Origin of the sequence: Streptomyces sp. ISL-43 (genome assembly GCF_018614195.1) — a bacterium.
Taxonomy (GTDB): domain Bacteria; phylum Actinomycetota; class Actinomycetes; order Streptomycetales; family Streptomycetaceae; genus Streptomyces.
In genome coordinates, this window is sequence record NZ_JAGGOT010000034.1 from 1 (window position 1) to 55,371 (window position 55,371).

Annotated in this window: 56 protein-coding genes, 3 tRNA genes and 4 pseudogenes (1 of these 63 only partly in view); 33 read left to right on the forward strand and 30 right to left on the reverse strand. The window is 70.1% G+C overall.

What is annotated here, in order from left to right; all coding sequences use genetic code 11:
• The 5 genes and pseudogenes from J7F03_RS19735 to J7F03_RS41090 all read left to right on the forward strand — a co-directional run.
• Positions 1–499, forward strand: a pseudogene (locus J7F03_RS19735) (hypothetical protein); the annotation flags it as partial.
• A 42-nt stretch (positions 500–541) separates the two neighbouring features.
• Entirely contained in the window at positions 542–1,684 is a 1,143-nt protein-coding gene (gene mycP, locus J7F03_RS19740; RefSeq protein ID WP_308379765.1) for a type VII secretion-associated serine protease mycosin, read from the forward strand.
• A 53-nt stretch (positions 1,685–1,737) separates the two neighbouring features.
• A complete protein-coding gene (locus J7F03_RS19745; RefSeq protein WP_214951190.1) occupies positions 1,738–2,163 on the forward strand; it encodes a hypothetical protein in 426 nt (141 codons plus the stop codon).
• Between the two features lie 12 nt (positions 2,164–2,175).
• A complete protein-coding gene (locus tag J7F03_RS19750) occupies positions 2,176–4,509 on the forward strand; it encodes a hypothetical protein (RefSeq protein ID WP_214951192.1) in 2,334 nt (777 codons plus the stop codon).
• Between the two features lie 218 nt (positions 4,510–4,727).
• Positions 4,728–4,982 (forward strand): annotated as a pseudogene (locus tag J7F03_RS41090) (IS5/IS1182 family transposase); the annotation flags it as partial.
• Positions 4,983–4,990: 8 nt separating this feature from the next.
• On the opposite strand, the gene J7F03_RS19755 reads toward J7F03_RS41090, so the two are convergent.
• From J7F03_RS19755 to J7F03_RS42680, 3 genes are all read right to left on the reverse strand, one after another.
• A complete protein-coding gene (locus tag J7F03_RS19755; RefSeq protein ID WP_214951195.1) occupies positions 4,991–5,767 on the reverse strand; it encodes a hypothetical protein in 777 nt (258 codons plus the stop codon).
• A 761-nt stretch (positions 5,768–6,528) separates the two neighbouring features.
• Positions 6,529–6,603: transfer RNA gene (locus J7F03_RS19760), tRNA-Gly, on the reverse strand.
• 221 nt (positions 6,604–6,824) lie between these two features.
• Positions 6,825–7,058 (reverse strand): GntR family transcriptional regulator, encoded by a 234-nt coding sequence (locus tag J7F03_RS42680; RefSeq protein ID WP_214951197.1) that lies wholly within the window; start codon positions 7,056–7,058, stop codon positions 6,825–6,827.
• Between the two features lie 55 nt (positions 7,059–7,113).
• Here J7F03_RS42680 and J7F03_RS19770 point away from each other — a divergent pair.
• Positions 7,114–7,641: pseudogene (locus tag J7F03_RS19770) on the forward strand (hypothetical protein); the annotation flags it as partial.
• Between the two features lie 202 nt (positions 7,642–7,843).
• Here the strand turns inward: J7F03_RS19770 and J7F03_RS19775 are convergent.
• The 3 genes from J7F03_RS19775 to J7F03_RS19780 all read right to left on the reverse strand — a co-directional run bounded on the left by J7F03_RS19775 (position 7,844) and on the right by J7F03_RS19780 (position 8,729).
• Complete coding sequence (locus tag J7F03_RS19775) at positions 7,844–8,332, reverse strand: hypothetical protein (protein WP_214951199.1); 489 nt, start codon at positions 8,330–8,332, stop codon at positions 7,844–7,846.
• 110 nt (positions 8,333–8,442) lie between these two features.
• A complete protein-coding gene (locus J7F03_RS42015; protein WP_285440473.1) occupies positions 8,443–8,571 on the reverse strand; it encodes a hypothetical protein in 129 nt (42 codons plus the stop codon).
• Between the two features lie 86 nt (positions 8,572–8,657).
• A tRNA-Cys gene (locus J7F03_RS19780) sits at positions 8,658–8,729 on the reverse strand.
• Positions 8,730–8,988: 259 nt separating this feature from the next.
• On the opposite strand from J7F03_RS19780, the gene J7F03_RS19785 reads away from it, so the two are divergent.
• From J7F03_RS19785 to J7F03_RS19800, 4 genes are all read left to right on the forward strand, one after another.
• Positions 8,989–10,455, forward strand: coding sequence for an MFS transporter (locus J7F03_RS19785; protein WP_214951201.1), 1,467 nt, complete (start codon positions 8,989–8,991; stop codon positions 10,453–10,455).
• Between the two features lie 183 nt (positions 10,456–10,638).
• A complete protein-coding gene (locus tag J7F03_RS19790; protein ID WP_214951203.1) occupies positions 10,639–10,839 on the forward strand; it encodes a hypothetical protein in 201 nt (66 codons plus the stop codon).
• Positions 10,836–11,219 carry a type II toxin-antitoxin system death-on-curing family toxin gene (locus J7F03_RS19795; protein WP_214951205.1) on the forward strand — a complete coding sequence of 128 codons (384 nt, stop codon included), beginning with the start codon at positions 10,836–10,838 and terminating at the stop codon, positions 11,217–11,219. Before J7F03_RS19790 ends, J7F03_RS19795 begins: the two co-directional genes overlap by 4 nt.
• Positions 11,220–11,385: 166 nt before the next feature.
• Positions 11,386–13,170, forward strand: a complete 1,785-nt coding sequence (locus tag J7F03_RS19800) for a DEAD/DEAH box helicase (protein WP_214951207.1) — start codon at positions 11,386–11,388, stop codon at positions 13,168–13,170.
• Between the two features lie 64 nt (positions 13,171–13,234).
• Here the strand turns inward: J7F03_RS19800 and J7F03_RS19805 are convergent, their stop codons facing one another.
• The gene (locus J7F03_RS19805) at positions 13,235–15,049 is read right to left on the reverse strand and encodes a hypothetical protein (protein ID WP_214951208.1); all 1,815 of its coding nucleotides are present in this window, start codon (positions 15,047–15,049) and stop codon (positions 13,235–13,237) included.
• Positions 15,050–15,435: 386 nt separating this feature from the next.
• On the opposite strand from J7F03_RS19805, the gene J7F03_RS19810 reads away from it, so the two are divergent.
• On the forward strand, positions 15,436–16,077 hold the full coding sequence (locus J7F03_RS19810; protein WP_214951210.1) for an IclR family transcriptional regulator: 642 nt from the start codon (positions 15,436–15,438) through the stop codon (positions 16,075–16,077).
• Positions 16,078–16,267: 190 nt separating this feature from the next.
• Positions 16,268–17,065 (forward strand): S16 family serine protease, encoded by a 798-nt coding sequence (locus J7F03_RS19815; protein ID WP_214951213.1) that lies wholly within the window; start codon positions 16,268–16,270, stop codon positions 17,063–17,065.
• On the opposite strand, the gene J7F03_RS19820 is transcribed toward J7F03_RS19815, so the two are convergent.
• From J7F03_RS19820 to J7F03_RS19855, 8 genes are all read right to left on the reverse strand, one after another.
• Positions 16,995–18,287, reverse strand: coding sequence for an MFS transporter (locus J7F03_RS19820; RefSeq protein WP_214951214.1), 1,293 nt, complete (start codon positions 18,285–18,287; stop codon positions 16,995–16,997). The two genes, J7F03_RS19815 and J7F03_RS19820, sit on opposite strands and share 71 nt — an antisense overlap.
• The gene (locus tag J7F03_RS19825; RefSeq protein ID WP_214951216.1) at positions 18,284–18,496 is read right to left on the reverse strand and encodes a hypothetical protein; all 213 of its coding nucleotides are present in this window, start codon (positions 18,494–18,496) and stop codon (positions 18,284–18,286) included. The genes J7F03_RS19820 and J7F03_RS19825 overlap by 4 nt, the downstream gene beginning before the upstream one ends.
• Before the next feature lie 50 nt (positions 18,497–18,546).
• Positions 18,547–19,143 (reverse strand): transcriptional regulator, encoded by a 597-nt coding sequence (locus tag J7F03_RS19830; RefSeq protein ID WP_214951218.1) that lies wholly within the window; start codon positions 19,141–19,143, stop codon positions 18,547–18,549.
• A 77-nt stretch (positions 19,144–19,220) separates the two neighbouring features.
• Entirely contained in the window at positions 19,221–20,210 is a 990-nt protein-coding gene (locus J7F03_RS19835; RefSeq protein WP_214951220.1) for a glycine betaine ABC transporter substrate-binding protein, read from the reverse strand.
• Positions 20,211–21,068 (reverse strand): ABC transporter permease, encoded by an 858-nt coding sequence (locus tag J7F03_RS19840; RefSeq protein WP_214951222.1) that lies wholly within the window; start codon positions 21,066–21,068, stop codon positions 20,211–20,213. It lies immediately after the preceding gene.
• The gene (locus tag J7F03_RS19845; RefSeq protein WP_214951224.1) at positions 21,065–22,357 is read right to left on the reverse strand and encodes a betaine/proline/choline family ABC transporter ATP-binding protein; all 1,293 of its coding nucleotides are present in this window, start codon (positions 22,355–22,357) and stop codon (positions 21,065–21,067) included. The genes J7F03_RS19840 and J7F03_RS19845 overlap by 4 nt, the downstream gene beginning before the upstream one ends.
• Positions 22,350–22,997, reverse strand: a complete 648-nt coding sequence (locus J7F03_RS19850) for an ABC transporter permease (RefSeq protein ID WP_214951226.1) — start codon at positions 22,995–22,997, stop codon at positions 22,350–22,352. Before J7F03_RS19850 ends, J7F03_RS19845 begins: the two co-directional genes overlap by 8 nt.
• A gap of 65 nt (positions 22,998–23,062) precedes the next feature.
• A complete protein-coding gene (locus tag J7F03_RS19855; protein WP_214951228.1) occupies positions 23,063–23,533 on the reverse strand; it encodes an Lrp/AsnC family transcriptional regulator in 471 nt (156 codons plus the stop codon).
• 133 nt (positions 23,534–23,666) lie between these two features.
• On the opposite strand from J7F03_RS19855, the gene hppD reads away from it, so the two are divergent.
• Complete coding sequence (hppD, locus tag J7F03_RS19860; RefSeq protein ID WP_214951230.1) at positions 23,667–24,818, forward strand: 4-hydroxyphenylpyruvate dioxygenase; 1,152 nt, start codon at positions 23,667–23,669, stop codon at positions 24,816–24,818.
• Positions 24,819–24,920: 102 nt separating this feature from the next.
• On the opposite strand, the gene J7F03_RS19865 is transcribed toward hppD, so the two are convergent.
• On the reverse strand, positions 24,921–26,444 hold the full coding sequence (locus J7F03_RS19865; RefSeq protein WP_251072179.1) for a tetratricopeptide repeat protein: 1,524 nt from the start codon (positions 26,442–26,444) through the stop codon (positions 24,921–24,923).
• Between the two features lie 96 nt (positions 26,445–26,540).
• On the opposite strand from J7F03_RS19865, the gene J7F03_RS19870 reads away from it, so the two are divergent.
• Entirely contained in the window at positions 26,541–27,959 is a 1,419-nt protein-coding gene (locus J7F03_RS19870) for an FAD-binding oxidoreductase (protein ID WP_214951232.1), read from the forward strand.
• Between the two features lie 39 nt (positions 27,960–27,998).
• On the opposite strand, the gene J7F03_RS19875 is transcribed toward J7F03_RS19870, so the two are convergent.
• A complete protein-coding gene (locus tag J7F03_RS19875; RefSeq protein WP_214951234.1) occupies positions 27,999–28,478 on the reverse strand; it encodes an SsgA family sporulation/cell division regulator in 480 nt (159 codons plus the stop codon).
• A 277-nt stretch (positions 28,479–28,755) separates the two neighbouring features.
• On the opposite strand from J7F03_RS19875, the gene J7F03_RS19880 reads away from it, so the two are divergent.
• Both J7F03_RS19880 and J7F03_RS19885 read left to right on the forward strand, forming a co-directional pair.
• Positions 28,756–30,120: an RDD family protein gene (locus J7F03_RS19880; protein WP_214951236.1), complete on the forward strand. Its 1,365-nt coding sequence runs from the start codon at positions 28,756–28,758 to the stop codon at positions 30,118–30,120.
• A 114-nt stretch (positions 30,121–30,234) separates the two neighbouring features.
• Complete coding sequence (locus tag J7F03_RS19885; RefSeq protein WP_214951238.1) at positions 30,235–30,972, forward strand: RDD family protein; 738 nt, start codon at positions 30,235–30,237, stop codon at positions 30,970–30,972.
• Positions 30,973–31,081: 109 nt separating this feature from the next.
• On the opposite strand, the gene J7F03_RS19890 is transcribed toward J7F03_RS19885, so the two are convergent.
• A complete protein-coding gene (locus J7F03_RS19890) occupies positions 31,082–31,369 on the reverse strand; it encodes a hypothetical protein (RefSeq protein WP_214951240.1) in 288 nt (95 codons plus the stop codon).
• Positions 31,370–31,837: 468 nt separating this feature from the next.
• Here J7F03_RS19890 and J7F03_RS19895 point away from each other — a divergent pair, with 468 nt between their 5' ends.
• Complete coding sequence (locus J7F03_RS19895) at positions 31,838–34,246, forward strand: immune inhibitor A domain-containing protein (protein WP_214951242.1); 2,409 nt, start codon at positions 31,838–31,840, stop codon at positions 34,244–34,246.
• Between the two features lie 111 nt (positions 34,247–34,357).
• Positions 34,358–34,723 (forward strand): hypothetical protein, encoded by a 366-nt coding sequence (locus tag J7F03_RS19900; RefSeq protein WP_214951244.1) that lies wholly within the window; start codon positions 34,358–34,360, stop codon positions 34,721–34,723.
• Positions 34,724–34,811: 88 nt separating this feature from the next.
• Here J7F03_RS19900 and J7F03_RS19905 read toward each other — a convergent pair whose 3' ends face one another.
• The 3 genes from J7F03_RS19905 to J7F03_RS19915 form a co-directional block, all read right to left on the reverse strand.
• Positions 34,812–35,180 (reverse strand): hypothetical protein, encoded by a 369-nt coding sequence (locus J7F03_RS19905; RefSeq protein ID WP_214951246.1) that lies wholly within the window; start codon positions 35,178–35,180, stop codon positions 34,812–34,814.
• 152 nt (positions 35,181–35,332) lie between these two features.
• On the reverse strand, positions 35,333–35,932 hold the full coding sequence (locus J7F03_RS19910) for an isochorismatase family protein (protein ID WP_214951248.1): 600 nt from the start codon (positions 35,930–35,932) through the stop codon (positions 35,333–35,335).
• Between the two features lie 126 nt (positions 35,933–36,058).
• On the reverse strand, positions 36,059–37,387 hold the full coding sequence (locus tag J7F03_RS19915) for a nicotinate phosphoribosyltransferase (RefSeq protein ID WP_214951250.1): 1,329 nt from the start codon (positions 37,385–37,387) through the stop codon (positions 36,059–36,061).
• An 81-nt stretch (positions 37,388–37,468) separates the two neighbouring features.
• Between J7F03_RS19915 and clpS the strand changes: the two genes are divergently transcribed.
• The 7 genes from clpS (at position 37,469) to J7F03_RS19945 (ending at position 42,288) form a co-directional block, all read left to right on the forward strand.
• Complete coding sequence (clpS, locus tag J7F03_RS19920; RefSeq protein WP_214951251.1) at positions 37,469–37,783, forward strand: ATP-dependent Clp protease adapter ClpS; 315 nt, start codon at positions 37,469–37,471, stop codon at positions 37,781–37,783.
• Positions 37,783–38,388: a DUF2017 domain-containing protein gene (locus J7F03_RS19925; RefSeq protein ID WP_214951253.1), complete on the forward strand. Its 606-nt coding sequence runs from the start codon at positions 37,783–37,785 to the stop codon at positions 38,386–38,388. Before clpS ends, J7F03_RS19925 begins: the two co-directional genes overlap by 1 nt.
• A 341-nt stretch (positions 38,389–38,729) precedes the next feature.
• Positions 38,730–40,157 carry an amino acid permease gene (locus J7F03_RS19930; RefSeq protein WP_214951255.1) on the forward strand — a complete coding sequence of 476 codons (1,428 nt, stop codon included), beginning with the start codon at positions 38,730–38,732 and terminating at the stop codon, positions 40,155–40,157.
• A 134-nt stretch (positions 40,158–40,291) separates the two neighbouring features.
• Positions 40,292–40,714, forward strand: coding sequence for a Mov34/MPN/PAD-1 family protein (locus tag J7F03_RS19935; RefSeq protein WP_214951257.1), 423 nt, complete (start codon positions 40,292–40,294; stop codon positions 40,712–40,714).
• A gap of 143 nt (positions 40,715–40,857) precedes the next feature.
• Positions 40,858–40,965, forward strand: a complete 108-nt coding sequence (locus J7F03_RS42685; RefSeq protein ID WP_310941867.1) for a putative leader peptide — start codon at positions 40,858–40,860, stop codon at positions 40,963–40,965.
• An 85-nt stretch (positions 40,966–41,050) separates the two neighbouring features.
• Complete coding sequence (locus tag J7F03_RS19940) at positions 41,051–41,338, forward strand: MoaD/ThiS family protein (RefSeq protein ID WP_214951259.1); 288 nt, start codon at positions 41,051–41,053, stop codon at positions 41,336–41,338.
• Positions 41,338–42,288 carry a PLP-dependent cysteine synthase family protein gene (locus tag J7F03_RS19945; RefSeq protein WP_214951261.1) on the forward strand — a complete coding sequence of 317 codons (951 nt, stop codon included), beginning with the start codon at positions 41,338–41,340 and terminating at the stop codon, positions 42,286–42,288. The genes J7F03_RS19940 and J7F03_RS19945 overlap by 1 nt, the downstream gene beginning before the upstream one ends.
• Before the next feature lie 186 nt (positions 42,289–42,474).
• Here the strand turns inward: J7F03_RS19945 and J7F03_RS19950 are convergent, their stop codons facing one another.
• Both J7F03_RS19950 and J7F03_RS19955 read right to left on the reverse strand, forming a co-directional pair.
• On the reverse strand, positions 42,475–42,777 hold the full coding sequence (locus J7F03_RS19950) for a DUF488 family protein (RefSeq protein ID WP_308379778.1): 303 nt from the start codon (positions 42,775–42,777) through the stop codon (positions 42,475–42,477).
• 29 nt (positions 42,778–42,806) lie between these two features.
• The gene (locus J7F03_RS19955) at positions 42,807–43,217 is read right to left on the reverse strand and encodes a hypothetical protein (protein WP_214951265.1); all 411 of its coding nucleotides are present in this window, start codon (positions 43,215–43,217) and stop codon (positions 42,807–42,809) included.
• Between the two features lie 250 nt (positions 43,218–43,467).
• Between J7F03_RS19955 and J7F03_RS19960 the strand changes: the two genes are divergently transcribed.
• Positions 43,468–44,220, forward strand: coding sequence for an MBL fold metallo-hydrolase (locus J7F03_RS19960; protein WP_214951267.1), 753 nt, complete (start codon positions 43,468–43,470; stop codon positions 44,218–44,220).
• A gap of 73 nt (positions 44,221–44,293) precedes the next feature.
• Here J7F03_RS19960 and J7F03_RS19965 read toward each other — a convergent pair whose 3' ends face one another.
• A complete protein-coding gene (locus tag J7F03_RS19965; protein WP_214951269.1) occupies positions 44,294–45,565 on the reverse strand; it encodes a PTS transporter subunit EIIC in 1,272 nt (423 codons plus the stop codon).
• Between the two features lie 318 nt (positions 45,566–45,883).
• Positions 45,884–47,185 carry a PTS transporter subunit EIIC gene (locus tag J7F03_RS19970; RefSeq protein ID WP_214951271.1) on the reverse strand — a complete coding sequence of 434 codons (1,302 nt, stop codon included), beginning with the start codon at positions 47,183–47,185 and terminating at the stop codon, positions 45,884–45,886.
• Positions 47,186–47,459: 274 nt separating this feature from the next.
• Between J7F03_RS19970 and J7F03_RS19975 the strand changes: the two are divergent.
• From J7F03_RS19975 to rdgB, 4 genes and pseudogenes are all read left to right on the forward strand, one after another.
• Positions 47,460–47,696: pseudogene (locus J7F03_RS19975) on the forward strand (glucose PTS transporter subunit EIIB); the annotation flags it as partial.
• 129 nt (positions 47,697–47,825) lie between these two features.
• Positions 47,826–48,557 (forward strand): ribonuclease PH, encoded by a 732-nt coding sequence (rph, locus tag J7F03_RS19980; RefSeq protein WP_214951273.1) that lies wholly within the window; start codon positions 47,826–47,828, stop codon positions 48,555–48,557.
• A 204-nt stretch (positions 48,558–48,761) separates the two neighbouring features.
• Positions 48,762–49,148, forward strand: a complete 387-nt coding sequence (locus J7F03_RS19985; protein ID WP_308379781.1) for a hypothetical protein — start codon at positions 48,762–48,764, stop codon at positions 49,146–49,148.
• Between the two features lie 72 nt (positions 49,149–49,220).
• Entirely contained in the window at positions 49,221–49,847 is a 627-nt protein-coding gene (gene rdgB, locus J7F03_RS19990; RefSeq protein ID WP_214951277.1) for an RdgB/HAM1 family non-canonical purine NTP pyrophosphatase, read from the forward strand.
• 56 nt (positions 49,848–49,903) lie between these two features.
• On the opposite strand, the gene J7F03_RS19995 is transcribed toward rdgB, so the two are convergent.
• From J7F03_RS19995 to bcp, 4 genes are all read right to left on the reverse strand, one after another.
• A tRNA-Leu gene (locus tag J7F03_RS19995) sits at positions 49,904–49,979 on the reverse strand.
• Positions 49,980–49,986: 7 nt separating this feature from the next.
• On the reverse strand, positions 49,987–50,847 hold the full coding sequence (locus J7F03_RS20000; protein ID WP_214951279.1) for an HNH endonuclease: 861 nt from the start codon (positions 50,845–50,847) through the stop codon (positions 49,987–49,989).
• Positions 50,844–51,470, reverse strand: a complete 627-nt coding sequence (locus J7F03_RS20005) for an HNH endonuclease (RefSeq protein WP_214951281.1) — start codon at positions 51,468–51,470, stop codon at positions 50,844–50,846. The genes J7F03_RS20000 and J7F03_RS20005 overlap by 4 nt, the downstream gene beginning before the upstream one ends.
• A gap of 134 nt (positions 51,471–51,604) precedes the next feature.
• Entirely contained in the window at positions 51,605–52,072 is a 468-nt protein-coding gene (gene bcp, locus J7F03_RS20010; RefSeq protein ID WP_214951283.1) for a thioredoxin-dependent thiol peroxidase, read from the reverse strand.
• 83 nt (positions 52,073–52,155) lie between these two features.
• Here bcp and J7F03_RS20015 point away from each other — a divergent pair, with 83 nt between their 5' ends.
• From J7F03_RS20015 to J7F03_RS20025, 3 genes are all read left to right on the forward strand, one after another.
• Complete coding sequence (locus J7F03_RS20015; protein ID WP_251072180.1) at positions 52,156–52,503, forward strand: DUF3618 domain-containing protein; 348 nt, start codon at positions 52,156–52,158, stop codon at positions 52,501–52,503.
• A gap of 46 nt (positions 52,504–52,549) precedes the next feature.
• Entirely contained in the window at positions 52,550–52,894 is a 345-nt protein-coding gene (locus J7F03_RS20020) for a co-chaperone GroES (RefSeq protein WP_214951285.1), read from the forward strand.
• A 207-nt stretch (positions 52,895–53,101) separates the two neighbouring features.
• The gene (locus tag J7F03_RS20025; RefSeq protein WP_214951287.1) at positions 53,102–53,422 is read left to right on the forward strand and encodes a multidrug efflux SMR transporter; all 321 of its coding nucleotides are present in this window, start codon (positions 53,102–53,104) and stop codon (positions 53,420–53,422) included.
• A gap of 42 nt (positions 53,423–53,464) precedes the next feature.
• On the opposite strand, the gene J7F03_RS20030 is transcribed toward J7F03_RS20025, so the two are convergent.
• Positions 53,465–55,371, reverse strand: the 3' portion of a protein-coding gene (locus J7F03_RS20030; protein ID WP_214951289.1) for a transglycosylase domain-containing protein. 559 nt of this gene lie beyond the right edge of the window; only the last 1,907 of its 2,466 coding nucleotides appear in the window; the start codon falls outside the window, past its right edge; its stop codon occupies positions 53,465–53,467.

Below are 55,371 nucleotides of genomic sequence, written 5' to 3' on the forward strand. Positions count from 1 at the left end.
GTCGGTGGATCAAGGCTTAGGCGGCATCGCCGGTCTACCTCCGCGCGACAGCGGGATCGTAGGCGGTCGGCCCGTGACGTTGGGTGGGCCGGGCGCGAGCATTCCGCAGGGCACCGTCATCGGCGGGGAAGGCACCCCGGCGGCCGGTCGTGGCATGGGCGGTATGGGCATGGGAGGCGGCATGGGCATGGGCGGTGGCGTTCCGCACGGCGGTGCCGGCAGTTCTATGGCCGGTCGCCGTCTCGCCACCGAACCGGGCGGGATTGTCGGCGGCCGCTCGATCGCGGGTGGTCAGCCGTTTACGCAAGGTGGTTCGGGGCTGGTTCGCGGTGGATTGGGTGCCGGTCCGGCGGGTAGTCCGATGGGCCACGGCGGTGCGGGTGCCCATGCTCCAGGCCGGCGGGGCGACGGCCAGCAGGGCGCACGCCCCAACTATCTGGCCGTGGATGGAGAGACTTGGCAGGGCGACCGTCGTGTCGTTCCGTCGGTGATCGACTGAGTGGAGCGGATATTGCACAGGATGCGTATGCCTAGGGCGACCGTGACCTTGGCGGGTTTCCTGCTGGCCGGGGTCGCCGCGACTCCGGCCCACGCGGAGACCGTTCGGGCACAGCAGTGGCATCTCACCTCGATGAGGGCCGATGACATCTGGGAGACCAGCACGGGCAAGGGGGTCACGGTCGCTGTCATCGACACGGGTGTTGGCCGCATCCCTGAACTGGAAGGGCAGGTTCTCCCCGGAAAAGACTTCGCCACCCAAGATGCGGGCGACGAACGGGCCGACTATGGGAAACATGGAACCACCATGGCTGCGTTGATCGCGGCCACAGGAAGGCATCCCAGCGGCGATGGATCGTTCGGACTTGCACCAGGCGCCAAGATCCTTCCGATCCGCGTGCCACATGAGTCTCGCGAAACGGCTCCGTCTTGGACCGAGGCAATCCGGTACGCGGCAGACTCGGATGCCAAGATCATCAGCATCTCGCTGGGCATGAGTAAAGATGACCCCGCACGACTCGATGCTGTTAAGTACGCCCTGTCCAAGGGGAGGTTGATCTTCTCCTCCGTGGGTAACGAGGGTGCCTCGACCAACGACGTCCTCTATCCGGCTGCAACGCCAGGTGTGGTGGGTGTCGGCGCTGTCGACCGGGACGGCAAGGTGACCGCGGAGTCGCAGCACGGTCCCCAGGTCGACCTCGTGGCCCCAGGCGTCGACATCGTCACGGCTTGCGCCAGCGACACTCAACTGTGCAAGAACCACGGTACGAGTGATGCGACCGCCCTCGCTTCGGCCTCGGCGGCATTGCTCTGGTCCGCCCACCCTGACTGGACCAACAACCAGGTGCTCCGGGTCATGATGAAAACGGCGGGTAAGCCCACCGACGGTGCCGAGCGCAGCGACTTCGTTGGCTACGGCATCGTCCGCCCCCGCATCGCCGTCACCACCCCAGGCGACCCCGGCCCGGCGGACGTCTACCCGCTCCCCGACCTGGCTGCGGCCGGCGGTGGTTCGGGGGCAAAGGGCTCGCCCGCCGCCTCCTCGGACGGCAAGACGCCCGCCCCTCGGGCCGAGGTGAAGAAGGACGACGGCAGCGGCCTCCCCTGGCTCGCCCTCGGGCTCGGTGCCTGCCTGGTCATCGGCGGAGCCGTCGCCGCGGTCGGCGTCCGGCGCAGGAACCGCTGACCGCGTAGCCGCGTAAGGCACGCAGCGCACGTACACAAGGAGAAGCGCACGCCATGTCGTTCGACGAGGAATGGTCCGCGGCCCGGACCGCCGCCGCTGCCAACGCGGCCATGCGGCTCGACCACGTTCCGGCCGCGCCCGGCCCCGGGGGTGGTCGCGGTGATCTGGAGCTCGACCAGGACCACATCGGTGAGGTCGGTTCCGAGGCCTACACGCTCCACACGCGGCTCTCCACGGACGGCAAGCACGCCGCCACCGCCACCGCCGAGGCGGCCGGTGCGCTCACGCGCGAGAACTTCGCGAGCGGCGCGGCCCTCCTGAAGGTCAACACCCGCTGGGAGAGCCGGCTCAAGACGCTCGTCGCGGCCTGCGCGAACATCTCCAACGGCCTGAACTACTCCCTCTCCTCCCACAGCAAGGAAGAGCAGCAGCTGCACGCCGATTTCACGTCCTCCAAGATCGACCGGCTCCTCGCGTAAGGCGGCGGACACGTGCTGACGTACGAGAACGTGATGAACGCACCCCTGGGCCCGCTCCAGACGGCGATCAAGGACTGGGCCGCGATGGTCACGAAGCTGAACGCGCTGGCGGAGTCGGCGCGGGGCGGCATGAAGGCCAAGTCGGACAAGGCCCAGTGGGACGGTGTCACGGCCGGTGTCGCACGGTCGTTCATCGACAAGACGGCCAAGGAGTTCGACGACGCGGCCCAGGAGGCCAAGGGCGTCCACAAGGTGCTGGCCGAGGGGTACGAGACCTTCAAGGCCTCCCGTGAGCAGCTGCGGAAGATCGCCGATGTCGAGGCTCCCGCGGCCGGTTTCCGGGTGGGCGCGAACGGCAAGGTCGAGGCGGTGCCCTTCGCCGACGAGGCGGACCGGTACGCCGCCCGCCACGACCCCGACCACCTGGAGTCCGTCCGCACGAACACGCGGCTGTGGCAGGCGAAGGTCGATGCGGTCATCGACGGCTGCGACGACGTCGATCAGTCGCTGTCCCGCATCCTCGCCGCCAATGTCACGGACGGCCGCGACTTCACCGCGGCCAGGTACGGGAGCCTGGATGCCGAGCAGGCCGGCCGCGCCGTAGAGCTGGCGAAGAAGGGACGCCGGCTCACACACGGGGAGCTCATCGAGCTCAACGAGCTGCTGGCCGACAACGCCAAGGTGGCGGAGTTTTCGACGAAGCTCTACGAGGCCCTCGGACCCAAGGGCGCGCTGGAGTTCTTCGGGACGATGTCCACGGACACCTTCGACTACGCGGAGCAGGACCCGGAACGGCTCGAGGACGTGCGGGAGCTCCAGAGGAACCTGGGCTTCAACCTCGCCACGGCCACGAACTCCACGACCGAACCGCACTTGACCGACAGCTTCGCCCAGGACCTGCGCAGGCTCGGCACCGAGCGCATCCCGCTGGCACGCTACGACCGGAATCCGGCCTACGGGTACCAGTTGCTCGGCGGCATCATGCGCTACGGGAACTACGACCCCAGGTTCCTGGTCCCGATCGCCGAGCACGCCACCCAGATCCACGCCAAGGACCCGGACTTCTTCAACCAGGCGCGCCAGATCCACGGCTACGGCAAGAACATGCTCAACCCGTCGGGCACCAACGGCGCGGGCTACGACCCGGTGGTCAGCTTCCTGGAGGCCCTTGGCCACAGCCCGGAGGCGGCCCGCCAGTTCTTCGACCCGGAGCGGCCCCCGCACGCGTACGACAGGGACGGCACGGAGAAGTCCGGCCCCGCGGACCTCGGCAGGGGTCCGGCGAGGAATCCGATCAAGAACTACCTCGATTTCTTCGGCAATCCGAAGTACGACTTCACGATCGACATGGAGAGCACGAATCCGAACGACCTGAAGAAGATCAGGCAGTTCATGCCGGATGCCCTCGGACACGCCCTGGAGGCGGCGACCCTCGGCCACGCCTGGGACGACCCGGCGCCGAAGCTGGAGCGGGGCGAGGTCTCGTCGCGCATCATGCAGGAGGTCGTCTCCACGTACGGAGGGGACGCGGCGCTGCTGAAGAACCAGGAGTCGATGGCGGACAGTCTCGGGCGCATGGGGGCGGGATACATCGATGACTTGAACGCCGGTCTGAGCAATGACCGCGACGGGAACGTATTCGAGAAGGCCGCCGCGGGGCACGCGACGTTCGAGCAGGAGCAAGCCCGCAAGTTCCTCAGCAGTCTGGGCCAGCACCCCGACTCGTACATCACGATGTCGAGGGCGGAGTCCATCTTCCAGGCCTCCGTCCTGGAGTCCCAGGTGGGCGCCGGCGGAAAGCTCAACGAGAGCGGTCTGAAGGAGGCGGCTCGGACGGGCGGCGAATTCCAGGGAATTCTGGACGAGTCCCGGGGCAAGCAGATCGATGCCGAAGCGGAGAAGTGGCTCAAGGACTATGACCGGGCCATGGAAAAACGCTCGGGCTGGATCGAGTTCGGCGCTACGGCAGGCATCGTGGCGGGTGTCGCCTTCCTGCCGGCCACCGTCATGGCCGCCGGCGCGGCCGCGGTAGTCGTGCCGCTCGCCGTGGACACCGGCAGCGGAGTGCTGGAGCAGGCCGCCGGCGGGCTCATCGACGATTGGTCGGCAGCCGAGTCCGAGCGCAAGAAGGACCAGGTCGAGGGCGCGGCCCACGAGGACAAGGCGAGCGTCTACCGACGAGGCGAGCTTCATGCCACAGGGCCTGTGGACAGGTTCCTGGAGCGGCACCCGATCGGCGGGGAAGACCCGCTCGACGAGGATTTGAGGCTGGCTTCCATGACTGGCTACAACTGGGGCTGGGGTCTGGAGAGGCACACGGGCAACGAGCCCCAGGTGAAGAAGTAGGCCAACCATCAGGAAAGGCCGCTCGGGGAGGATTTCCCTGAGCGGCTTTCGCCGTGGAAGCCGTGACCGGATAACTCGCTTTGCAGGGTTGTCCTGGCTGGTCAGAGCTGCGTCCGCAGCCGTTCACCGCTGTTCATCCTCGTACGGGCACAGGGAGGTGAAGGCTCCACGGAAAGCTCCGGACGGTCGCGTACGTCTATGAACGAGACGGAAACTGAGACGCGCGCCTACGACGCCCCCACCTGCGAAAATGGTTACGCGGGAAACGAATCGGCGTCCGCATCGCCCGTAAAGACGTCGAGTCCGGCGAACGCCTAGGCCGACAGAGGTGGGTGATCGAGCGGACGATGTCCTGCCTGACTGCTACCGCTGGCTCGACCACCGCGACGAACGCAATCCCGCAACTACCTGGCTTCCTCGGCCTCACAGCCGCCCTCTGCTGCGACATACGGCTCGCCTGCCTCACCAAATAGGACACGGTCTAAGCAAGAAGCCCGATCACTGCGGAGACGAGTGTTACCACGGGTGCCCCGATGTCTCCTACGATATTGGCCGTTTGTGCGAGGGCACCTCCAAGCATTTCGAGCATGCTCTTTCGCGGTTGAATCGCAAGTGCTTCATCCCTAAAGGCGTCGAAATCGCGCAGGCTCTGCTCTGCCTGCTCTCGGGGCATACGGCTTGCAGCCAGAGCTACTGCTTCTGTCAGCTGCTTCAGCAGATCCTTGACCTCGGCACTCCCGCTGGAGTTGTCGATGGCTTGAAAGCTCTCTTTGACCACGTTGCGATCCCCCACGACTCCATTGAAATCGCCTCCGACGTGGAACCGGTAGTCACTCATGGACAGACCTCCGCTGGCTACTATCACGTTGTCCCCGTTCACGATGTTGGTGACAATAGGGGAACTTCCGCTCGCCTCTTCGATTTTGCGCAGCTCAGACACGCGCCTTTCGCTCAGCATGCCCAGCACAGTGCCTCTCTCCTCCTGATTCATCATCTCTTCGGCCCCATAGGCGGCGGCCAGTATGGGATCCTGATCGAATCCGAATTTGCGAGGGCTGGACAGGAGGTCAATCCCCCTGTTCAGAAATATGCGCAGTCCTTGCGTCCCCTCTCGTTCCATTCTTCCCGCCGTGATATCCCGCAGAATCAGCCGAATGCACTCGTATTCGACATGTAGGCGACACAGGTGAAGCCTGAGGCGCCGCAGCGAATCCTTGTCGACACTCCGACTCTTGCTCCCTATCATCCAGATGCTCACCGGCACCCCATGATGGCTAACTCGGCAGTGCGTCAATTCCACTCCGATGTCTTGGCCTATGTCCACGATGGTCGCATTGGTCGGGGACTCAACTTCCCCAAAGGAGGATTCGACCAGGAGGAGAGGGCGCCCAGGGCGCACCCATGAAGGATCTAGACCGGACGGCGAGAGTGGTTCTTTCGTTGTCACCCGGAGAACATGCTTTGCCAGTGGCTGCCCAGCTTGCCCCATGCTGCAGCGTTGTCGGCGCTCTCCACCTCCCCAGGCAGGGACATAGACGGGGAACTCGAGCAAACCGTTCAACAGCTTGATGAATTCCTTGCTGGAGAACCCGGGGTGCCCTTTTCTCCCTGCCTTCCCTCCCGAAAACCCAAGCTCAAACCTGCCGACGACGAAACCGTCAGCACTGAATCTCCTGAAAGTGCAGTCAAATCCGGAGGTTCGTTCGTCTTCGGCGACAAGGGGTATGCATGACATGCAAGGCGGAAAGCGGATAACTCGGGCTGCATCACAAAAGACACCTTCGCCACGCCAGGGAGCGAGACCACCTCGTCGACGTTGGCGGACCGGGCCGGTCGAGCGCACAAAATCCCCGGGCTGCACCAGCGGCCAAGGCGGCAAAGAGAGTCTGCGGGAGTCGAAATCCAGGGTGGGTCGAGCGTCTGCAATGGGAAACTGCGCCACAAGGAACATCCTCAATCACCCCGCGCGCTTATCGGTTGGGCTTCCCTCGTCGCCGAGCTTGGAAGGAAGCCCGCCTCTGCGTCCTATCGGATTCGAACCGATGACATTCGCGTTGGAATTGCGAGGCTCTGGCCTGGCTGAGCTAAGGCCGCTTTCGGCCGGAGTGGCTACTACCCCATGGAGGGCCCGTAGGGTTTACAGCCCTGGGGATCTCGGGGAGTGGCGGTTCTCCGTAACTGTAATGGTAGTCCTGTTGAGGTCACCGGCAAGCTGATGTTCGCGTTTGAGGGCGGCCAAGCTGTGCGGCCTAGACCATTTGGACCCGCTTGCCAAGACCGTGTCCTAGCACTCCACCCCGGAAATTACACGCCAACTAAAGCTCGGCCGGCACATGTGGGCCACTAAGCACGCCATCTCTTGCGCGCCCCACTCCATGCCGGGCTTCGACATGGCCCGAGGTCTCGCGGACCGCGCGACGGACGGTGCCACGGGCGACACCGTACTTCCCGGCCAGCCGCGCCTCGCTCGGCAGCTGGCAGCCGGCGGGAAGGGCGCCCCTGCGAATCCGGCCCAACAGGTCGTTTGCGACCCGCTCGTACGGAGCCACCTCTGCGGCATTTCTGTGGCGGCCCGCCTACTGGCCCTGACCCTGCTGTTCGTGCAGGTCAGCGCCCACGCACCTCACCGACGCCGTACGTGAGCTGGAGAAGCAACGGGAGGCCAAGACGGTGAGCAAGCCAGGCAAGGCCATGACGGTCAAGGCCTGGCTGACGCACTGGATCGAGAACGGCGCACCCCTCACGGTCAACGACAAGCACGATGGTCGGGTCGGAGTCGCCGTACGGAAGCACCTGATCTCTGGCCTGGGGGCTCACCGTCTCGACAGGCTCACGCCCGAGCACATAGAGATCTTCTACGCGAAGATGCAGGCCAACGGCAGCAAGCCCGCGACTGCCCACCAAGTGCACCGCACCTTCCGTACCCGGCAGACGGTTGGGAAGCGCTGGGTAGAAGGGGACTGGGTGTTCCCCGACGAGCACGGGCGTAGCCCGTCCCACCGGAGGGACTGGGCCGAGTGGAAGGCTCTGCTCGTAGAACGGAAGGTTCGTGACGGGCGTCTGCACGACGCGCGCCACACGGCCGCCACGGTTCTGCTCATCCTCGGGGTGCCAGAGCGGGCACCGGCAGGTAGCTGACCGAGCGCGCGCGAACAGACCTCAAAGCACCGATGGACACGGCCGGAAGGCTAAGACCACCAAAACAGCCAGCGGCAGAGACACTGCGGCCCGTGTAGCCCAAACGGGCCGTTCTGCCGCCACCGTGCGGCCAGGTCGGGTGTCCAGTTCAGAACAGGGCGGGCTGCTCGCGCGGGTGGTGAGGGCGTGTGCGGGATCAGATGCGGAAGGTTTCCATCATCACGATGCCGACGGCTCCGGAGAGGGCTTCCTGCCACAGGGCGTAGCGCTCGCCGACGCTGGCGGACGTGATGACCTCGACGATCTCGTTGCCGTCGGGTTGGCGGGCCATCAGCCCGCAGGGCGCTTCGACGAGGTCCGCGAGGACGATCCTGCGCAGGTAGCGGCGCGTCGTCGGGTTGAGGTCCTTGAGGATCGGGCCGGGGAACAGCTCGTCGGCGCAGCTGACGGGTTCCAGGCGCTGGGAGGCACGGACCTGGGCCTGACTGGCGAGCCAGATGAACATCATGACGGCGGTGAGGAATCCGTCGTCGTTGAACTGGATCCGCTGCTCCATGTCCATGGTGCAGGCTTTGCAGCCCTCGTAGGCGGCGGCTATGGCCTGGTGTATCTCGGGGTGCGGGCCCCGGAAGTTCGGCCCGTTCTCGGGGATCTTGTGCTGGCCGTTCTTGGTGCAGGTGATCATGTGGTGCTCCGTGCTGGCTGAAAAAGGGGAAGGCGGCGAGGAGCCCGCCACGGTGGTGACGGGCCCCTCGCGGAACCTACTTGGCGCGCGTCACGCGGCGGCAAGCCGTCTCAATACACGCTGCGCTCGGCCTTGTCGGCGTAGCTGGGGTTCTCGCGCCACGGGTTGTAGGTGATGCGGACGGGACGGCGCTCGAACGCTGCTCGCGAGGGCGCGGCCGGCGTGCTCGTACCGGTCAACTGAGACGGGAACTGAGACGAACGCGGGAATGGGCGGCACCCCGTGTGGGGTGCCGCCCATTCGTTCTGCCTGTTCAGGCATTCAGAAGCCGTGACCGGAATCGAACCGGCGTAACTCGCTTTGCAGGCGAGTCCCTCAACCACTCGGGCACACGGCTGGGTTGTGGTGATGGGTATGACCGTACGGGGGCCCGTGCGGGTGGGGAAGGGATGCTCGGGCGGTGCAATGCGACTGTCATGCTCCGTTCACATTCCGGGTGCGGGCGTGCCGGGTCGCGGGGTGTGGGACCTGGGGTCGCGGGGCGCGGAGGGTGGTTCGTGCGGGCCGGGCCCGTCCTTTGGCCTAGGGCTGGGGACCGAGGGGGATACGCCGAAATGACAGGGTCGATCCCGGGCCACGCACCTTACTCTGGGGCGATGAGCGTCCTCCCGCAGAGAGCCACCGACCCCGCCCCGATACCGGCCCCCCCGCAGGGCGGGGGCGGGGTCTTCGGGCCCGCGTACCGGACGCTCAGCGTCGGGATCATCTCCGTCATCTTCCTGATTGCCTTCGAGGCCACCGCCGTCGGGACGGCCATGCCCGTGGCAGCCCGGGAGCTGGACGGGATCGGGCTCTACGCCTTCGCCTTCTCCGCCTACTTCACCACCAGCCTGTTCGGGATGGTGCTCTCCGGGCAGTGGGCCGACCGGCAGGGGCCGCTGCGGCCGCTGACCGTGGGGATCGGGGCCTTCGCCGCGGGACTGGTGTTCTCCGGGACCGCCGGAGCGATGTGGATCTTCGTGCTCGGGCGGGCCGTGCAGGGGTTCGGCGGCGGGCTGGTCATCGTCGCGCTCTACGTCGTCGTCAGCCGGGCCTACGAGGAGCGGCTGCGGCCCGCGATCATGGCGGCCTTCGCCGCGAGCTGGGTCGTGCCGTCGATCGTGGGACCGCTGGCCTCGGGCACGGTGACCGAGCACCTCGGGTGGCGCTGGGTCTTCCTCGGGATACCCGCGCTGGTCTTCGTACCGCTGGCGGTGGCCCTGCCGGCGATCCGGCGGACCGCGTCGGGGCCGGTGGACCCCGGCGCTCCGCCCGTCGCGTTCGACCGGCGCCGGATCCGGCTCGCCCTCGGGATCTCGGCCGGCGCGGGTCTGCTCCAGTACGCCGCCCAGGACCTGCGGTGGCTGTCGCTGCTGCCGGGCCTCGCCGGGGCCGCCCTGCTGGTGCCCGCCGTCCTGGGGCTGCTGCCGCGCGGGACCTACCGGGCGCGGCGCGGGCTGCCGTCGGTGGTGCTGCTGAGGGGTGTGGCCGCGGGGTCGTTCATCGCGGCGGAGAGCTTCGTACCGCTGATGCTGGTCACCCAGCGGGGGTTGAGCCCGACGCTGGCCGGGTTCTCGCTCGCGCTGGGCGGGGTGACGTGGGCGGCGGGCTCGTGGGTGCAGTCGAAGGGGCGGGTGGCGCCGTACCGGGTACGGCTCATGGTGCTGGGCATGATCCTCGTCGCGGCGGCGATCGCGGGGGCGCCGGCGGTGCTCGTCGCGTGGGTGCCGGTGTGGACGCTTGCGCTGGTGTGGGCGCTGGGGTGCCTGGGGATGGGGCTGGTGATCGGCTCCACGAGCGTGCTGCTGCTGAAGCTGTCGGCGCCGGAGGAGGCGGGGGCGAACTCCGCCGCGCTGCAGATCTCGGACGCGCTGGCGAATGTCGTGCTGCTGGCGGCGGGTGGCGCGGCGTTCGCCGCGCTGGGCGGGGGAGCGGTGGGGGCGGCGCACTCCGTGGCCGAGGGGGGCGGGGCTTCGCACCCGGGTGCGTTCGTGGTGGTCTTCCTGCCGATGGCCTGCGTGGCGCTGGTGGGGGCGTGGGTGTCGACCCGGCTGGACGCGGGGCCGGCGGGGCCGGCGGTCTGACCCGGTGACCCGTCGGCCCGTCAGGGCCGGGGTGTGGTCGGGTGCGGCGCCGTTGCCGGGAGCCGGCCCCGGGCCCCCGCGCCTCACACGCCGGCGGGGCTGGAAGCGGTCGTTGGGGCTGGAGTGGCCGGTGGGGGCTGAAATGGTCGGCCGGGTTGCACGGACGGCCGTTAGCATCCGGGGATGAGCGAGTTGATCATCGGAGTGCCCGACGCCGAGTGGGCGGAGTTGGCCGATCTGGCCGATGCCACCGGGCAGAGCGTCGAGGAGGCCGCGCTGGGTGCCGTGCGGGCCTGGGCGCGGGCGGAGCGGGAGCGGGCCGGGGGCGAGGCCGCGCGGCTCGCCGGGCGGCACGCCGGGCTGCTCAGGCGGCTCGGGGAATGACCAGGCACCTCACCCTCGCCGAGGTCCTCGACCTCGCGCGGTACGCCTGCCTCGCCCAGGACCAGCCCGTCGAGCTGCGCGCCCCCGGGCTGCTGGAGTCGGCGGTGCACCGGCCCAGGGCCCGGATGTTCGGGACGCCGGCGTACGAGGACACGTACGAGCAGGCGGCGGCGCTGCTGCACGGGATCGCCATCAACCACCCCCTCGTCGACGGGAACAAGCGCACCGCCTGGCTCGCCGCCGCGACTTTCCTCGCCCTCAACGGCGTCGATCTCGGCGACGTCGACCAGGACGCGGCGTACGGCCTGGTCATCGATGTGGCGGCCGGCGAAGAGCAGAGCGTCGCGCGGATCGCCGAGCGGCTGCGCGTCCTGGCGTGACGGATGTGACGCTCGCCGCACGCGCCGAGGTCACGGGCCTGTCCCTCCGCGAGGGGCGGGCCCGGGCCGGTAAGGTGGCCCGGTTGTCCTACGTACGACTGCCCGTACCGCCGGCCGTACCGCTGCCGGTAACCAGATACGCCGCCGAGAGCCCGAACCGGAGACCGTGACTACTACAGCCTCCCACCACCTCTCACCCGCCTTCCCCGGCCGCGCGCCCTGGGGTACCGCCAGCGCCCTTCGAGCCTGGCAGCAGGGTGCGCTGGACCGGTACCTGGAGACCCAGCCGCGCGACTTCCTCGCCGTCGCGACCCCCGGCGCCGGAAAGACCACCTTCGCGCTGACGCTCGCGTCGTGGCTGCTGCACCACCACGTGGTGCAGCAGATCACCGTCGTCGCGCCCACCGAGCACCTGAAGAAGCAGTGGGCGGAAGCAGCCGCCCGGATAGGCATCCGGCTGGACCCGGACTACTCCGCCGGCCCGCTGAGCAAGGACTACCACGGGGTCGCGATCACGTACGCGGGTGTGGGCGTGCGGCCGATGCTGCACCGCAACCGGTGCGAGCAGCGCAAGACCCTGGTCATCCTCGACGAGATCCACCACGCCGGTGACTCGAAGTCCTGGGGCGAGGCGTGCCTGGAGGCCTTCGACCCGGCGACGCGGCGCCTCGCGCTGACCGGAACGCCCTTCCGGTCCGACACGAACCCGATCCCCTTCGTCGCGTACGAGGAGGGCAACGACGGGATCCGGCGCTCCTCCGCCGACTACACCTACGGATACGGCAACGCGCTCGCAGACGGCGTCGTCCGGCCGGTGATCTTCCTGTCCTACAGCGGCAACATGCGCTGGCGCACCAAGGCGGGCGACGAGATCGCCGCGCGCCTCGGCGAGCCGATGACCAAGGACGCCATCTCCCAGGCCTGGCGTACGGCGCTGGACGCGCGCGGCGACTGGATGCCGAACGTGCTGCGCGCCGCCGACCAGCGGCTGACGGAGGTCAGGAAGGGCATCCCGGACGCGGGCGGGCTCGTCATCGCGGCGGACCAGGACTCGGCGCGCGCCTACGCCAAGCTGATCCGCGAGATCACGGGTACGAAGGCGACCGTCGTGCTGTCCGACGACACGGGCGCCTCGAAGCGGATCGACGAGTTCGCCGCGAGCAACGACCGCTGGATGGTCGCCGTCCGGATGGTGTCCGAGGGCGTCGACGTGCCGAGGCTCGCGGTCGGCGTGTACGCCACCACCATCTCGACCCCGCTGTTCTTCGCGCAGGCCGTCGGGCGTTTCGTGCGTTCGCGAAGGCGCGGCGAGACGGCGTCGGTGTTCCTGCCGACCATCCCCTACCTCCTGGGCTTCGCGAACGAGATGGAAGTCGAGCGCGACCACGTGCTCGACAAGCCGAAGAAGCAGGGCGAGGAAGACCCGTACGCCGAGTCCGAGAAGGAGATGGACGAGGCGAACCGGCAGGAGGACGAGGACACCGGCGACGAGGAGCAGATGTCCTTCGAGGCGCTGGAGTCCGACGCCGTCTTCGACCGGGTGCTCTACGACGGCGCCGAGTTCGGCATGCAGGCGCACCCGGGCAGCGAGGAGGAGCAGGACTACCTCGGCATCCCGGGACTGCTGGAGCCGGACCAGGTGCAGATGCTGCTCCAGAAGCGCCAGTCGCGGCAGATCGCGCACAGCCGGCGCAAGCCGGACGCGGAGGCGGACCTGCTGGAGCTGCCGGCCGACCGGCGCCCGGTGGTCTCGCACAAGGAGCTGCTGGAGCTGCGCAAGTCGCTCAACACGATGGTCGGCGCGTACGTCCACCAGAGCGGCAAACCGCACGGGGTGCTCCATACGGAGCTGCGCCGGGTGTGCGGCGGGCCGCCGAGCGCGGAGGCGACGGCGGGGCAGCTGCGGGAGCGGATCAAGAAGGTCCAGGAGTGGGCCACGCGGATGCGGTGAGCGGTTCCCACGGAATGTGGGACGGGGCCCGTGCGGAGGATCGCCCGGGCCCCGTCCGTTCCCGCTACGCGGTGGGACGACGCCGGCGGCCGGTGCCGGCGACCAGGGCCGCGCCCATGGCGAGGGCCACGCCGGCGCCGCCGAGGGCCCACGTGGTGGCGGGGTCGGCGCCCGTGGCGGCGAGCCGGCCGCCGGTGGCGGACGCGGCGGCGGCCGGGTCGGCGCCGCCGTCGGGGCGGGGGTCGTTGCCGGTACCGCCCGGTTCACCGTCGCCGCCGCCGTCGCCGTTGCCGTTGTCCGGGCTTGTCGGGGCCAGGATCCGCAGGGTGGTGGAGTTCGCCTCGGCGACGACGCCGGGCTGCGATCCGGTCTCGTCCGAGACGCCGGAGAGCTCGACGGCGACGGGCCCGGCGGGGGCGTCCGCGGTGACGGAGACGCGGTAGGTGAGCGTGACGACCTCGTGCCCGTCCAGGTCGATGAGGAAGTCGCGGTAGGGGACGCCGTCCTGGCCGGACCAGAGGTCCTCCTCGTGCCAGGTGCCGTCGCTGCCGCGGGTCTCCAGCTTGACCTGCCCGGGCTTGAGCTTGTTGGCCTGTCCGGCGGGCTTGCCCGCGTCCTTGAAGGACAGGGCGAGCATGAAGTCGTCGAGGGCCTCGCCCTTGGAGTTGTCGACCGTCACCGTGGACTGCGCCGGGGCACCGCCGGCGGTCAGGGAGTCGGGCAGGCCCTGCTGGCGGAGCTTGGGGGCCAGGTAGGCCGCGTTCTCCCCGTGGCTGAGCTTCGTACGGTGATCGACATCCTGCGAGTGCACGCCGCCGGCGGCGCCGCTGAACCGCAGGGACAGCCCGGTGCCGGGGGCGTCCTTGGCGAAGCGCATCCGGATCTGGACCCTGACCTGATCGTTCTTCTTAAGGTCGAGGGTGGCGAGCTCGTGGGTCCATACCTCCCCCGAGCCGTCGGAGGTGACCGGGGTCCAGCCCCAGGCGCCGGACGGGGTGATCCCGCCCACCTCCACCTGGAGGTCGCCCTGTTCGAGGGCCGTGGTGTCCAGCGTCGTCAGCACCATGTCGAGCGCGTAGTCGTCGACCGCTTCGCCGTCGTTCTTCACGTACGCGGAGAAGTGCTCCCAGTCGGCGCCGGCGATGAAGCCGTCGGTGGACACCTCGCCGACCGACAGCGTCGGGGCGGGGTGCTGGGCCTCGTCGCCGCCGTTGTCGTCGGCGCCCACGATCTTCGAGGCGTAGGACATGTCCTCGGAGTCGACACTCAAGTGGTCGGTACCGGTGAGGATGAGCGTGATGTCGCCGGAGGGCGCGTCGGCGGCCGCGCGGAGGCGTACCCGGACGTCGTGGACCGAGCCCTTCGCGAGGGTCAGGCCCGGGGCCAGGTCGAAGTTCGGGGCGTTCAGGCCCGGCAGGGTGGAGGCGCGGCGCCACTGGCCCGCGGAACCGACCTCGACCTCCACGTGCCTGTCCGTCAGCCGGCCGGAGGACTCGATCAGGAGGCCGAGGTCGAAGCCGGCCCGGTCCGCGCCCTCGGAGTTGTCGACCCGCAGGGAGAACTCCGACCAGTCGGCGCCTGCCTTGAAGCCCTCGGCGGGAAGGTTCCGGAGCGAGAGCTCGGGGCCCTGCGGGGCCTGGGAGGTCCGCGAGGCCTTGCCGGTCTGCCGCGCGCCGGTCTGCTGCGAGCCGGTCTGTTGCGTGCTCTTGGCGCCGGCCGCCGGGGACGGGTCCGCGGCGCCCTCCGCGATGTCGTCCTTCGGGGCCGTGTCCGGGACGACGACCGCCGGGTTGTCCTGGGCCAGGGCCGGTGTGGCCGTCAGGATCGTCGGACCGGCGACCGCGGCGGCGGCCACGAGAGCCATGTGCTTGAGCTTCATGGTGGTGCGTCCCTCCGTGCGGCCCCAGGTGCGCTGGCGCGCATCCCCCCCGAAGCCGGTCTTCCAATATCTTTTTGAACTTGATCAGAGTAATGCGGCCGTAAAGGGGCTCTGTGTGGGTTCCGGGTGCAGGAGGTCACGAATTGACACCGACGGGGCTCAGGAACCGGCATAAACGGGTAGCAGGCGCCCGGATTCTGGACGAGCCCTTCCGCTGAGCGAACCTGCTCGCTACTGTCCCCGCATCGAACGCCCCGTGGCAGCGCCGCCGCGGGAGCGCAGCCGGTGCCATGGCCGCTACCGGCGGCCTCTCCGTGCGTCGCCGAGGGACCGGCGGCGCTCTGCCCAGAGAGTCACCGCCGCCCACCGAAAGAGGGAGAGGCGTCGTGACCGCGGAAACCTCCCAGACTCTCGACAGAGGACTCCGAGTCCTCAAACTGCTCGCCGACACCGACCACGGTCTGACCGTCACCGAGCTCTCCAACCGCCTCGGTGTCAACCGCACCGTCGTCTACCGGCTCCTCGCCACCCTCGAACAGCACGCCCTGGTCCGCCGCGACCTCGGCGGCCGCGCCCGCGTCGGGCTCGGCGTGCTGCGCCTCGGCCGTCAGGTGCACCCGCTGGTGCGCGAGGCGGCACTGCCCGCACTGCGCTCCCTCGCCGAGGACATAGGCGCCACCGCGCACCTGACCCTCGTGGACGGGACCGAAGCGCTCGCCGTGGCCGTCGTGGAGCCGACCTGGACCGACTACCACGTGGCCTACCGGCCCGGCTTCCGCCACCCGCTCGATCGCGGGGCCGCCGGCCGGGCCATCCTGGCCGCCCGTCAGGGCACGCTCGTCGAGCCCGGGTACACGCTCACCCACGGGGAGCTCGAAGCGGGTGCCAGCGGGGCAGCCGCGCCGCTCGTGGGGATCACCGGGCTGGAGGGCAGCGTGGGCGTCGTCATGCTGAACGACGCCATTCCCGAGCGGGTCGGCCCGCGCGTGGTGGACGCCGCCCGCGAGGTGGCCGACGCCCTGCGCTGAGCCGCCGCGCTACGAGGCCGCGGGGTCGCCGCGCTACGAAGCCACCGGGACGCGCGGCCGCGTAGCCTCCGGGCCGCGAGGCCGCCCAGCCTCCGGGCCTGCGCACGGTGGAGCACGTCAGGACCGGGCCGCGTCCCCTGCGGGGGGCGCGGCTCGACCCGTTGCAGGGCGGCCGCGCTAGATTGACCGGGTGCTCTCTCGCCTCACACGTCTGCCGCGTCCCGCCGCCCTCGCCGTCTGCGCCGTGCCCGTCCTCGCGCTGTTCGCCGTCGCGGCGGCGGCGCCGCTGCCCTTCGTGATCGCGCAGCCGGGCCTCACCGCCGACGTGCTCGGCTCCCGCGACGGCAAGCCGGTCATCACGGTCACGGGGGCACCCACCCGGGAGACCACGGGCCAGTTGCGGATGACCACCATCCAGGCCACCGGCCCCTCCACCTCCGTCACCCTCCCGGACCTGGTCGGCGACTGGTTCGACACGAGCCGCGCGGTCATGCCCCGCGAGGCCGTGTACTCCTCGGGAGGAAGCGACGAGGAGATCGAGGAGCACAACCTGGAGGAGATGACCAAGTCGCAGTCGACGGCCTCCGAGGCCGCGCTCGGCTACCTCCACAAGAACCCCGAAGAGGTGAAGGTCCGGCTGAACCTCGCCGACGTGGGCGGTCCCAGCGCCGGGCTGCTCTTCTCCCTCGGCATCGTCGACAAGCTCGACGGGAACGGCAGCGGCGGTGATCTCACCGGCGGCCGCACCATCGCCGGTACGGGCACCATCAACGGTGACGGCAAGGTCGGCGCGGTCGGCGGGGTGGCCCTGAAGACCCAGGCCGCGCGGCGCGACGGCGCGAGCGTGTTCCTCGTACCGGCGGCGGAGTGCTCGGACGCCCGGTCCGAACTCCCCGAGGGGCTTCAGCTGGTTCCCGTCACCTCGTTGACGGATGCGGTGAACGCGCTGCGGGCTCTGCAGAAGGGCGAACCGGTTCCGTCCTGTTGATCCGCGGGGCCGCGAGGCCGCGCCAGGCCGGGAACAGCAGCGGCGTGAGCGTGACGAGGAAGTACACCCCGCCGAACACCAGCAGCGCCCGCGTCACCCCGAACCCGTCGACCAGCAGCCCGGCGGCCAGCCCGCCCAGCGGCATCGTCAGCTCGCAGCCGGCGGTGGTCACGCCCGCGACCCGGCTGCGCAGTTCGTCGGGGACCTTCTCCAGCATCACGGTCGTCAGGATCGGGTTGAGCACGCCCGCGCCCAGCCCGGACAGTGCCATCGTCACCGCGAGCGGCAGCGGGGTGTCGGTGAAGGCCGCGACGGCGTAGCGGGGGGCTCCGCACAGCAGGAAGGCGGCGGCGAAGACGGTCCTACGGGAGAACCGCTCGCCCCACGCTCCGTAGAACAGGGCCCCGAGCAGCGCGAATCCGCCGAAGAGGGCAATCAGCAGGCCCAGCGCGGCGGCCCCGCCGAGGGCCTCGCTGCCGTGTACGGGCAGCAGGACCGAGGACCAGCCCTGGTCGAGGCCGTTGGTCATCATCACCATCAGGGTGATGCCGAGCAGCAGCCGCGAGCGGGTCAGGAACGCCCAGCCCTCGGCGAGTTCGGCCCGGTAGCCGGCCAGTGACACCTTCTCGGAGAGGCGCTGCGGCTCGGCGGCCGGCACGCCCCGCAGGAACGAGGCGACCAGCAGCGCGGACGCCCCGAAGGTTGCCGCGTCGAGCAGCAGGACGGACTCGGCGCCGATCGTGGCGATCAGTACGCCGGCCAGCGCGGCCCCGATCATGCGGGCTCCGCGCGAGACGGCGTCGTAGAGGCTGGCGGCGCGCGCGACGGTGGTGCCGGCGTGCTCGGCGAGGTGGGGGAGCAGGACGTAGCGCGCGGTGAGTCCGGGGGTGTGCACGAGGCCGCCGACGGCCATCAGCGCGCACAGCATCCAGAACTCCAGCAGCCCGGCGTAGTGCAGCAGCGGGATCGCGGCGACGGACAGGCCGCAGATCAGGTCGGAGGCGGCGGAGACCCGGCGGCGGCCGATCCGGTCGATGACCGGGCCGCCGATCAGGGCGGCCACGGCGACGGGCAGCGTCGCGCAGAAGGCCACGATCCCGGCCCGGCCGGCGCTGCCCGTGGTCTGCAGGACGAACCACGGGACACCGATGAGGGTGAGGGAACTCCCGGCTATCGAGATGGTGTTGGCGAGCAGGACGGCTGTGAAGGGGCGGCGGCTCACGCGATCCCGCCGTGCGGCCGGGTGATGCGGGCGTGCAGGTGGGCGGGCTGGATCAGGCGGATGCCGGCGGCGATCAGGGCCTCGCCGAGCCGGTTGCGCAGCGCGGGGGCGGGGGCGGGGCGGTACGGGGCCGCCCCCCGGGCGCGGCGCCAGGCGGCGGCCTCGGCGAGGCGGGTGGCGTGGATTTCGGCATGGCTGAAGACGTGCACGGCAGGACTCCTTGTACGGAGGAGGGATGCGGGCGACGGGAGAGGGAGGGCTACTTGCTGCGGCGGGGGAAGGCGTGCGTGTGGAAACGGACCGTCTCCGTGCCTTCCGAGGGCGGCAGATCGCGGTAGCTGTTGACCAGGTCGTGCATCTTGAGGATCAGTTCGCGGCTTTGCTCCGCGGTCAGCTGCAGTGAGAAGTCGCTGAGGTCGGACGCCCGGCGCCACTCCTTCGGCCAGTTGTGCGCGTCGCCCAGCCAGGTGGTCAGCTCCTGCCCGTGGATCTTCACGATCTCGGTCAGGAAGACGTCCGCGGCGCCGCGCGTGGCGGGGTCGGTGTCGTAGATCAGCGCCTCGTCGAAGGCCGTGCCGTCCTGGGAGGGGCGCCACCAGCGCTCGCGGCCCTTGCCGTGCTCGGGGGCGTCCTCGACGAACCCGTACGCGGCGAGCTGGCGCAGGTGGTAGCTGGTGGCCCCGCTGGACTCCCCGAGCTCCGCCGCCAGCTGCGAGGCGGTGGCGGGCCCGTGCAGGCGCAGGGTGCCCAGCAGGCGCATGCGCAGGGGATGGGCGAGGCCGCGCAGCGAGTGGGCGTCGAGCTTGCGGATCTTCGGCTCGGACGGCTGCGGGGAATCGGCGTTCTTCTCGGGCATGCTCCGACAGTAGAGTTGCAAAGAAGTCTATGCAAGGGTTTCTTTGCAACGTCTTCTTTGGAATTCACCCGACCGGCTCACCCCTCCTTGATGAACCCCTCCGCGACCAGCCACTCCTTCGCCACGTCGTGCGGGTCCTGCCCGTCCACGTCCACCTCGGCGTTGAGCCGCTGCGCGATCTCCGTCGTGAGCCGCTTCGACAGCGGGTCCAACAGCTCTGCGATCACCGGGTACTTGGCCAGCGTCTTCGCGTGCAGCTCGGGCGCCGCGTTGTAGTTGGGGAAGAAGTGCCGGTCGTCGGCGAGGGTGTCCAGGTCCATGGCCTGGATCCGGCCGTCCGTCGTGAACGCCTCGCCCAGCAGGCAGGAATCGGACTTGGAGACCTGGGTGTAGATGATCCCGGCGTCCATCTTCATGACGTTGCCCGCCGGGATCTTCATCCCGTACGCCTTCTCCATGCCCGGCAGCCCGTCCTCGCGGGAGGCGAACTCGTTCTCCACGCACACCGTCACCGCCGCCGGGTCCCGCGCCGCCAGCTCCGCCACGTCCGACATGGTCTTCAGCCCGTACTTGGCGTTGTTCTTCCTGCTGATCGCGAGCGTGTACGTGTTGTTGAGCGTGGAGGGCGCCAGCCAGGCGACGCCGTTCTTGACGTCCGCGTCCCGCACCGCCTCCCACTGCCGGTACGGGTCGTCGATCGGCTCGTCGTTGCCCAGGTAGGTGATCCACGCCGTGCCCGTGTACTCGTACATGGCGTCCGCGTCGCCCTGCCGGATCGCCTCGCGCGCGCTGATCGAGCCGGGCAGGTTGGTGCGGTCCAGGACTTCCGCGCCGGCCGCCTTGAAGATCAGGCCGATCATCTGGCCGAGCACGATGTTCTCGCTGAAGTTCTTCGAGGTGACCGTGAGCGAGGCGCCCTTGAGGGGCTGCCCCTGGCCGACCGAGCCCGGTACGACGTCGTCGACCATCGGGGAGCCGCTCTTGAGGCCGCAGCCCGCGAGCGCGGGAGCGAGCGCGAGCAGGGCCGCGCAGGCGGTGGCGGCCGTCCGTACGGAGAGCTTCCGCATCTACGCCTCCAGCCCGCGCGGGGTCAGGACCGTCTCGGCGAGCGAGGCCAGCCAGTCCACGAACAGCGCCAGCGCCACCGTCAGCACCGAGCCCAGCACCAGCACGGGCATCCGCTGCGTCTGGATCCCGGAGGTGATCAGGTCGCCCAGGCCCCCGCCGCCGCCGAAGGTGGCCAGGGTCGCGGTGCCGACGTTGAGGACGAGGGCCGTCCGTACGCCCGCCAGGATCAGCGGGACGGCCAGCGGCAATTCCACCCTCAGCAGGGTCCCCGCGGACGACATGCCGATCCCGCGCGCGGCCTCCACCAGCTGCGGGTCGATGGCGCGCAGCCCCGCGACGGTGTTGGACAGCACGGGCAGGACGGCGTAGGCGACCATGCCGATGATCGCGGTCGTGGGGCCGATGCCGAGCCAGATGACCAGCAGGGCCAGCAGTCCGATGGCCGGGGTGGCCTGGCCGATGTTGGCGATGGCGGTGACCGGCGGGGCGGCCTTGCTCAGGCCGCGCCGGGTGAGGGCGATGCCGAGCGGGATCGCGATCAGCAGCACCCAGAAGGTGGAGACGGCGGTCAGCTCGATGTGCTGCCACAGCCGGAGTTGGACGTTGCCGTCGGCGAGGGAGTTCTCGGCGATCGTGTCGAGGGTGGCGTTGGTGATCCACAGGTAGGTGGCCAGCAGGACCAGGGCCAGTACGAGGGGCAGGGTGACCAGCTTGGCCCAGGTGATCCGGCGGGCCGGCCCGGGCGCCGGGGCGGGCGCCTCCTCGGCCTCCACCAGCTCCTCGTCGCGGAAGACGACGCCCTTGACCTCGTGTTCACCCGGCGGGCGCTCGGGGGAGGCCGGATTCCTGGCGCTCATGACCCGCCCGCACCGTCATCGAGCCCCTCCAGGTCCCGCTCGACGCGGTGGTGGCGCAGCTCCTCCAGGTCGTGCGCGTGCTCGGCGGCCGTCAGCCGGTCGGCTTCCAGCATCTCGTGCACGGAGTTCATCAGGGTCTCCATGTCGACGACGCCGATGTACTCGCCGCGCCGCCCGGTGACGGCGACCCGGCCGCCGCTGTCGGTGAGGACCGCCTCCAGGGCGTCGTGCAGGGTCGCGTCCCGGGTCACCGTGTCGTGCACGAGCTGCCCGGCCCGGGCGAGGGAGCCCTTGGCGCGCATCAGGTCGCCGCGGCGCAGCCACTTGTAGGGGCGGCCCCGCCGGTCCAGCATCAGGAGCTCGTTGCCCTGGCCGGCGCGCAGGGTGTTGAAGATCTGCTGGAGCGGGTCGTCGACGGACACGGTCGGGAACTCGGCGATCTCCACGTCCCGCACCCGGGTCAGGTTGAGCCGCTTGAGGGCCGCGCCGGCGCCGACGAAACCGGAGACGAAGTCGTCGGCGGGGTTGGTGAGGATGGCCTCGGGGGTGTCGAACTGCGCGATGTGCGAGCGCTCGCGCAGGACGGCGATCCGGTCGCCGAGCTTGATGGCCTCGTCGAAGTCGTGGGTGACGAAGACGATCGTCTTGTGCAGTTCGTGCTGGAGTCGGATCAGCTCGTCCTGGAGGTGGTCGCGGGTGATGGGGTCGACGGCGCCGAAGGGCTCGTCCATCAGCAGGACGGGCGGGTCGGCCGCGAGCGCCCGGGCCACGCCCACGCGCTGCTGCTGGCCGCCGGAGAGCTGGCGAGGGTAGCGCCCGTGGAACTCGCGCGGGTCCAGGCCGACCAGGTCGAGCATCTCCTCCACCCGGTCCTTCACGCGCGACTTCGACCAGCCGGTCATCTTCGGGACCAGGGCGATGTTCTCGGCGACCGTCATGTGCGGGAAGAGCCCGGAGGACTGGATCGCGTACCCGATCTTGCGGCGCAGCTTGACCGGGTCCATGTCGGTGACGTCCTCGTCGCCGATGCGGATCCGGCCGGAGGTGGGCTCGATCAGCCGGTTGATCATCTTGAGGGTGGTGGACTTCCCGCAGCCGGAGGGCCCGACGAAGACGACCGTCTCGCCCGCCTTGATCTCCATCGAGACGTCGTCGACGGAGGGGTTCGGGTTGCCCGGGTAGCGCTTGGTGAGGTTCTCCAGCCGGATGGTGGCGCCGGAGGTGGTGGTGGACGTGGCGGCGGAGGAGGCGGCGGCGGGCGCCTGCGGGCTCTCGGTCGGCTCAGACACGGATTCCCCTCGGGATCGTGAGACGGCCGAGCAGGACGTACGCGGCGTCGAAGAGGAGGGCGAGGATGACGACGCCGAGCGTCCCCGCCAGGACCTGGTTGATGGCGTTGGCGCTGCCGAGCGAGGCGATCCCGCGGAAGATCTCGTTGCCGAGGCCGGGCCCGGAGGCGTAGGCGGCGATGGCCGCGATGCCCATCAGCATCTGCGTGGAGACCCGGATGCCGGTGAGGATGGGCGGCCAGGCGAGCGGCAGCTCCACCTTCAGGAGCTGGGCGGCGCGGGACATCCCGATGCCCTTGGCGGCGTCGACCAGGGCCGGATCCACTCCGCGCAGCCCCACGATGGAGTTGCGGACGATGGGCAGCAGCCCGTAGAGGGTCAGGGCGATCACGGTCGGTGCCACGCCGAGGCCGACGATCGGGATCAGCAGGCCGATCATGGCGAGGGAGGGGACGGTCAGCACCGTGGAGGTGGAGGTGACCGCGAGGTTCCCGGCCCAGCCGCTGCGGTAGGTGAGGACGCCGATGGCGATGCCGAGCAGCGTCGCGATCACCATGCACTGGAAGACGGCGCTGGCGTGCTGGAAGGCGTCGGTGAGGAGCTGCTGGTGGCGGTTGGACAGGTAGGCCCAGAAGCTCACGCCGCGTCACCTCGTCCGTCGTTGCCGGGAGTCCGCCGTTTCCGGGGTTCGGTCGCTTCCTGGGGTCAGTCGTCCTCGGCCGCCTGTTCGACCAGGGGAATGATCCGCAAGGGTACGGGATTCTCCATGACAATCGCAGTCGAAGCCCGAACAATCCCATCAAACGCGACAACGCGGTCGATCACTCGCTGAAGGTCCGCGTTGGAGCGCGCCACGAGCCGGCACAGCATGTCCCCGTGCCCGGTCGTGGTGTGCAGCTCCAGCACCTCCGGTACGCCGCCCAAGTGCGCCCGTACGTCGGCCCCTTGTCCCTGTTTGATCTCCAGCGTGGCGAACGCGGTCACCGGGTATCCCAGGGCGGCCGGATCCACCTGCGGACCGAACCCGCGGATGACTCCGTTCGACTGAAGCCGGTCGAGCCGGGCCTGTGCGGTGCCGCGGGCCACGCCGAGCCGGCGCGAGACCTCCAGGACCCCGATCCGGGGCTCGCGGGCGAGCAGGACGATGAGCCGCCCGTCCAGTTCGTCGATTCCCATCGGTACCTCCGGGGTGGTCGGTCGGTGGTCATAGTGCACAGATATCCCAGCCATTCTGGGCTCGCACTGGGCAGTCTGTACAGCAGAAATGGAAACTATTGCGCAGCTTGTGGAACGGCGGGACTCTGCCGTCATGACTGAGACCCAGCCGCTCGACACCGCCCCGCGCACCGCCGCCAAGGCCGATCCCTTCCCCGTCAAGGGCATGGACGCGGTCGTCTTCGCCGTAGGCAACGCCAAGCAGGCCGCGCACTACTACTCGACGGCCTTCGGCATGAAGCTCGTCGCCTACTCCGGACCGGAGAACGGCACCCGCGAGACGGCCAGCTACGTCCTGACCAACGGCGCCGCGCGCTTCGTCCTCACCTCGGTCATCAAGGCGTCCACCGACCGCGGCCGCTTCCTCGCCGAGCACGTCGCCGACCACGGCGACGGCGTCATCGACCTCGCGATCGAGGTCCCGGACGTGCGCGCGGCGTACGCGTACGCCGTGGAGCACGGCGCGCGCGGCCTGGACGAGCCGTACGAGCTCAAGGACGAGAACGGCACCGTGCGGCTGGCGGCGATCGCCACCTACGGCCAGACCCGGCACACGCTGGTCGAGCGCGGCGACTACACCGGGCCCTACCTGCCCGGCTTCGTCTCCGTCGACCCGATGGTCGAGCCCCCGGCCAAGCGCACCTTCCAGGCCATCGACCACTGCGTGGGCAACGTCGAGCTCGGCCGGATGAACGAGTGGGTGGCCTTCTACAACAAGGTCATGGGCTTCACGAACATGAAGGAGTTCGTGGGCGACGACATCGCGACCGAGTACTCGGCGCTGATGTCGAAGGTGGTCGCGGACGGCACCCTGAAGGTGAAGTTCCCCATCAACGAGCCGGCGATCGCGAAGAAGAAGTCGCAGATCGACGAGTACCTGGAGTTCTACGGCGGCGCCGGCGTCCAGCACATCGCGCTCGCGACGAACGACATCGTGGCGACGGTCCGCTCGATGCGCGCCGCCGGTGTGGAGTTCCTCAACACCCCGGACTCCTACTACGACACGCTCGGCGAGTGGGCCGGCGAGACGCGGGTACCGGTCGAGATCCTGCGCGAGCTGAAGATCCTCGTCGACCGCGACGAGGACGGCTACCTGCTGCAGATCTTCACGAAGCCGGTGCAGGACCGCCCGACGGTCTTCTTCGAGATGATCGAGCGCCACGGCTCGATGGGCTTCGGCAAGGGCAACTTCAAGGCCCTGTTCGAAGCGATCGAGCGCGAGCAGGAGAAGCGGGGCAACCTGTAGGTCGCGAAGCTCCGGGGTGCGGTGCCGTTGCGGCGCCGCTCCTGGGGCTCCGCCGGGGCCGGGCGGAGCCCGGGAAGCCCCGCGCAGCGGCTCCGCCCCCGGTCAGCGCCCCGACGGGGACGGCTTCGGCTTCGGCTTGGGCGCGGACGCGGGCTTCGCCACCGGCTTCGCCTTCGGGAGCTCAGGAGCCACCCACGGGGTCGCCGGCTGCATGTTCTCCGGGCCGCCCGCCGGCGGCTGCCCGATCGACGCCAGGGCCTCCTTCGCCAGCGGCCCCCGTACCGGCGAGAACCGAGGATGCGTCCGCAGCGCCTCCTGCAGGTGCCGCCGCGCCCCGGCCTCGTCGCCCAGGCCCCGCTCGATCATCGCCCGGTGGTACGAGAACTCCGCGAGCCGCACGCCCTGCTCCGTGGCCTTCTTCGCGTGCTCCAGCGCCGCCGGGTCGTCGCCCGCCTTGTGCAGCGCCCATCCCAGCGCGTCCGCCACCTGCACGCTCTTGTGCCGGGCCCACTCCGCCGTCAGGCGCCGTACCGCCGCCGTCGGGTCGCCGTGGTCCGCCTCGTACCGGCCCAGGACCAGCTCCTCGTTCACCCCGCTCCGGGCCGCTTGCGCCGCGAGCCCGTCGTACACCGCCTTCGCCTCGTCGCCGCGCTTCAGCGACTCCAGCAGCTCGCCCAGCTCCAGCGCCAGCTCCGCCGAAGGGGCCCGGCCCAGCGCCAGCCGGTAGTCCCGTACGGCCTCCCCGCCCCGCCCGAGCGCCGCCAGCACCCGTGCCCGGCCGCCCAGCGCCTGCGCCTGGGCCGGATCGGTCCGCAGCGCGGCCTCGTACTGGCGCAGCGCCTCCGCCTCGTCGCCGCGCTCCCACGCCAGCTCCCCGAGCCGGAACAGCACGTACGCCTTCTCCGCCGGGGTCTGCGCCGCGCCTCCCGCGTGCTCCATGGACATGGCCGCGTCCTCGCGCCAGCCCCGGTCCCGGTAGACCTGCGAGGCCCGCGTGAACGCCGCCAGCCCCGGCCGCAGGTCCACCAGCCGCTCCATCGCCTTCTCGGCCGCCTTGTAGTCCCCGAGCCCGGTGTACGCGTCCACGAGCACCGGGTACGCCGTCCACCGCTTCGGCCCCTGCGCCCGTACGAGCTCGCCCCAGCGCTTGCCCGTCCCGAAGTCCCGCCGGGCGTTGGCCAGCGTGCCCATGCCCGTCATCGCGTCGAAGTTGCCCTTCTCGGCCGGGCGCAGCTCCAGCGACCGCTTCAGCGCCTTCTCCGCCTTGGGGTACCAGCCGGGATCGGCCGTCCGCCGCGCCTGCTCCACGTAAGCCGATCCGAGCACCGCCCATGAGGCCTCGTCGTCCCCGTGCTCCCCGACCCACTTCTCCCGGTCCGCGATCAGCGCCGACAGGTCCACCGCCGCCACCGGCGCGCCCATCCCGACCGCCGCGCGGGCCCGCTCGCTGGGCCCCGGCGGCCGCGCGTCGTCGCCCGCCCGGGCCGGCCGGATCAGCAGGGCCCCGGCGATCAGGACCACCGCGACAGCCGCCGCCACGAGCGTCTTGCGGCCGGTGAAGGTCACGGGCGGGGCAGCCTGCCGCTGCCTTTCCTGAGAGACGGAGGCCTCACGCATAGGATCCATGGGGTCACTGTGCGTCAATATGAAGAGCTCGCTGAGGTGTCCGAAGAAGGTCGCGGGCGTGTTCACACCGATGGCCCCGAATGCCACTCTGGCCTCATGGATGACGACGTTTCCACCACGCTCGATTCCCTGCCCCCCGCGGCGCTCCACGCACTGCTCCACGCGCGGCTCCTCGAGGGCCTACCGGCCGAGGCACTGCTCACCGACCCCCAGGTGACCGCCTCCTACGCCACCGACATGGCGAGCTTCTGCGCCGCCGGCACCCCGGCCGCCGTGGTCCTGCCCCGGACCACCGAACAGGTCCAGCACGTCCTGCGCACCGCCCATGCCCTACGCGTCCCCGTGGTCCCCCAGGGCGCCCGCACGGGCCTGTCCGGCGCGGCCAACGCCTCCGACGGCTGCGTCGTGCTGTCCCTCGTGAAGATGGACCGGATCCTGGAGATCGACACGGTCGACCGGATCGCCGTCGTCGAACCCGGCGTCGTCAACGCCGTCCTGTCCCGCGCCGTCGCCGAGCGGGGCCTGTGCTATCCGCCGGACCCATCCAGCTGGGAGCAGTGCACCATCGGCGGGAACATCGGCACCGCCGCCGGCGGCCTGTGCTGCGTCAAGTACGGGGTCACCGCCGAGTACGTGCTCGGCCTCGACGTCGTCCTCGCCGACGGCAGGCTCCTGCGCACCGGCCGGCGGACCGCCAAGGGCGTCGCGGGCTACGACCTCACCCGCCTCTTCGTCGGCTCCGAAGGCAGCCTCGGGGTGGTCGTCCAGGCCGTCCTCGCGCTGCGTCCGGCCCCGCCCCGCCAGCTCGCGCTCGCCGCCGAGTTCCCCTCGGCCGCCGCCGCCTGCGCAGCCGTGTGCGCCGTCATGGAGTCCGGCCTGACGCCCTCGCTGCTGGAGCTGATGGACCGTACGACCGTCCGCGCCGTCAACGCGCTCGGCAAGATGGGCCTGCCCGAGAGCACCGAGGCCCTGCTGCTCGTCGCCTTCGACACCCCGCACGCGCCGGCCGACCTGGCCGCCGTGGGATCGCTGTGCGCCGCCGCCGGGGCGAGCGCCGTCGTACCGGCCGAGGACGAGGCGGAATCCGAACTGCTCCTGCAGGCCCGGCGGATGTCCCTGCCCGCACTGGAGGCCCTGCGGCCCGCGACGATGATCGACGACGTGTGCGTACCGCGCTCGCGGCTCGCCGAGATGCTGGACGGGACCGCCGCCATCGCCCGCGCCCACGACCTGCTCATCGGGGTCTGCGCGCACGCCGGCGACGGCAACACCCACCCCATCGTCTGCTTCGACCCGGCCGACGAGGACGAGGCCCGGCGCGCCCGCGCGTCCTTCGACGAGATCATGGCGCTGGGGCTCGCACTGGGCGGGACCATCACGGGAGAGCACGGGGTCGGCGTCCTGAAGAAGGAATGGCTCGCCCGCGAACTCGGCCCGGTGGGCCTGGAGATGCAGCGCGCCGTCAAGCACGCATTCGACCCGGAGGGACTGCTCAACCCGGGCAAGCTGTTCTGAACCGGCCGACGCCACGGAGCGGGCCCCGCCCGCCGGGCCTCACAGCTCCCCGTCGGCCGACTCGTCCGAAGGCCACGGATCGCGCATCCACAGCTCGTCGGCCGGCGTCGGGGCGAGCAGCTCGGCCAGGGCCGCGTCCAGGCCGAGCCGGTCGGCCTCGGTGCCGGGCGGCACGATCCGCAGGGTCCGCTCCAGCCAGGCGGACACGGACGAGGCGGGGGCCTCCAGCAGGGCGTCGCCGTCGGGAGAGCTGAGCGCCATGCACAGGACGGCCTTGTGGTCGACCTTCGTGGGCCAGATCCGCACGTCGCCGTGGCCGCACGGGCGGAACACCCCCTCGACGAGCAGCTCGCGGGCGAAGGTCCAGTTGACCGGGGTGCTGGAGCCGGTGTGGAAGGTGATGTGGACGGCGTACGGGTCGTCGGTGAGGTAGAGGAGCCGGGCGGGGACGGGGATGCTGCGCTCGGGGGAGAGGACCAGCTTCAGTTCCAGCTCGCGTTCGATGACGGGGTGGTGCATGACGGCCTCACTTCGGTGCGGGATACGTGCTCGGGCGGTGCGCGTGGGCCGGCAAGCGGTCCCACGCCTGGAGAGAGCACCGAAGTGCCCGGGTATGACGCGACTTCTCGGGGCAATCTGCGGATTGGCCGAATTCTGTCGGCTGACCGAAATCGTGCGCATGGGACCGCGTTCGCTCGAAGGCTTGGATTCTCCCGTTACCGGACCTGCCGAGGGGCGGTTCTTGGCTATGGTCCACACCTGCACAAGCCTCAAGCCACGATCGGAGTTGGGGACATTGACGGCCTCCCCTGGTGACGGCGAGCACGCGGCCCGCGAGGGCTACTACCCCGATCCGTCCATCCCCGGGTACGTCAGGTTCTGGAACGGCCTGAACTGGGTCCCCGGTACGAGCCGCCCCGCGGTCGCGGCCGACGAGACGGGCCCGGTGTTCCTCGACGAGACCGGCATGAGCCGGGCGCTGCGCGAGCCGGAACCCGAGCCGGAGCCGGAACCCGCGCCGGAGCCGTGGCGCGGGGGCGAGCGCGTCCGTGCGGCGGAGCCCGGGGCCGAGGCCGTGGCGTGGCAGGCCGACCCGCTCCACCAGTCCGGCTTCGGCGGCCCGCGTGACCACCGGGTGTCCTGGGGGAACGAGCCGGCCGCCGCCCGCCCGGCCGGGATCTCGCTGGCCCGTACGCCGGTCACCGCCCGGGTGTCCGGCTCCGTGGCCCCGGAGGGCGTCGGCATCCTGTCGGCCCGTTCCCCGGTCAGCGCGGCGGCCGCGGCTCCCGCCCCGGCCGCGGCTCCCGCCCCGGCCCCTGCTCCCGCCCCGGCCCCTGCTCCCGCCCCCGCTCCCGTGTGGCCCGCCGCCCCCGGCTCGCCGGCCGAGCCCGCGGCCCGGCCCCGGCCGGCGGCGAGAGCCTCGGAGCGTGTGGCACCCGTAGAGCGTGTGGCACCCGTGGAGCGTGTGGCACCCGTGGAGCGCGCGGCACCCGTGGAGCGCGCGGCACCCGTGGAGCGCGCGGCACCCGTGGAGCGCACGGCTCCTGCCCCGGCTCCCGTGCCCGCCTCCGTGCCGCCCGCGGTCCCCGCGCCTTCGCCGGCCGCCGTACCGCCCCCGGCCGCCGTACCGCCGGTGCCCGCCGTGCCCCGGTCGGCCACCGGGCGTGCCGTGTTCGAGCGGATGGCGGAGCGGGCCGTGCGCCCCGCCGGGCTCGCCCGCCGCGCCGTGGCCCGGTTCCTGGACTCCCTCGTGCTCGGAGCCTTCGCGAGCGCCGTCGCGCTGCCCCTGGTTCCCGAGGTCACCGCGCACCTCCAGGCCAAGGTGGACGCGGCCCGCGTGAGCGGGCGGACCACCACGGTGTGGCTGGTCGACGGCGCCGTCGCCGGCCGGCTGGCCCTCGTCCTGGCCGCCGTCCTCGTCTTCGGCGTCTTCTACGAGGCCCTGCCCACCGCGCGTTGGGGCCGCACCCCCGGAAAGAAGCTCCTGGGCGTGCGCGTCCTGGCCACCGCCACGCTGCGCCCGCCCACCTTCGGGGCGGCCCTGCGCCGCTGGCTCGTGTACGCCTTCCTGGGCCTCCCGGGGGCCCTGTGGGCCCTCGCGGACAACCCCCGTCGCCGCGCCCTCCACGACCGCGCCGCACGGACGTACGCGGCCCGCTAGGCGCTGCCCTGTCCGCGAGCCCCCGGTGATCCGTCGGCGGGGCCCGCGCCCGCGCGTCCCCCGAACGGACGCGTCCCCGTTGCGGGCCGGGCCGGGCCGGGATCGACTCGGGCCATGAGCACCGACCAGCCGCCGCCGGGCGAGCCGCCCGAGGACGACCCGTTCCTCAAGAAGCCCCAGGAACCGACGCCTCCGTCGGGTGGTTCGCCGTACGGCTCGCCGCCCCCCGGTGGAGGAGGCGGCTTCCCGCCGCCCCCGCCCCCTCCCGGTGGTGGAGGCGGCTATCCGCCCCCGCCGCCGCCCTACGGAGGCGGCGGAGACCCGTACGGCGGTGGCGGCGGCTACGGCATGCCCGACCCGCTCGCCGGGATGCCCCCGCTCGCCGACTTCGGCAAGCGGCTCGCCGCCCGCGTCATCGACCTGCTGATCATCGCCATCCCGCTGTTCCTCATCCAGCTGGCCGTCGGCGACCGCGAGCGCTACACGGTCGAGACGAACGACGGCGAGGACGTCACGGAGGTCATCACCAGGTCCTACAGCGGCAGCGGCCTGATCATGACGCTGGTCTCGATCGTCGCCTACGTCGGCTACGACTGGTGGTTCACCAAGAAGAACGGCCAGACCCTGGGCAAGAAGTGGCTGGGCCTGCGCGTCGCGATGCTCAACGACGGCAGCGTCCCGCAGTCCGGCGCCGCGCTCTCGCGCGCGGCCGTGCTCTGGCTGCCGACGCTGATCTGCTGCTTCTGCCTGTGGCCGATCGCACTCGTCATCTCGATGCTCGTCGACAAGCCCTACAAACAGGGCCTGCACGACAAGGTGGCCAAGACCGTGGTGGTCCAGTCGACGACCTAGACCCCGGCACCATCACCACGGCGTACGCAGCTCAGCGCGCGGGCGGTCTCCCCACCGGGGGAGGCCGCCCGCGCGGCGCTGTGCGCGGCCGGACGGGGCCGGCGGCGGGTCAGTGGTGGACGGGGTGTTCGACCGGGGCCGTGGCGGCCTCCGCCACGTCCTGCGGCACCGTGTCGGGCACCGGCGAGGCCGTCCTCGGCCGGGTCGCGGCGTGCCGCCCGCGCCGGCGCGGGATCGGGACGGTGAGTGCGACGAGGAGCCCGAGGACGAGCGCGGCGGCGGAGATGACCGCGACGCCGAGTCCCGTACTCGTCTGCGAGAGCAGCAGCATGGCGATCGTCGACACGATGACGGTGGCGGACCCGTAGGCGAGCTGTGCGGCAGTCGGACGCGGCATGACGATATCCGTCCTCGAAGCGGGAGGGGGAGTCGGCTCGACCAGGTCTGGCGTCAAGTGACTCTACGACGGTGGATGCCCGAGGGGAACTGTCGGTAAGCGCGACCTAACCCATCTGACGCGTGGCAGCGGAGCACAGGGGGCGCACAGGGGTCATTCTCCGGGCCGATGCGAGTACGCGTGGAGGGGGCGTAGAGGTGGAGCAGGGCGGGCGGGTGGGCCGGGAAGGTGCCGGTGGGCCTGCCGGGAGGCGCCCGCACGCCCCCTTCGTCCGCTATGGCCAGGGAACGTCCGAATAGCGGAACTGACTGACCGCATAGTGCAGTTGTAAGGAACAAGTCAAGGTCTGTCTTTTCTTGCGACTCTCTTGTCAAATGTCGTCACTTGAGACGCGCGCCGCACGGAACCCCCCGCTCCTATGGAGACGTTCCGCACCACTTCGCGGCCGCGGGAGGGGAACGACATCAAGTGACCAGCAACTCCGTCAGAAGGCGCGCGCTGCGCGCTGCCGCAGTCGGCGTGACCCTGGCCGCCACCGCGGCCACCGGTGCGGCCTTCACCATCGCCCAGGCCGACCCGGGCCTGAGCGTGCCGACCGCCGACCGCCAGGACCCGACCGCTCCCTCCAAGGAGCAGGTCAAGCACAACCTCAAGGGTCCGTTCAGCGACCAGCAGGAGCAGGCCAAGAAGGCTGCCCTGGAGCAGGTGCTGACCGGCAAGAAGGGCGTCGAGCAGCGCGGCGCCTCCAAGGTCGTCAAGCTCGCCGACAAGAAGTACGTCGAGCTCGGCCGTGAGAAGACCGACAAGATCTTCACGATCCTCGTCGACTTCGGCGACCAGGTGGACAGCACCACCATGTTCGACCCGGACGGTCCGGGCGGCCCCAAGCCGCCCGCGCCCAAGTTCGGCGGCAACCCGGGCCCGATGCACAACCAGATCGCCCAGCCCGACCGTGCGGTGAACAACAGCACGGCCTGGCGCAAGGACTTCAACCGCGCGTACTTCCAGGACCTGTACTTCGGTACCGGCCAGGGCAAGAACTCGCTGAAGACCTACTACGAGAAGACCTCCTCGGGCCGTTACTCGGTCGAAGGCGAGGTGGCCGACTGGGTCAAGGTCCCGTACAACGAGGCCCGTTACGGCTCGAACTACTGCGGCCAGACCAACTGCGCCAACGTCTGGGACACGGTCAAGGACGGCGTGACCGCCTGGGCCGAGGGCCAGAAGAAGGCCGGGAAGACCGACGCGCAGATCAAGGCGCAGATGGCCCAGTACGACCTCTGGGACCGCTACGACTTCGACGGCGACGGCAACTTCAACGAGCCCGACGGCTACATCGACCACTTCCAGATCGTCCACGCGGGCGAGGACGAGTCGGCCGGCGGCGGCGTGCAGGGCACGAACGCCCTGTGGGCGCACCGCTGGTACGCCTACGGCACGCAGGCGGGCAAGACCGGCCCGGAGAACAACAAGGCCGGCGGCACCCAGATCGGCGAGACCGGCATCTGGGTCGGCGACTACACGATGCAGCCCGAGAACGGCGGCCTCGGCGTCTTCGCGCACGAGTACGGCCACGACCTGGGCCTGCCGGACCTCTACGACACCTCCGGTGGCGGCGAGAACTCGGTCGGCTTCTGGTCCCTGATGTCGGCGGGCTCCTGGCTCGGCAACGGCAAGGACTCCATAGGCGACCTCCCGGGCGACATGAACGCCTGGGACAAGTTCCAGCTGGGCTGGCTGAACTACGACACGGCCAAGGCCGCGACGAAGTCCACCCACAAGCTGGGCGTGGCGGAGTACAACACCAAGGACAAGCAGGCGCTCCTCGTCGAGCTGCCGAAGAAGCAGGTCAAGACCGAGATCGTCGCTCCCGCCGAGGGTTCCACCCAGTGGTGGAGCAACATGGGTGACGACCTCAAGAACACCCTGACCCGCTCGGTCGACCTGACCGGCAAGACCTCCGCGGCCCTGTCCCTCAAGGGCTGGTGGGACATCGAGGCGGAGTACGACTTCCTGTACACCGAGGTCTCCACGGACGGCGGCGCCAACTGGACCGCGCTGGCCGGCACCGCCGACGGCACGGACCTCCCGGTCGACGCCTCCGGCAGCCCGTCGCTCACCGGCGTCTCGGGTGCCTGGAAGAACCTGAACTTCCCGATGGACGCCTACGCGGGCAAGAAGGTCGACCTCCGCTTCCGCTACCAGACGGACGGCGGCGCGGGCGGCAAGGGCTTCACGGCCGACGCCCTCACCATCACGGCGAACGGCGCCACGCTGTTCACCGACGGTGCCGAGAACGGCGACAACGGCTGGGCCGGCAAGGGCTTCTCCCGCGTCGGCAACGGTTTCACCAAGGAGTACGCGCAGTACTACCTGGCCGAGAACCGCCGGTACGTGTCGTACGACTCCACCCTCAAGGTGGGCCCGTACAACTTCGGCTTCACCAACACGAAGCCGAACTGGGTCGAGCACTACCCCTACCAGGACGGTCTCCTGATCTGGCAGTGGGACACCTCCCAGAAGGACAACAACACCAGCCAGCACCCCGGCGCCGGTCTGATCCTTCCGATCGACGCCAACGCCAAGCCGATGAAGTGGTCGGACGGCACCCTGCTGCGGAACAAGATCCAGCCGTACGACGCCACCTTCAGCGCGTACTCCACGGATGCCTTCACCCTGCACAAGAACGGTGAGGCGCTGTTCCTGAAGCCGAAGCCCACCAACCTGGTCTTCGACGACCACAAGGGCAAGTACTACTACGACGAGAACCCGACCGGCTCGGTGAAGGTCGCTGACACCAACACCAAGATCAAGATCGTGAAGGAGCCGTACGACGGTCTCCAGATGACGGTCGAGGTCGGCCCCGCCGTTAAGTAATTCGGTAAAGCCGCAGGTCAAAACATGATCGGTCGTCGCCCCCTAGCGGGCGGCGGCCGATCGCGTTTAGATGCGTGAGCTGAGTTTCTTATTGACGGGGGAGATGAAGACATGCCCGGTGGAGGTTTCGTCCGGTTGCCAGGCGGCAGCGTGGTCGTCGCGCTCACGCTGCCCAGACCGGCTGTGGAGAGCTCCGCGGCAGGTGCCGCCGCGGGCGGCGCCGGGTGCTCCGCCGCGGGCTCCGAGGAGGGCGGAAACGTCCGCGTGCTGGTGCACGCGGCGAACCGGGCCCGCGCCCTGACCAGGCTGCGGAACCTCGGCATGCGCGCCGTCTACCTGCGCGGCAACGCCCAGCCGCCGACCCCGGACGAGATCACCGCCGTCCTGCACCACCCCGACGGCCTGCTCTGGCGCTGCGCGCCGGACCGGGCGGAAGAGCTGTGGCACCCGATCCGGGCGCTGCTGGGGCACGGCTAGCTGGGGCACGGCTAGCGGGGGCACGGCGGGCGGGGGCACGGTCGGCGGAGGCACGGTCGGCGGGGGTGGGAGCGGGCGCGGGGCGCCGTCAGGCGAACTCGAAGCCGAAGCTTCCGCCCACCCGCGTGCCGTCGTCGTCGCGGGCGGTCCACCACTCCACGGTGTAGGCGCCCGCCGGGAGCCGGCCGCCGAGGGTGTGCCCGAAGCTGTAGGCCGGCTGCCGGGTACCGCGCATCCGGAACTCCAGCAGCGGGGTGCCCTCCGGCGTGCGGACCTCGGCCCCCGCCGTGAGGGGCAGCTCCCGGGGGTGCCCGGGGGCCGGGCGGGCCTGACCGGACCACATGAACGTCGGCTGCCACCCCCCGTCGGCGGCCGCCAGGCTGATCGTGCCGCGGCCCCTGAGCGGGGGGTGGTCGGCCGGGGTGCCGTCGTCCGCCGGGCCGGTGAACCTGAGCATCACGGATCGCCTCCTTGTCGCAGGTGTTGACCCGCGCCACGTTTCCAGGAGTCCCGATCTTCCGCGGGAAGCTTTCACGGCTTTGACGGAAATCCGCCCCAGATTGTCCGGTGTGATCCGGTCTACGCCTCGGCCTGGTCGCCCGCCTCGGCTCAGCCGGCCACGAGGGGGGTCCCGGACAGCTCCACGCCGGCCTCGCGGAGCTCCGCAAGCGCCTGGGTCGTGGTGTGCGGGGCAACCCCGGCCGTCAGGTCCAGCAGCACGTGCGTACGGAACCCCGCACGGGCCGCGTCCAGCGCGGTGGCCTTGACGCAGTGGTCGGTGGCGATGCCGACCACGTCGACCTCGGTGACGTGCCGGTCCCGCAGCCACTCCGCGAGCCCGCGGCCGTTCTCGTCCGCCCCCTCGAAGCCGCTGTACGCCGCCTCGTACGCCCCCTTGTCGAAGACGGCCGCGACGGCCCCCGAGGCGACGGCGGGCGCGAAGTTGGGGTGGAAGCCCACCCCCTCGGTCCCGGCGACGCAGTGGACCGGCCAGGAGGTCTCGTAGTCCGGCTGGGCGGGGGCGTGCGCGAAGTGGGACCCGGGGTCGATGTGGTGGTCCCGGGTGGCGACGACGTGCCGGTACCCGGCTGTGGCCTGCCCGATGAGCTCGGTGATGGCGGCGGCCACGTCGGCTCCGCCGGCGACCGCGAGGCTGCCGCCTTCGCAGAAGTCGTTCTGTACGTCGACGACGATCAGTGCGCGGTGCATGTCCGGTGCCCTTCGGCTTGGTGTGTGGTGGGGCGGGGACCCTGCGGGGGCTCTTCCCCCGCAGGGTCCCTTCCCGAAACTGGGGCTCCGCCCCAGACCCCGCCGGGAGCGGGGGCTAGGCGCGGGCTAGGCGTACTCCGTCGGGATCACGGCCTCGCCGCGCGAGAGCTGCGTCGCGGAGAGGGGCAGGCCGGCGAGGGCCTCGCGGTGGCGGTCGCGGACCGTCTCCAGGGACTCCCGGGCCACCACCTCGCCCCCCTTGACCAGCTGGACGAGGAGCTGCGTGTCGGCCAGCGCCGCCGGCACCGGCCCGGTCCCGATGACCTCGGCCTCCGCGACCCCGTCGGCGTCGACCCGCCGCGCCGCCCACTTGCGGCCCCCGATGGACGTCTTGCCGCCCGAGGACTTCTTCGCCACCGACACCAGCGGAGCCTTCACGTCCGCCGAGGCCGCCCGCGCCACCAGCTTGTAGACCATCGAGCACGTCGGGTGCCCGCTGCCCGTCACCAGCTGCGTGCCGACCCCGTACGCGTCCACCGGGGCGGCCGCCAGCGAGGCGATCGCGTACTCGTCCAGGTCCGAGGTCACCACGATCTTCGTCGCCGTCGCCCCCAGCTCGTCCAGCTGCTGGCGCACCCGGTGCGCGACCAGCAGCAGGTCCCCGGAGTCGATCCGGACGGCGCCCAGGCCCGTCCCGGCCACTTCCACGGCCGTGCGGACCGCCTCCGCGACGTCGTAGGTGTCCACCAGCAGCGTGGTCCCGCTGCCCAGTGAGGCGACCTGAGCCGTGAAGGCGTCCCGCTCGGTGTCGTGCAGCAGGGTGAAGGCGTGTGCGCTCGTGCCGACCGTGGGGATCCCGTAGCGGAAGCCGGCGGCCAGGTCCGAGGTCGAGGTGAAGCCGCCGACGTACGCGGCGCGGGCGGAGGCGACGGCCGCCAGTTCGTGCGTGCGCCGCGCGCCCATCTCGATCAGCGGCCGGCCGCCGGCGGCGGAGGACATCCGGGAGGCGGCCGCGGCGATCGCCGAGTCGTGGTTGAGGATCGACAGGACCACGGTCTCCAGCAGCACGCACTCGGCGAAGCTGCCCTCGACGCGCAGGACGGGCGAGCCGGGGAAGTAGACCTCGCCCTCCGGGTAGCCCCAGATGTCGCCCGAGAAGCGGTAGGAGGCCAGCCAGTCGAGGGTGCGCGCGTCGACGACGGCGCGCTCGCGCAGGAACTCCAGTACGGCGCCGTCGAAGCGGAAGTTCTCCACCGCGTCGAGCACCCGGCCGGTCCCCGCGACCACGCCGTAGCGCCGCCCCTCGGGCAGCCGCCGGGTGAAGACCTCGAAGACCGAACGCCGGTCGGCGGTGCCGCTGGCCAGTGCGGCCTGCAGCATCGTGAGCTCGTAATGGTCCGTGAAGAGCGCTGTCGACGGCACGTCCACCGGCAGGCCCAGGTCCGCAGGGTTCATGTGTCGGATGCTAGCGCACATCTCGTCAAAGTGACGAGATGTAGGTGCCCGTTTGTGCGACAGGCCCCCTGCAGTGGCAGCATGGGACGAGTGAGTGTTGCTCCCATTGAGATCGAACGCACCGAATCGGCCGAAGAGACCTTCGTGGTCCCCGAACCCGACGTCCCGTGGGTGACCCTGGTGCACAACGACCCGGTCAACCTCATGAGCTACGTGACGTACGTGTTCCAGGCGTACTTCGGCTACTCCAAGGACAAGGCGACCAAGCTGATGCTCGACGTCCACAACAAGGGGCGGGCCGTCGTCTCCAGCGGCAGCCGCGAGGAGATGGAACGCGACGTGCAGGCCCTGCACGGCTACGGGCTGTGGGCGACCATGTCCCAGGACCGCAACTGATGGGCGGCGTGTTCGAAGCCCCCGAGAGCGGTGACGGCGCGGTCATCGCGCTCGACGAGATCGAGATCTCGATCCTGCGCTCGCTCGCCGTGCAGCTGCTGGAGCTCATCGGCCCCGGCGAGCCCGAGCCCGACCCGGACGCCGATCCGCTCGCCGCGCTCTTCGCCGGCTCCGACGGCCCGACCGAGCCCCCCTCCGACCCGGCCCTCGCCCGGCTCTTCCCCGACGCCTACGGCGGCCCGGACACCGGGCCCAGGGCCGACGAGGCCGAGCTGCGCGCCCACTCGGCCGAATTCCGCCGCTTCACCGAGAACGACCTGCGCACCCGCAAGCGGATGGACGCCCTGGCCGTCGTACGCAGCCTCGACGGGCTCACCCCGGGCGGCGACGGGGCGGCCGTCCTGGAGCTCACCGGCGAGCTGGCGCTGCGCTGGCTCGGGTCCCTGAACGACCTGCGGCTCACCATCGCGGCCCGCCTCGACATCACCGAGGACGACGAGAGCGCCGTGCTCTTCCGGCTGCCGGACGACGATCCGCGCAAGCCGATGGTGATGGCGTACCTCTGGCTCGGCGGTCTCCAGGAGACCCTCATCGAGACCCTCTGAGGGATCCTCCTGGGAATCCTCTGAGGATCCTCAAGCGTAAAGTTCGTTCGCTCAGCGGACGCTCAAATCCGGATAACGATCAGGTCACCACGATGTGGTGACCTGATCAGTTTTCGGGGCCTGTGTCCCGATTTTTTTGCGCCCTGCGTCACACTTTCGTCCCTCGCCCACCCGTAAGCACGTGATAAATCTTCACGACCGCCGACGGGGCGCCACCCATGCCCCCCGGCCTGCTTGAACCGGCTGACCGCCGGCGTGCAACTCCATCCGTATCCGGGGGGATCGAGGACCCGATCCGCAGCCAGAAGGCGCGGGTCGGCGTGGAGAAAGGCGCACCAGACATGACCTCCGTACAGGTCGACGAGCAGCAGCACGACACCACCGGGAGCGGCGGCGAGGGGTACCACCGCGCACTCGGGGCACGCCAGATCCAGATGATCGCGATCGGCGGCGCCATCGGCACCGGCCTCTTCCTGGGAGCCGGCAAGGCCATCTCCAAGGCCGGGCCGAGCCTGATCCTGGCCTACGCCATCGCCGGCCTGGTCATCTTCTTCATCATGCGGGCCCTGGGCGAACTGCTCATGTACCGCCCGGTGTCCGGCTCCTTCTCGGACTACGCCCGGGAGTTCCTCGGCCCCTTCTGGGGTTATGTGACCGGCTGGACGTACTGGCTCTTCTGGGTGGTCACCGGCATCACCGAAGTCACCGCCGCCGCGCAGTACATGTCGTACTGGACCCACGACAGCTTCCCGCAGTGGGCGTACGCGCTGATCTTCACCGTCATCCTCTACGGCGCCAACCTGATCTCCGTGAAGCTCTTCGGCGAGCTGGAGTTCTGGTTCTCCATGGTCAAGGTCACCGCCATCGTCGGCATGATCCTGATCTGCGCCGGCATCCTCACCATCGGCTTCTCCGACGCCGCGGACACGGCCACCGTCACCAACCTGTGGAACGACGGCGGCTTCTTCCCCAAGGGCATCGGCGGCACGCTGATGACCCTGCAGATCGTGATGTTCGCCTTCCTCGCCGTCGAGCTGGTCGGCGTCACCGCCGGCGAGTCCAAGGACCCCGAGAAGACCCTGCCCAAGGCCATCAACACCGTGCCGTGGCGCATCGCCGTCTTCTACGTCGGCGCGCTGATCATGATCCTGTCGGTCGTCCCGTGGCACGAGTTCCAGCCCGGCGTCAGCCCCTTCGTCGCCGCCTTCGAGAAGATGGGCCTCGGCGTCGGCGCCGCGATCGTCAACTTCGTCGTCCTGACCGCGGCCCTGTCCTCCTGCAACTCCGGCATGTACTCCACCGGCCGCATGCTGCGCGACCTCGCGCAGAACGGCCAGGGCCCGAAGATCTTCACCAAGCTCACCAAGAGCGGCACCCCGCTGGTCGGCACCACCTTCTCCGCCGCGCTCATGCTGGTCGGTGTCTGGATCAACTACGTCGCCCCCGGCAAGGCCTTCGACTACGTCGTCTCCTTCGCCACCATCTCCGGCATGTGGGCCTGGATCATGATCCTGGTCTGCCAGATCCGCTACCGGGCCGCCTCCGACCGCGGAGACCTGCCGAAGTCGCCGTTCCGCGCCCCCGGCGCCCCGTACACGAGCTACTTCGCCCTGGCCTTCATCGGCATGGTCATCGTGATGATGGGCGTCGACAAGGACGCCCGCGTCTCGCTCTACTGCGCCCCGCTGTGGGGTCTGCTGCTGGGCGTCTCGTACCTGGTGATGAAGTCCCGCGACCCGCGCGGCGCGGCTTTCACCAAGGCCTCGTAACGCCCCTTCGAACCGTGAGTCCCGGCCGCCTGCCACGGCCGGGAACCACGCTCTTCCGGGCCTCGTGTCCAACATTCGGGCCCTCCTGTACCACTCCTCGGTACGGGAGGGCCCGTCTGCTTATCCTGTCGCTCATGCTGACCCTCACCCAGGCCCTGTACGACCGGATCGTCGCGCACGCCCGTCAGGACCACCCCGACGAGGCCTGCGGCGTCGTGGCCGGCCCGGCGGGCACCGACCGCCCGGAGCGGTTCGTGCCGATGCTGAACGCGGCCCGCTCGCCCACGTTCTACGAGTTCGACTCGAAGGATCTGCTCAAGCTCTACCGCGAGCTCGACGACCGGGACGAGGACCCCGTCATCGTCTACCACTCGCACACGGCGACCGAGGCCTACCCCTCGCGCACGGACGTCACGTACGCGAACGAGCCCGGCGCGCACTACGTGCTGGTCTCCACCGCCGACAAGGACGGCCTCGGGGAGTTCCAGTTCCGGTCGTACCGGATCGTCGAAGGCGTGATCACCGAGGAAGAAGTGCAGGTGGTCGAGGCCTACTGAGGGCCTGCCGGCGACCGACTGCGGGGCCTGTAGAGGACCCCCGAACGGCCACGGAAGGACTACCGCCCAGTATGTGAGCGGTATTCGTCCACGATGTGGGATCACACTCCAAACCGGGGACCGGGAATCGTTAACATGACCGCATGGTTCCCCACGACGTGAGCATCGAGACGCCCGGCAGGCTGCTGCTTGTGGCGCGGCTGCACGTCGACCTGTGCCGCCTCGCCAGCGCCATCTGTCCCGCGGCCTGACCCCCGCCGGCCCCACCCGGGCCCGCGCGCTCACGCCCGCCTTCGCTTCGCCCGCCTTCCCTCACCATCCTGACTGGAGCCTGCCATGGCCATCGAGGTCCGCATCCCCACCATCCTCCGCACCTACACCGACGGCGAGAAGGCCGTCACCGGTGAGGGCGCGACCCTGTCCGAGCTCTTCTCGGACCTGGAGACCCGCCACAAGGGCATCCAGGAGCGCATCGTCGACGAGGCCAAGGGCGGCGAGCTGCGCCGCTTCGTCAACGTCTACCTCAACGACGAGGACGTCCGCTTCCTCGCCGGCATCTCCACCGAGCTCAAGGACGGCGACAACGTCACCATCCTCCCGGCCGTAGCCGGCGGATCGAAGTAATGCGCTACGACTCCCCCCTGGCCGCGGTCGGCAACACGCCGCTCGTCCGGCTGCCCCGGCTCTCGCCCTCCGACGACGTACGGATCTGGGCGAAGCTCGAGGACCGCAACCCGACCGGCTCGATCAAGGACCGCCCGGCGCTCCACATGGTCGAGCAGGCCGAGAAGGCCGGCCGGCTGTTCCCCGGCTGCACCATCCTGGAGCCCACCTCCGGCAACACCGGCATCTCCCTGGCGATGGCGGCGAAGCTCAAGGGCTACAAGATCGTGTGCGTGATGCCGGAGAACACCTCGCAGGAGCGGCGCGACCTGCTGGCCATGTGGGGAGCCGAGATCATCTCTTCGCCGGCGGCGGGCGGCTCGAACACCGCCGTGCGCGTCGCGAAGGAACTGGCGCAGCAGAACCCGTCCTGGGTGATGCTCTACCAGTACGGCAACCCGGACAACGCGGGCGCCCACTACGCCACCACCGGACCGGAGATCCTCACCGACCTCCCGTCGATCACCCACTTCGTGGCGGGCCTCGGCACCACCGGCACGCTGATGGGTGTGGGCCGCTACCTGCGCGAGCACGTACCGGGCATCAAGATCGTGGCGGCCGAACCGCGCTACGACGACCTCGTCTACGGTCTGCGCAACCTCGACGAGGGCTTCGTCCCGGAGCTGTACGACGCGTCGGTCCTCACGACCCGCTTCTCGGTCGGCTCGGCCGACGCGGTCACCCGCACGCGGGAGCTCCTCCAGCAGGAGGGCATCTTCGCGGGCGTCTCCACGGGAGCGGCGCTGCACGCGGCGATCGGGGTCGGCCGCAAGGCGGTCGCGGCGGGCGAGTCCGCCGACATCGTCTTCGTCGTGGCCGACGGCGGCTGGAAGTACCTCTCGACGGGCGTCTACACGGCGGCGACGACGGAAGAGGCGATCGAGGTCCTCCAGGGCCAGCTCTGGGCGTAGGACGCTCCGGTGGTCGGGCACGGCACCACTGCCGGGTGCCGGCGCCGGCGGGGCCGAACCCAGCGGCGCCGGCGCTCGGGTGAGGGTCCGGGCCGACCCGAACCCGGCCCCGCCGGCGTTTTTGGGCGCGGGCCCGGGCAGCGGTCCAGGGCGGGCAGGGGGCCGGCGGGGCTGCGGCCCGGCGGGTCAGGAGAGCAGGGCGGCCAGTACGCCGGCATGGCTCGCGGGCGGGTCCTTGACCGCCGTCAGGAGGGTCACCGGACCCGCCGCGGCAAGCTCCCGCAGCCGCTCCAGGCACGCCGCCGCCTCCGCCGCCTCCAGCTCCACCTCGTACCGCTCCCGGAACTCCTCCGCGGAGCCACCCCCGTGGAACCACTTCCGCAGCTCCGTCGACGGGGCGGCGGCCTTCGCCCATTCGTCGACCTCCGCCGCCTCCTTCGACAGCCCCCGGGGCCACAGCCGGTCCACGAGCACCCTGACTCCGTCCACCCCCGGCTCCGCGGGCTCGTAGACCCGCTTCAGCCGGACGGCCCGAGTCCCTTCACCTCGTCCCACACCGCCGGATCCACCGTCCCCAGCCGCCGCGCCCGCGCGAACTCCCATACCGACACCTCCACCACCCGGTCCGCCTCCAGGAATCCTCCCCGCGCCCCCACCACGCCCGGCGGCAGCGGGATCACCCCGGCGCGCCGGTCGTCGTACTTCCCGGTGATCCACGCGACCCGCGCCCAGTGGCCCCGTACGGCCAGGACCAGGCAGGGCCGCCCGCCCGGCAGGGACCACAGCTGACCGGGCTCCGGCCTGGGCGCCGGCCCCGGCGCGTGCGGCGGCTCGGTGGCGTGGGGCACCTGCCGCGCCCGCCGGGGGAGCAGTACCAGCAGGATCACGACCACCACCGCGGCGACCGCCGGCCACCAGGACGTGTCCATACTCCGACCGTAGCCGCGGCCGCACCGCCCGGCGCGGCGGCCGCACCGCCCGTACCCCGCACGGACCCCGCACCCACCCCGCCGCCGGACGGCAACGCGGATCCGCCCCGTCGCTCCCCCGGGTGACAGCACAGGTGATTCCCCCCACAACGGCCCGCCGTGGAGGAGCGACCGGAGGTTTCGCGCCTTACGCTCGACCCACGCACGGCCCGCATTCCGTCCACGGACCGTCCACGGAGGTTCACGCTCCATGAAGCTCACCGTCGTCGGCTGTTCGGGTTCGTTCCCGTCCGCGGAATCGGCCTGTTCGAGCTACCTCGTCGAGGCCGACGGCTTCCGGCTGCTCCTCGACATGGGCAACGGTGCCCTCGGGGAGCTCCAGCGGCACATCGGCCTCTACGACCTCGATGCGATCTTCCTGAGCCATCTGCACGCCGATCACTGCATCGACATGTGCGCCTACTTCGTCGCCCGCTTCTACCGCCACGAAGGCGGGCGCTGCGGCACCATCCCCGTCTTCGGCCCCGAGGGCACCGAGAAGCGGCTTTCCACCGCCTACGAGGACGTCCCCGACGAGCGTTCCATGAGCGAGGTCTTCGACTTCCGGACCCTGAAGTCCGGCAGCTTCGAGATCGGCCCGTTCCAGATCCGCACCGAGAAGGTCTCCCACCCGGTCGAGTCCTACGGGATCCGCGTCGAGCACGGCGGCCGCTCGCTGACGTACTCCGGTGACACCGGTGTCTGCCCCGAGCTGGGGCTGCTCGCCGAGGACACCGACCTCTTCCTGTGCGAGGCCTCCTTCACGCACGGCAAGGAGGACATCCCGGACCTTCACCTGAACGGGCGCGAGGCCGGCGAGTTCGCGCGGGGCGGCCGGGTCGGCCGGCTCGTCCTGACCCACATCCCGCCGTGGACGGACGCCCAGCAGAACCTGGCCGACGCCCGCGCGGTCTACGACGGCCCGATCGACCTGGCGTACGCGGGCGCGGTCTACGAGGTCTGAGCCACCGCTGTACGACGAAGCCCCCGCCCTCCCTTCCGGGAGAGCGGGGGCTTCGTCGTGGTGTGGCGCGGGACTACTTGGCCTCGGCCTTGAGCAGCTCGGCGAGCTCCTCGTCGGACTCGCGGCCCGGGGTGGGCAGGTTCCACCTGGTGATCGCGAAGCGGAACACGAAGTAGTAGACGGCCGCGAAGCAGAGGCCGATGCCGGCCAGGCCCCACGGGTTGGAGGCGATGCCCAGGTTGAGGAAGAAATCGATCGCGCCGGCCGAGAAGCCGAAGCCGTCCTTCATTCCGAGCGACCAGGTCAGGGCCATCGAGACGCCGGTCAGGACCGCGTGGATCGCGTAGAGCACCGGGGCGATGAACATGAAGGTGAACTCGATCGGCTCGGTGATGCCCGTGACGAAGGCGGTGAGCGCGAGGGAGAACATCATGCCGCCGACGACCTTGCGGCGCTCGGGGCGGGCGCAGTGGACGATCGCCAGGCAGGCGGCCGGGAGGGCGAACATCATGATCGGGAAGAAGCCGGTCATGAACTGTCCGGCGGTGGGGTCGCCGGCGAGGAAGCGGGCGATGTCGCCGTGGACGGCGCCGTCGGGGCCCTCGAAGGAACCGGCCTGGAACCACGGGAAGGAGTTCAGCAGGTGGTGCATGCCGATCGGGATCAGCGCGCGGTTGGCGACACCGAAGATGCCCGCGCCGACGGCGCCGGAACCGGTCAGCCACTCACCGAAGTTGTGCAGACCCGTGCCGAGGACCGGCCAGATGAGACCGAAGACGATACCGGCGAGCAGACCCGCGAAGGCGGAGAGGATCGGGACGAGGCGGCGGCCGCCGAAGAAGCCCGCCCAGTCCGGCAGCTTGGTCCGGTAGAACTTCTGGTAGAGCAGGGCGGTGATGATGCCCATCACGACACCGCCGAGGACACCGGCGTTGACCGGGGCGTCCAGCATGACGATCTTGCCGCCGACGACCTTGGCGACCTTCGGCAGGTTGCTGTCCGTGAAGGTGGCGAGCACCTTCTGGAAGACCAGGTAACCGGTGACGGCCGCGAGGGCGGTCGAGCCGTCCGACTTCTTCGCGAAGCCGATCGCGATACCGACGGCGAACAGGAGCGCCATGTTGTCGAGGATCGCGCCACCACCGGCGGCCATGTAACCGGCGATCTTCAGGATGAACGTCGGGAAGACGTCCTTGTCGCCGAGCATGTCGTCCGCACCCAGGCGGAGCAGGAGCGCTCCGGCGGGCAGCACCGCAACGGGGAGCATGAGGCTCCGGCCGATGCGCTGCATGACGGCCATCACGCCGGCGCCCTTCTTCGTTTCCGCAGCGGTGGCTGTGGACATGGTCATCCTCCAGTGGGCAAGGCGCTGCCAGGGGCATGGAAAAAGGGGGGTTGGCGGCGTCTCGGAAAGGGGGACCCCGGGCCGAAAGGCCCGCGTGGTCTACACCACTCAGTGGTGTAGACCAGTTGTAGCACGGTGGGGTCCGCGTAAGGAACCCACCAATTTCGTGGGGGAGGACACATTCGGGCATACATGGCAAAGGCCCTCGGACCCCATGGGTCCGAAGGCCTTCGACTCTCTTATGGGCCCCCGAGGGGGGCATGTGGCGGCCCCGAAGGGGCCCTTCGGCCCGGTTTCGCCCGGCCGAAGGTCAGCCGCTCACGCCTTCGTGTTGTCCGCCTCCATGACCGCGATCTCCTCGTCCGACTCCCGGCCCGGCGTCTTGATGTCCCACTTGGTGATCGCGAAGCGGAAGATGCCGTAGTAGACGACCGCGAAGCAGAGCCCGATCGGAATGATCAGCCAGGGCTTCGTCGCCAGGCCCCAGTTGATGACGTAGTCGATCAGGCCCGCCGAGAAGCTGAAGCCGTCCTTGGCCCCGAACGCCCACGTCACCGCCATCGACACACCCGTCAGCACCGCGTGGACCGCGTACAGCGCCGGCGCGAGGAAGAGGAACGAGTACTCCAGCGGCTCGGTGATGCCGGTGACGAAGGAGGTCAGGCCGACCGACAGCATCAGGCCGCCGACCTCCTTGCGTCGCGCCGGCTTCGCGCAGTGCGTGATCGCCAGCGCCGCCGCCGGCAGGGCGAACATCATGATGGGGAAGAAGCCGGTGAGGAACTGCCCGGCGTCCGGGTCGCCCGCCAGGAACATGTTGATGTCACCGTGGACCGTCTGTCCGTCCGGCTTGGTGTAGCTGCCGAACTGGAACCACACCGGCACGTTCAGGAACTGGTGCAGGCCGATCACCAGCAGCGCGCGGTTCGCGACGCCGAAGATGCCCGCGCCCACCGACCCCAGACCCACCAGCCAGTCCGAGAAGCTCTCCAGCGCGTCGCCGATCGGCGGCCAGATCCACAGGCACAGTGCCGCGAAGGCGATCGCGACGAACGACATGACGATCGGGACGAGCCGGCGCCCGTTGAAGAAGCCCAGCCAGTCGACCAGCTTCACCCGGTGGTAGCGCTGCCAGAACCAGGCGGTCAGCAGGCCCATGATGATGCCGCCGAACACCCCCGGATTCTGGTACGTGAACCCGGTGAAGGCGTTCCCGGCCGCCAGGCAGCCGCCCCCGATGTCCGTCGACCCCGAAGGGCAGTCCTTGGGGAAGGCGTGCAGCACGCCCCGGTAGACGAGGAAGCCGGCCACCGCGGCCAGCGCCGTCGAGCCGTCCGCCTTCTTGGCCATGCCGATCGCGACACCGATGCAGAACAGCAGCGGCAGGCCCAGGTCCGCGTCGAGCAGCGCCCCGCCCGCGCCCGCCATGACCTTGGCGACGTTCGTCCAGTTCAGGCCGTCCTTGCCGAAGACGTCCGGCTGTCCCAGTCGGTTCAGGATGCCCGCCGCGGGCAGGACGGCGATCGGCAGCTGGAGGCTCCGCCCCATCTTCTGCAGCCCTTGGAACATGCCGTTCCACCACTTCGGCTGTGGCACTGCTGCGGCGCTGCTCGCGCTCATCCGCGTCCTCCCTGGCCGGCCCGTTTTTGGCAGCCGCGACACTTGCGGCACACTGGTGTAGACCACTTGTGTCACGGTCGCATTCCACCCGCCCTAGGGCAGGTTGGCGCTGATCGTCATCATTCGGCAGATAGCGGGCATGTGCTCGCATAGCTGGGCCAATCGTGCGTTACCGTGACGAAGCGGACCACGCCGGTCGGTCAATCGCACCACCCGCCGGCCGACAGGCAAGGGCGGCCGCCGAGACTCGTTCTTCGTAGAACTCAGGGAGAAACACATGGCCACCAAGGCTGAGAAGATCGTCGCCGGGCTCGGCGGCATCGAGAACATCGAAGAGGTCGAAGGCTGCATCACCCGCCTGCGCACCGAGGTCATCGACCCGAGCAAGGTCGACGAGGCCGCGCTGAAGGCCGCCGGCGCCCACGGCGTCGTCAAGATGGGCACCGCGATCCAGGTCGTCATCGGCACCGACGCCGACCCGATCGCCGCCGACATCGAAGACATGATGTGAGCTGAGCCCACCGGCTCGCACACACACCCGTACGTACGACAGGACCCCGCCCGGACGCACCCGGACGGGGTCTTTTCGTCCCTTCGGCGGGGTCCTTCCCCACCCCGCGCACCGGTTAGGCTCGGTGCCATGTCTCGCATCGACGGCCGTACGCCCGAACAGCTCCGCCCGGTCACCATCGAACGCGGATGGAGCAAGCACGCAGAGGGCTCCGTCCTCGTCTCCTTCGGAGACACCAAGGTCTTCTGCACCGCCTCCTTCAGCGAAGGCGTCCCGCGCTGGCGCAAGGGCAGCGGCGAGGGCTGGGTCACCTCCGAGTACTCGATGCTGCCCCGCTCCACCAACACCCGCGGCGACCGCGAATCCGTACGCGGCAAGATCGGCGGCCGCACCCACGAGATCTCCCGCCTGATCGGCCGCTCGCTGCGCGCCGTCATCGACTACAAGGCCCTGGGCGAGAACACCATCGTCCTGGACTGCGACGTCCTCCAGGCCGACGGCGGCACCCGCACCGCGGCCATCACCGGCGCCTACGTTGCCCTGGCCGACGCCATCAGCTGGGGTCAGCAGAAGAAGCTGATCAAGGCCGGCCGCAAGCCCCTGACCGGCACCGTCGCCGCCGTCAGCGTCGGCATCGTCGACGGCGTCCCGCTCCTCGACCTCTGCTACGAGGAGGACGTGCGCGCCGAAACCGACATGAACGTGGTCTGCACCGGCGACGGCCGCTTCGTCGAGGTCCAGGGCACGGCGGAGGGCGAGCCCTTCGACCGCAAGGAACTCAACGCCCTCCTCGATCTGGCCGCCGGCGGCTGCGCCGACCTGGAGGCCCTCCAGCTGAGCGCCCTGGAGCTCACGCTCTAGCGCTGCGACCGGTAGACCTTTCCGGTCGCAGCACCAGGCAGTCCCGGACCGTTCGGATCCGTCCGCGGATCGGGCAGCGGCAACCGCGGGGCGCGTCCGCGCGTCCCTCGGAGTACGGGTGCACGGCGTCGAAGCCGTGCACCCGTCCACGTGGTCGCCCACGTCCCGTCCACACCCACGCATCAGACCCACTTGGGGGCCGAAGTGAAGCCGAAGTACCGCCTGGCTGCCGTCGCTCTGACGGCAGCCCTCGCCATACCGGCGATCACCTCCTGCGACGCGATCTCGACGGCGATGGACTGCGCGAGCACCGCGGTCGCCATAACGGACGGCGCGAACGACCTCCAGCAGGCCGTCTCGCAGGCCGGCAACAGCCCGCAGGACGCCCAGAACGCGCTCAACGAGATCGAGGCCAACCTCAAGAAGGTCGGCGACCAGACGGACAACGCCGACCTGAGCAAGGCCATCTCCTCGATGAACACGGCCGTTCAGAACGTCCGCACCTCGCTCCAGAACGGCGACTCCGCCCCGGACATCACGCCGGTCGCGGACGCCGCGAAGGAGATCTCGAAGGTCTGCACGCCGGGCTGAGGCGCGGGCCGGGACGCGGGTCGCCGGGCCGAGGCTGACGGGGGCCCGGCCGGAGAGCCGGATAATGGGGTCATGACCTCGACGCCGCGCCCCGCGCCCAACCGCCTCGTCCTGGCCACCCGCAACGCGGGCAAGGTCACCGAGCTCCGCTCGATCCTGTCCGACGCCGGCCTGCCGCACGAGCTGGTCGGCGCGGACGCGTACCCGGAGATCCCGGACGTCAAGGAGACCGGCGTCACCTTCGCCGAGAACGCCCTCCTCAAGGCCCACGCCCTCGCCCGGGCCACCGGCCTCCCGGCGGTCGCCGACGACTCCGGCCTCTGCGTGGACGTCCTGAACGGCGCCCCCGGCATCTTCTCGGCCCGCTGGGCCGGCTCCCACGGCGACGACAAGGCCAACCTGGACCTGCTCCTCGCGCAGCTCGGGGACATCGACGACGAGCACCGCGGCGCCCACTTCTTCTGCGCGGCCGCCCTCGCCCTCCCGGACGGCACGGAGCACGTGGTCGAAGGCCGCCTCCTGGGCACGCTGCGCCACACCGCGTCGGGCACGGGCGGCTTCGGCTACGACCCGATCCTCCAGCCCCTGAACGACACCCGCACCTGCGCGGAACTCACGGCGGCGGAGAAGAACGCCATCTCCCACCGAGGCCAGGCCTTCCGCGCCCTGGTCCCGGTGGTCCGAGACCTGTTGGGCTGATCGGACGGAACGCCGACGGCCGGTCACCCTCAGAGGAGAGCGACCGGCCGTTGATGTGGGCCCGGTGGGACTCGAACCCACGACATACCGGATCTAAACCGGCATCCTCTTGGCCAGCTGGGATACGGACCCATCGCGGCTACTTTACTGTGCCTCGCGCTGTGTTGTGCAGCCGAGATCGATTCGCGAACGTCGCCGTCTGGCTGTGGCAGCACGGGCAGAGATAGCGCAGGTTCTCGCGGCGGTTGTCCAGTCGGTCGCCGTTGATGTGGTCGATCTCCAGAACGAGCCGTTTGCCCTGCCAGGTGTCGCCGGTTCCGCACTCGTCGCAGATGTGCGGTACCCCGAGGTCGTCCAAGGCGCGGCGAAGTACTGCGGTCTTCTCACGGTTGGAGCCTGCTTCGAGTAGCTGAAGGACCCCATCGGCCCGCCTGCGGGTCGGCGAGGGGCGGCCGGCCGTGTGGCCCTGCCCTGTGAAGTGATCCGTCGATATTCCGTACTCCTCGATGCTTCGGCGAGCCTTCGCTCGCCCTGACCCGCCGAACTCGTGGTGTCCCAGCAGCCGCATCACTCCCGCCATGCTGCGGGACTCGGCGACGGCGTGGGTGATCTCTTCGCGTGGAAACAGTGGCCCCGAGCGGCGTTGCTGCGTGGTGAAGTGCGTGGTGTCGATGCCGAACCGGTCGAGTTTCTTCCGGAGGTGACCGAATGCGCTGTCGTAGGCAACGACGCCCATGTAGACGAGCATCTCGGCGATGCTGTGTGACGCGGCCGCCGCCTCCGCCAGCCGTTCCTTCGTGTAGGACTGCGGAGTCCGGGCTGGAAGCGGCTCGTCGACGAAGTGCGACGTGTCGATCCCGTAGTGGGCCAAGCGGTTGCGCAGGTAAGTGCGGGGGCTACTGCTGAGAGGGACGTCGAGGCGACGCATCAGATCGAGGAGGCTGTGTGCGTCTTGCGCGCTCCGGGCAAGCAACTCGCGTGTGTACCCAGGACGGCTCATGCGGACCGCCTCCGCTTCCGCCCGCGGTAGGTGTCCGTTGCCGCATGGCAGTTGGGGCACAGGAGACGTAGGTTCTCCTGCCGATTGTCCCACCAGTCGCCGTTGATGTGATCGACTTCGTGGCGGAGGGGCTTCCCGTTCCACTCGGTGCCTACGCCGCAGTCCGCGCACCTCTCCGGCGTGCCACACTTCAGCAGCTCCCTTCGCAGCCGCCCGCCCGGGATCCGGCCCTCCTCCGGCGACCTCAGAGTGAGTGCCGGTCCCAGAGAACCCTTCGCGCGCTGTGCTCGGGTCGTGGTGAAGTGCGAGGTGTCGATGCCCAGCACCGCTATTCGGCGGCTGATGTGTGTCTGGTTTCCACCTACTTGACTGATGCCGAGCCCCGCGACCACCTGTTTGAAGGACGTCGAGACCGCGACCAGCTCCCTCAGCCGTTCCTCGGTATGCCGCACCCACTGAGCCGGGAAGTGGGAGAAGTCGACGCCCGCCTCCGTCATCTTCGCGCGCAGATAGCGCCTTGACCCGGGCGTCGGGATGCCCCCACACCATTGGACCGCTTCATCGAAGTTCTTCGTCGCACGGGCAGCCTCTTCGAGTAGCTCCCGGGTGTATCGCACCGCCATCGGTCCCCTCCCGTCCGGCCGCGCGTTCGTGGCCTCGTACGGCCTAACGAAGCGATATTCGGACAGTTACGTCCGATAAACGGAACTGCCCGCACCGGTTGACGGTGCGGGCAGGCGGGGAGGGAGAGGCGGGGTCAGATGCCCAGATCCTTGATGATCTTGGCTACGTGGCCCGTCGCCTTGACGTTGTAGAAGGCGCGCTCGACCTTGCCGTCCTCGTCGACGACGATCGTCGAGCGGATGACCCCGGTGACGGTCTTGCCGTACAGCTTCTTCTCGCCGAACGCCCCGTAAGCCGCCAGGACCTCCTTGGAGGGGTCCCCGACCAGGGTGACCTTCAGGTGCTCCTTCTCGCGGAACTTCGCCAGCTTCTCCTGCTTGTCGGGGGAGACGCCGATGACGTCGTAGCCGGCCGCGGCCAGCAGGTCCAGGTTGTCCGTGAAGTCGCAGGCCTGCTTCGTGCAGCCCGGCGTCAGCGCGGTCGGGTAGAAGTACACGATCACCTTGCGGCCCTTGTGGTCGGCGAGCGAGACCTCGTTGCCGTCCGCGTCGGGCAGGGTGAAGGCGGGGGCGGTGTCGCCCGGCTCAAGTCGCTCGCTCATCTCAACAGTCTCCTCAAGAGGGGATCGGTACGGTCACGAGACTAAGCTGCTGACAGACTGTTCATGGTGGGCTACGCCCTCATATGACCGACCACGACGACGGAGGCAGCGCGGTGCCGGAAGCCAGGACCCCCGCACAGATCGAGGCGGACATCGTCCGCCGCCGCGAGCAGCTCGCCGAGACGCTCGACGAGATCGGCGTGCGCATGCACCCCAAGACGATCATCGGGGACGTCAAAGCGAAGGTGGTCGGCACCGTCGACCACACCGCCGGCCGGGCCGTGGCGACGGTGAACCGCCTCATCACCGACGCTCGGGACGGTCTGCGGCACGAGGACGGCGCCCCGCGCGTCGAGCGGATCGTGCCCGTGGCCCTGCTCGCGATCGGCGTCGTGGGGCTGCTCGTCGCGTCGGCGCGGCGCAAGCGCTGATGGACCCGCGGGGTGCGCGGCGGGCGCGGGCGGGTAGGTTCGGAGCGTGAGCGAGAACACCACCACCCACGACAAGCTGCCCATCCGCATGCTGCACGACCGCGTGCTCGTGAAGTCCGACTCGCCGGAGGGCGAGCGGCGCTCGGGCGGCGGCATTTTGATCCCCGCGACGGCCGCGGTGGGCAGGCGGCTGGCCTGGGCCGTGGTGGTCGCGGTCGGGCAGAACGTACGGACGGTCGAGCCGGGGGACCGGGTGCTCTACGACCCCGAGGACCGGGCCGAGGTGGAGGTGCGCGGGGCGACGTACGTGCTGATGCGCGAGCGGGACCTGCACGCCGTGGCCGCCGAGCGGCTGGAGGGGTCGGAGGACTCCACGGGGCTCTATCTCTAGATCCTGGGATCTCTCCCCCTGTGCGGCACCCTTGGATTCCAAGATCGAAAGGGCTGGTGACACTCGTCACCGGCCCTTTTCGTGCGTTTTTGCTACGGTAGCGAAGAACCCCGACGAGACGCGCCGTACCGGGTGGCCGTGGCTGATGCCAACGGCTGCATGACAAGACGACGCACCCGTTCCGCTCTCGTTCCGGAGGTGCCCGTCATGGCCTGGATTCTGCTCATCATCGCCGGTGTGATCGAAGTCGGCTGGTCGATCGGTATGAAGTTCACCGAAGGATTCACCCGGCTCTGGCCGAGCCTGTTCACGGGGGCCGGCATCCTGGCGAGCATGGTGCTGCTGTCGTTGGCGGTGAAGACCCTTCCGATCGGTACGGCCTACGGCGTGTGGGTCGGTATCGGCGCGGCCGGTGCGGCGGTGGTCGGCATGGCGGTGATGGGGGAGCCCGTCACCGCCGCCCGGATCTTCTTCATCTGTCTGCTGCTGGTCGCGGTGGTCGGCCTGAAGGTGACCTCCGGCCACTGAGCCGGTGCGCGGTCCGCGCCCCGGGCTGCCCCGGGCGCGGCGCTACTCCAGTAGGTCCGCCGGCGGGCGCATGCCCTCGGTGGCGCCGCCGCGGCTGCCCGCCGTGGTGCCGCCTTCCGCCTGGCCCGCGGTGGTCTGGCCGCCCGTGGTCTGGCCTCCGGTGCTCTGGCCGCCCGTGTTCTGACCGCCGTCCGTCTGGCCTCCGTTCGTCTGACCCCCGTTGTTCTGGCCCCCGTTGTCCTGTCCGCCGTCGGTCCGGCCTCCGTTCGTCTGACCGCCCTGCGTCTGCCCGCCCGTCGGCGGCGTCGGCGTCGGGCGGACCGGCGGGCCCGAGGAGCGCTCGCCCGGGGTCTGCTCCGGCTGGCTGGGGATCACGGGCGGCGCCGGCGGGAGCTGGTCGGCGCCCGACATGAGCTCCAGGTCGAAGTCCAGCGGGTCGCTGTCTCCCAGGGCCGTCTTCGTGTACTGCGCCCAGATCCGGGCCGGGTAGCCGCCGCCTCCGACGCGGTTCTCGCCGAGCGCTCCGTAGAGGGATTCCAGGGAACCGGTGTCCGGGTCCTGGCCCATCATCGAGACGACCGTGACCAGGTTCGGGGTGTATGCCGCGAACCAGGCCGACCGGTCCAGTTCGCCGGTCCCCGTCTTGCCCGCGGCGGGGTGGCCGGCGGCGAGGGCGGCCGTGCCGGTGCCGTTGTCGACGACGCTGACCAGCATCGACGTGGTGGTGTCGGCGGCCTCGCGGCTGACGGCCTGGGTCGCTTCGCGGTGCGGGAGGGGGACGGTGTCGTCCGCCTTGGTGATCTTCTCCACGAAGGTGTGCGGGGTGTGGCGGCCGTGGTCGGCGAGGGTCGCGTAGGCCTGGGTCATGTCCAGGACGCTGGCCTGCATGGTGCCCAGTGCCATGGCCGGTCCCGCGTCGAAGTTCGGGGTGCTCTCGGGGATGCCGAGGGCGATGGCGGTCTGCTTGACCTTGTCGGTGCCGACGTCGACGACCATCTGGGCGAAGACGGCGTTGACGGAGAGGTCGGTGGCGGTGTTGACCGTGATGTTGCCGTAGCTGAGCTGACCCTCGTTCTCCGGTTCGTAGCGGATGCGGGTGCCGGTGACGCGCCGCTTGTTGTCGCCGTTGTAGATCGTGTACGGGGTGATCGTGCGGCCGTCCTGCGTGTGCGAGTCGTTCTGCACGGCGGAGGCGAAGACGAACGGCTTGAAGGTGGAGGCCACTTGGTAGTCGTGCCGGGTGGCGTTGTTGACGAACTGCTTGGTGTAGTCGATGCCGCCGTACATGGCGACGACCTTGCCGGTGGCCGGGTCGATGGAGACGGCGCCGGTGCGTACGACGCGGTCCGCCTTGCGCTTGTCGGGGTCGAGCTTGCCGACCACCTTGTCGTCGACGGCTGCGACGATGGCGTTCTGGCGGTTCTTGTCGATGGTCGTGGTGATGCGGTAGCCGCCCTCGGCGAGGGTCTTCTCGTCAAGGATCTTGTGCTCGGCGATGTAGTCCTTGATGGCCTCCACGAGGTAGCCGCGCTGCCCGGAGAGTCCGGCGGCCGGGCGGAGCTTGCCGGGCTCGGGGAAGCGGGTGGCCGCGCGTTCGGGGGCCGTCAGCCAGCCCTTCTTGACCATGCCGTCGAGTACGTAGTTCCAGCGGGCCAGGGCGCGTCCGCGGCCCTGGGGGTGGGCGACGACGTCGAAGGCGCTGGGGGAGTTGAGGAGGGTGGCGAGGTAGGCGCCCTCGGCGGTGTCGAGTTTGCCGACGTCCTTGCCGTAGTACGCCTGTGAGGCGGCCTGGATGCCGTAGGCGCTGCGGCCGAAGTAACTGGTGTTCAGGTAGCCCTCGAGGATGTAGGCCTTCGACTTCTCGCGACCGAGTTTGATCGCGATGAAGAACTCCTTCACCTTCCGCTTGATCGTCTGTTCCTGGCCCAGGTAGTAGTTCTTGACGTACT

Coding starts and splice junctions, on each gene's coding strand:
- hppD (WP_214951230.1), top strand. CDS start 23,667: ATGACTGAGACCCAGCCGCTCGACACCGCCCCGCGCACCGCCGCCAAG.
- bcp (WP_214951283.1), bottom strand. CDS start 52,072: ATGAGCGAGCGACTTGAGCCGGGCGACACCGCCCCCGCCTTCACCCTG.
- J7F03_RS19875 (WP_214951234.1), bottom strand. CDS start 28,478: ATGCACCACCCCGTCATCGAACGCGAGCTGGAACTGAAGCTGGTCCTC.
- J7F03_RS19970 (WP_214951271.1), bottom strand. CDS start 47,185: ATGAGCGCGAGCAGCGCCGCAGCAGTGCCACAGCCGAAGTGGTGGAAC.
- J7F03_RS19910 (WP_214951248.1), bottom strand. CDS start 35,932: ATGCACCGCGCACTGATCGTCGTCGACGTACAGAACGACTTCTGCGAA.
- J7F03_RS19865 (WP_251072179.1), bottom strand. CDS start 26,444: ATGGATCCTATGCGTGAGGCCTCCGTCTCTCAGGAAAGGCAGCGGCAG.
- J7F03_RS19790 (WP_214951203.1), top strand. CDS start 10,639: ATGAGCGAGTTGATCATCGGAGTGCCCGACGCCGAGTGGGCGGAGTTG.
- J7F03_RS19940 (WP_214951259.1), top strand. CDS start 41,051: ATGGCCATCGAGGTCCGCATCCCCACCATCCTCCGCACCTACACCGAC.
- J7F03_RS19745 (WP_214951190.1), top strand. CDS start 1,738: ATGTCGTTCGACGAGGAATGGTCCGCGGCCCGGACCGCCGCCGCTGCC.
- J7F03_RS19925 (WP_214951253.1), top strand. CDS start 37,783: ATGGGCGGCGTGTTCGAAGCCCCCGAGAGCGGTGACGGCGCGGTCATC.
- J7F03_RS19840 (WP_214951222.1), bottom strand. CDS start 21,068: ATGAGCGCCAGGAATCCGGCCTCCCCCGAGCGCCCGCCGGGTGAACAC.
- J7F03_RS19870 (WP_214951232.1), top strand. CDS start 26,541: ATGGATGACGACGTTTCCACCACGCTCGATTCCCTGCCCCCCGCGGCG.
- J7F03_RS19830 (WP_214951218.1), bottom strand. CDS start 19,143: ATGCCCGAGAAGAACGCCGATTCCCCGCAGCCGTCCGAGCCGAAGATC.
- rph (WP_214951273.1), top strand. CDS start 47,826: ATGTCTCGCATCGACGGCCGTACGCCCGAACAGCTCCGCCCGGTCACC.
- J7F03_RS19900 (WP_214951244.1), top strand. CDS start 34,358: ATGCCCGGTGGAGGTTTCGTCCGGTTGCCAGGCGGCAGCGTGGTCGTC.
- J7F03_RS19945 (WP_214951261.1), top strand. CDS start 41,338: ATGCGCTACGACTCCCCCCTGGCCGCGGTCGGCAACACGCCGCTCGTC.
- J7F03_RS20025 (WP_214951287.1), top strand. CDS start 53,102: ATGGCCTGGATTCTGCTCATCATCGCCGGTGTGATCGAAGTCGGCTGG.
- J7F03_RS42685 (WP_310941867.1), top strand. CDS start 40,858: ATGGTTCCCCACGACGTGAGCATCGAGACGCCCGGCAGGCTGCTGCTT.
- J7F03_RS19930 (WP_214951255.1), top strand. CDS start 38,730: ATGACCTCCGTACAGGTCGACGAGCAGCAGCACGACACCACCGGGAGC.
- J7F03_RS19775 (WP_214951199.1), bottom strand. CDS start 8,332: ATGATCACCTGCACCAAGAACGGCCAGCACAAGATCCCCGAGAACGGG.
- J7F03_RS20015 (WP_251072180.1), top strand. CDS start 52,156: ATGACCGACCACGACGACGGAGGCAGCGCGGTGCCGGAAGCCAGGACC.
- J7F03_RS19795 (WP_214951205.1), top strand. CDS start 10,836: ATGACCAGGCACCTCACCCTCGCCGAGGTCCTCGACCTCGCGCGGTAC.
- J7F03_RS19960 (WP_214951267.1), top strand. CDS start 43,468: ATGAAGCTCACCGTCGTCGGCTGTTCGGGTTCGTTCCCGTCCGCGGAA.
- J7F03_RS19805 (WP_214951208.1), bottom strand. CDS start 15,049: ATGAAGCTCAAGCACATGGCTCTCGTGGCCGCCGCCGCGGTCGCCGGT.
- J7F03_RS20000 (WP_214951279.1), bottom strand. CDS start 50,847: ATGAGCCGTCCTGGGTACACACGCGAGTTGCTTGCCCGGAGCGCGCAA.
- J7F03_RS19955 (WP_214951265.1), bottom strand. CDS start 43,217: ATGGACACGTCCTGGTGGCCGGCGGTCGCCGCGGTGGTGGTCGTGATC.
- J7F03_RS19965 (WP_214951269.1), bottom strand. CDS start 45,565: ATGTCCACAGCCACCGCTGCGGAAACGAAGAAGGGCGCCGGCGTGATG.
- rdgB (WP_214951277.1), top strand. CDS start 49,221: ATGACCTCGACGCCGCGCCCCGCGCCCAACCGCCTCGTCCTGGCCACC.
- J7F03_RS20005 (WP_214951281.1), bottom strand. CDS start 51,470: ATGGCGGTGCGATACACCCGGGAGCTACTCGAAGAGGCTGCCCGTGCG.
- J7F03_RS19915 (WP_214951250.1), bottom strand. CDS start 37,387: ATGAACCCTGCGGACCTGGGCCTGCCGGTGGACGTGCCGTCGACAGCG.
- clpS (WP_214951251.1), top strand. CDS start 37,469: ATGGGACGAGTGAGTGTTGCTCCCATTGAGATCGAACGCACCGAATCG.
- J7F03_RS19890 (WP_214951240.1), bottom strand. CDS start 31,369: ATGCCGCGTCCGACTGCCGCACAGCTCGCCTACGGGTCCGCCACCGTC.
- J7F03_RS19935 (WP_214951257.1), top strand. CDS start 40,292: ATGCTGACCCTCACCCAGGCCCTGTACGACCGGATCGTCGCGCACGCC.
- J7F03_RS19905 (WP_214951246.1), bottom strand. CDS start 35,180: ATGCTCAGGTTCACCGGCCCGGCGGACGACGGCACCCCGGCCGACCAC.
- J7F03_RS19785 (WP_214951201.1), top strand. CDS start 8,989: ATGAGCGTCCTCCCGCAGAGAGCCACCGACCCCGCCCCGATACCGGCC.
- J7F03_RS19855 (WP_214951228.1), bottom strand. CDS start 23,533: ATGGGAATCGACGAACTGGACGGGCGGCTCATCGTCCTGCTCGCCCGC.
- J7F03_RS19885 (WP_214951238.1), top strand. CDS start 30,235: ATGAGCACCGACCAGCCGCCGCCGGGCGAGCCGCCCGAGGACGACCCG.
- J7F03_RS19835 (WP_214951220.1), bottom strand. CDS start 20,210: ATGCGGAAGCTCTCCGTACGGACGGCCGCCACCGCCTGCGCGGCCCTG.